The following is a 41,330-nucleotide window of genomic DNA, read 5'->3' as shown; positions in this document are numbered from 1 at the left end:
GATTAAGAAACGAATGTTATTGTTTGTTTACACGTCTTGTTTGTTTAGTTTTCAAAGAACAAATTGGAGCGGGTGATGGGAATCGAACCCACTACATCAGCTTGGAAGGCTGAGGTTTTACCAGTAAACTACACCCGCATATAAAAAATTCAAATGGTCGGGAAGACAGGATTCGAACCTGCGACCCCTTGGTCCCAAACCAAGTGCTCTACCAAGCTGAGCTACTTCCCGTTAATATAATGGCGCGCCCGAAAGGAGTCGAACCCATAACCTTCTGATCCGTAGTCAGACGCTCTATCCAATTGAGCTACGGGCGCATTATTTTAAAATCAACTTTTATATCTTATCAAAACCTCTAAAGTTTGTCAACATATTTTTTGGTGCGGCCGAGAGGACTTGAACCTCCACGGGGTTGCCCCCACTAGGCCCTCAACCTAGCGCGTCTGCCATTCCGCCACGACCGCATTTAAATTAGCGACAAAAATTATCATAACACACATTCAACTCTGAATCAAGAGGAATTTGTGATGCGGGTGAAGGGAGTCGAACCCCCACGCCTTGCGGCGCCAGATCCTAAGTCTGGTGCGTCTGCCAATTCCGCCACACCCGCATATTAAATTAAATGGCTGGGCTAGCTGGATTTGAACCAACGCATGTCGCAGTCAAAGTGCGATGCCTTACCGCTTGGCTATAGCCCAATATTATTATGAAAATGGCGGTCTGGACGGGACTCGAACCCGCGACCTCCTGCGTGACAGGCAGGCATTCTAACCAACTGAACTACCAGACCGAAAAAATTAATTAAGAAACGGGAAATGACTTTTTGTCTATCCCCCATTCCTGATGACCCCTACGGGATTCGAACCCGTGTTACCGCCGTGAAAGGGCGGTGTCTTAACCGCTTGACCAAGGGGCCAAAAAAACAAAACAGAGAAGAAGGGATTCGAACCCTCGCGCCGCTTACGCGACCTACACCCTTAGCAGGGGCGCCCCTTGAGCCACTTGGGTACTTCTCTATATGGCTCCGCAGGTAGGACTCGAACCTACGACCGATCGGTTAACAGCCGATAGCTCTACCACTGAGCTACTGCGGAATAATAAAAAAATTTTAATATAACAAGGCTTTTGCCTTGCTGACTCTTTACATTATAATGACGATATAATATAAAGTCAATATTATTTTTTCATAAAATTATCTTCCAAAATTTGAGTTTACTCAATGATTAATTCTTTAATTTTCTTCAATTTCCCTCTGCATTTCCCGCAGACATACCTGCTTGTATCAATATTTCTTTTCCTTTTGTATTGAAGATGGCATTTTGAACACTCAAACAAAATAATTTTTCTAGAAAAACGTTTATGGTTTGACTCCGGCAGACGACTACAATATCTTGGTGCCCCCGTCCTTTTTAATAGCGCTTTAAACTCTAGGTCGCGATGCTGGTAGCCTCTTCCTTCGAGATGGAGATGATAATGGCAAAGCTCATGCTTAATGATACCGATTAATTCATTCATCCCAAATTGGTCCAGATACTTTTTATTAATTTCAATATTATGGGTAGCTAAAAGATATCTTCCTCCTGTCGAACGGAGTTTGGAATTAAAAGAAGCCTTGTGTTTAAAGGGTTTATTAAATGATTCCAATGAAACGGTTTCAACTAATTTTTGCAACTCAAACTCCTCCATTTTTTTCTCCACTCCTTTCCATACGAACATGACAACCTATTATAGCATATATTGTAGATACCATTAATGATGTACTTTTCGGGAGGTTTGACTATGCCGACTTGGTTTCAAAACCAAATGAAAAGAGCCTTTTATGAGAAAGATCGCTACCAAATCAAACTTTTAAACCAATGCTGGTTTTTTTACAGAAAAAAACACTGCTCCTAAAAGCAGTGTTTTCGCTTTACTTTATTCACCTGGCGCAAGCATCGTCAGTGCGACACGTCCTTTGTTCATATCAACTGAATCCACCCACACGGTAACGACATCACCGACTGAGACGATGTTTAATGGGTGTTTGACGAAGCGATTGCTTAGTTTTGATATATGCACAAGCCCATCTTGTTTGACACCGATATCAACAAAGGCACCAAAGTCTACCACGTTTCTGACAGTACCTTGAAGCTCCATTCCTGCTTTTAAGTCTTCAAGCTTTAAAACATCTTTTTTCAAAAGCGGACGCGGCAGATCATCGCGCGGGTCTCTTTCAGGACGCACAAGGGCATCAATAATATCCTTTAAGGTTAATTCACCAATGGTCAGTTCTTCAGAAACAGCCTTTAGGTTAAGACCATTCAGCGCCTCTCTCAACTGATCTGACCCTAAATCTTCCGTTCCAAATCCAAGCTTCACCAATAATTTTTTCACTTCATCATAATTTTCCGGATGAATTCCTGTCCGGTCCAGCGGTTGTTTTCCATCTAAGACTCTTAAGAAACCAATCGCTTGTTCATAGGTTTTTGCACCAAGCCTTGGGACTTTCTTAAGTTGAACCCTGCTTGTAAACTTCCCTTCCTCTTCTCGTTTCTTCACAATATTATTCGCTGCTGTTTTTGTAAGGCCCGCTACATATTGAAGCAGCGAGGAAGAGGCTGTATTGACATTTACACCCACTCGGTTAACAGCCGTTTCTACCACAAAGTGCAAGGATTCAGAAAGCCTCTTTTGTGATACATCGTGCTGATATTGACCAACTCCAACTGATTTCGGATCAATTTTCACCAATTCTGCGAGCGGGTCTTGAAGGCGGCGAGCAATAGATACCGCACTTCTTTCTTCCACTTGAAAATTCGGAAACTCTTCTCTCGCAAGGTCAGAGGCAGAATAAACACTTGCTCCTGCTTCATTGACGATTAAGTAAAAAATTTCTTCATCCATTTCTTTCAGAATATCGGCGACAAATTGCTCCGTTTCCCTTGAGGCAGTTCCATTTCCGATTGCCGCCATCTCCACCTTATATTCACGCAGGATTTTAATAAATTTCTCCCGTGCTTCCTTTGTTTTATTTACTGGCGGGTGCGGATAGATGACATCAATTTTTAACACCTTACCTGTTTCATCGACTACCGCTAATTTACAGCCGGTCCGGTAGGCAGGATCGACACCGATGACCACCTTTCCTTTTAGTGGCGGCTGCAAGAGTAAATTCCGGAGATTCTCTGAAAATATATGTATGGCTTGTTCTTCTGCCTTCTCTGTCAGTTCACTGCGTATTTCTCGTTCAATCGATGGCTGAATTAGGCGTTTGTAGCTATCTTCTATTGCTTCCAAGACGACAGGAGCTGCCTGTGAATGCTGATTTCGAATCCACTTTTTCGAAAGGTAGGACAGAATTAAATCAACATTCATTTTAATCGCTACCCTTAGAATTTCTTCCTTTTCGCCGCGATTTAAGGCTAGAATTCGGTGCGGCACTATTTTGTTGGCCGGTTCTTCATATTCATAATACATTTCATAGACCTTTTTTTCGTCTTTATCTTCTTCCTTCACGGAAGAACCAATCATTCCGGATTTAAAGGTTTCTTTTCGAATCCATTTGCGGCCTTCTGCATCATCTGAAACCCATTCCGCAATAATATCCTTGGCCCCTGAAAGGGCATCCTCAATGGTCAGAACTTCTTTTTCTTCAGATAAAAATTCTTTTGCCTTTTCTGAGATGCTTTCATTTGAGAAAGTCATGAGCCATTCTGCCAATGGTTCAAGCCCTTTTTCCTTTGCAACAGTCGCTTTTGTCCGTCGTTTCTGCTTATAAGGTCTATATAAATCTTCCACCTCTTGAAGCTTTTCCGCTTTCGAAATACTTCCATTCAATTCATCTGTTAATTTCCCTTGCTCGGCTATGATCCGGAGAACTTCTTCTTTTCGTTGTTCAAGGTTCTGAATATATTGCCAGCGCTCTAAGACGTTCCGAATTTGAACTTCATCCAAAGCACCGGTCATTTCCTTCCGGTAACGGGCAATAAAGGGAACCGTATTGCCTTCATTCATTAAATTAATAACGCTTTTTACTTGTTTTTGGGAAATTGCTTGCTCAGCGGCAATTTTACTGAATACTTGTTCGTCTTTCACAATTGTTTCAACCACTCCATCATCCTCCAATTCATTTCTTTTTATTGTAACAAAAAAGATAGCATGACTTAAATTTTAACAAAAAAATAGCAAGCTGGGCAGCTTGCTAAAGGAGCAGAAATAAATATATGAGAACAGTGTGTATGTATGAAAAAACGCTCTATAAAAAGAGCGTACTCTGGTGCTAAAATTCGATGAGACCTAAGCTAACTTGCAAGGCTTCATCCACTTTTTCCATCATTTCGTCATCGAGATGGGTAATTTTATCGGTTAACCGCTGCTTATCAATTGTACGAATCTGTTCTAACAGAATGACCGAGTCTCGTTCAAAACCGTAGCGCTTCGCATCAATTTCTACATGAGTAGGAAGCTTCGCTTTTTGAATTTGAGCTGTAATCGCTGCAACAATAACTGTGGGACTAAACCGATTCCCGATGTCGTTTTGGATGACAAGTACAGGACGGACGCCGCCTTGTTCAGAACCAACAACTGGGGATAGGTCCGCGAAATATACGTCACCACGCTTGACAATCAAAGGATTATCCTCCGCTAACAAGACGTTCTACAGTGTGTTCTGCCTCATATTCTGCTTGGAATGCTTCTGATGCAATCTTTAAATTAATCATCGCCATTTCCATGTACCCACGTCTCATGGCTTCGCGAATTTGTCTCTTTTTTCGTTCGCGTAAATACATCTTTGTAGCTTGATAAATAAATTCGCTACGATTAACATTTTCTTGCTTCACAAAACCATCTAACTCGGTTAAAAGATGTTGCGGTAATTTCACTAAGATTTCCGTAGTTGCGCCGGATTCAGACACAAACATACACCTCCACCATCACTACACACCATTTTTTATCTGTACCATATTTAATAATAACACTAATCCATTCAAATGCATAGACTAATTATAATACTACTGTATTATAAGCCAAGAATGAATGGTTTTATGCACAAACATCCGCAATATCAAAAATATGTTTGAATTTCTTTCTTCATTCACCTTTTTTTAGGCTCTTTTAACTTAGTTGTTGATTTCCGATCCGTGCGATCGCTAACACAGCTTTCTTTAAAGAAGGGGGTTTTTTATGTCCACTATTTTTCCTTCTTTTTGATAGAGCCGGGGAACACGTGAGGCAATAAGGCATGGAATTTCATAATTGATCGTCTCGAGCTTTCCGGCTATTTCATTGATGGATATTGTCTGCCCATCCTGCTGACCAATCAAAGTAACAATGGTTCCGATTGGCAGAGCGCAGGGAAGCTTGATCATACATTGATCCATACATACTCTTCCGACAATAGGTGCACGCTCGCCTCCCACAAGTACCTCCTGCCCCGAAAGCTTGCGGATCCAGCCATCAGCATAGCCAATCGGAATGGTCCCGATCCATTCGTCGCCACTCGCTTCATACGTCGCGCCATAGCTGACTTTATCGCCTTTTTGAAGCTGTTTTACATGGACAAGCCTTGTGCGCAATGAAAAAGCTTCGTGTAAAGCAAACGGCAGCTCCTGTTCCATTTCAAGGGAGGGGGTCAGGCCGTACATGGCAATACCGATCCTTACTGCATTATAATAGGCGCCCGGGAAGCGTAAGGCAGCCGCACTATTGCTGCAGTGAATGTATCTTGGACGTGTTTTTAGGATGCTGATCATTTCTTGAAATTTTACTAATTGACTTTGAAAATATTTTTGCTCCAATTCATCTGCAGTTGCAAAATGAGTATAAATCCCTTCAAGAACAAATCGCTCATCCCCGCCAATTAAGGCTTCCATTTCCGCTAAGTCTTCCTTATTGCGAATGCCAATTCTCCCCATACCGGTATCGAGTTTCAGATGAACGGTAAGCTTTTCATTCTTTTCTAAGATTGCTTTCGCTTCGTAGAGCCATTCCTTTTGAAAGACCGTCAAGGTAATTTCATATCTGGAGGCTACTTGAACATCTCCCGGCCGGGAAGCGCCCAACACAAGGATAGGGGCTTTAATTCCTTTTTCTCGTAAGGCAATCGCCTCATCCATGAAGGCAACTGCCAAATAAGAGGCGCCTGCCTCTAATGCCGATCTTGCAATTTGTACATCACCGTGTCCATATGCATTGGCTTTTACGACAGCAATAATATCGACTTGTTTCGGTAATATCTTTTTAAAGGAGAGGATATTTTCTGAAATATGATCCAGGTTTATTTCAGCCCATGTATCTCTGTAAAAGCCCTTCTCTTCCATTTTTACACTTCCTAATGATTTTATATTTATATTATTTTAACATAAACAGAAAGGAACTTCTTTATTTGAGTTTGTTAACGGAAAAGAGGCTATCCCTAGGACAGCCTCTAAAAAATTATTTACTTAACAGAATCACCTTGGACCGATTGTGCCACTTCTACCAGTTGATTTTTGGTTAGGTTTTTCGAAGCAATCATGTAATCAACCCCGCCCTCAGACCAGGTAATCGAGTGGTCTGTAACGGCGCCAATGGTTACTCCCAAATCCACCAAGTCTCCATCCACATAGGTTGGAGTGGCTAATGCTTCTTTAACCGATACTTTTTCTTCGACAAGGGTGTAAGACTTTTTCCCATCATAGGTTAGAACAACACGTTTTCCATCTTCAATTCCTACGTCATCTTCCTTAATGAGCTTTGTACCTGGAATCTGAGCTGTCGGGTATTTAACTGTAAAGGAATCGTCAGCAGGCTTCGCCATTGCAGGAAGACCGACCTGGGCACGTGTCATATTCTTCTGCATATCGAAGTCATCCTTGTTAAAGCTGGCATTAAATTTAACCTTGTCAAACTCAACAGTGACAAGTGCATTGCGATCCGGGTCCATCACCTTAACAACCGCTGGTGAAAGGTCACTTTTGTTGAGCTTGATTTCTTGGTATGGTAGCATGCTGTTATTTTGATAGCGTGTTTTCGTTTCGAATACATAATAATCCTTTGTGGTCGAGAATTTTGCATTTTTATCCGAAATGATATCTTGAATCAATGATTCATATAAATAGGCCTGACTGCTATTTTTCGGCCAATCACTTTGGAATTTAAAGCTCTTATTTAATGCCGGAGTAAGAACAAATACCCCTTCATTATTCCGTAAAATCATCTGACTTTGATCTCTTTCAGTATTCTTTAAATTAACCCGGTAGAACGTTGGGTCTTTATGCCAAATTTCCACGTTATAAACCTGGGAATCTGTCCCCATTTTTAACGTCATTTTGGCATTAACTTTGTAGCCCTTTAGATCGCCAAGCTTATTATTTAATGCTTTCACAACATCCTCTTGTGACTTAGAACCACAGGCAGCCAGTAAAAAAATGACCATAAGCCCCGAAATGATCAGCCATAACTTTTTCTTCATTCATTCAACCCCTTCTTGTCTCATTTCTTTATGATTATAAGAAGAGAAAGGCAGGGAGATGATCTACAAACTTCTTGTTCGACACTGAAGTAAACAAGCAAATTTGTTTCCCAAAATGCTCATAGCTGACCTTGTCTCTCCTAATTCACTATGAATATATGAGACAACCTTTTGGAATATGCTAAGAGGTGAGCCAGGCTGTATTAATTTCTGAATTTATCTGTCCTCGATAATAACTTGGGCAACGGCATAATCGCGGCTGTGGGAGATGGACAAATGAGCAAATACCTCCGGTTTCGCAATATACGGCTTTCCTAAATCATCCGTATTGATTTCAATATCTAAAAACGAAAGCTCCTTCCCAATTCCGGTGCCATATGCCTTTGAAAATGCCTCTTTCGCTGCAAACCTGCCCGCTAAAAATTCCACCTGCCTTTTTCTTGAAAGCACCTCAAATGTTTGCTTTTCCTCAGATGTTAAAATTCGATCGATCAGCTTCATTTGCCTGTTAAATAAATCCTGTACCCGCGATAATTCTATAATGTCAATCCCAATTCCTTTTATCATGCGTTTAGTTCCCTTCTAATTAGTTTACTAATTGCATAGAGTGTACAAATTCGAATTTGAACTCTCTGGGGGCTTTTCATGTTTACTAGAACCGAAAGTTTTCGTCACTTTCTCCGTATGTATCCGATTGTTTCTATTATTATTGCCATTCATATAACTTTATTTCTTGTAACTTCCCTGCCGATTTTTCCAAACTTCTGGTTTTTTGAAACCTTTTCAGGAGTAAATTTATATATTTCCCAAGGGGAGATTTGGCGGTTAATTACCCCAATGTTCATGCATAGCGGTTTTTCTCATATGTTTTTTAATAGCATTTCACTAATGCTCTTGGGACCGGCACTTGAAAGCATGGTTGGCAGCGGAAAATTTTTATTGATTTATTTATTGTCAGGTTTAATTTCAAATCTTGGCACGTTAGCCATTGAACCGCTTTCCTATACCCATGTTGGTTCAAGCGGTGCCATCTTTGGGCTTTTCGGCTTTTATCTTGCAATCATAAAATTCCAAAAGAATTGGCTGTCCCGACAAAATTCACAGATTATCATTACCCTTTGTGCTGTCAGTTTGATTATGACATTCTTACAGGAAAATATAAATATTTCAGCCCACCTAATTGGTTTACTCGGAGGATTTCTCCTTGGTGCTATTCCATTTTTTCGAAGGCATTAGAAAAAGCATAGACTCGCGTCTATGCTTTTTTATTAATGATTATAGCTTCTAGGCTTTGCTTTGCCACCGGTTCTTTTCTCACCATTTCTAGGCTTTAGCGGTGCCTTTTTTCGGCTTCGGTCAGAGTTGTAAGACCTAGAATCGTCTCTTCTTCTGCGGTCGCGATCGGCCGGTTTTCTGTCCCGCTTTTGCGGAAGAGGGGACTCTTCAGTAAGCTTAACTGGTGTTGTATCAGGTTCTTTTGTCAGCATTTTTAATACGGCTGCAACAACTGTTGTCGCATCGTTTGCTTCAAGCAATTCGTCTGCTGCTGCTTTGTAGTAATGAAGATTATTTGATTCAATGGTTTGGGCAATCTTATCGACAACAGCACGTTGTTGGCCTTCCAACGCTTCATCAAGTGTCGGTGCTTTCATTCTTTCCATCTTACGCTTCGTTGTTTTTTCTACAACAAACAAGTAAGATTTTTCCCTTGGGGTAATGAATGTCATCGCCACACCTGTTTTCCCTGCACGACCAGTACGGCCGATCCGGTGAACATAGCTTTCTGGATCCTGCGGAATATCAAAGTTATAGACATGTGTTACGCCTGAAATATCCAATCCTCTTGCTGCTACATCTGTTGCAACAAGAACATCGATAGTACCTTCTTTAAACTTACGAAGAACAGAAAGACGCTTTGCCTGGCTTAAATCACCATGAATGCCTTCTGCAGTATATCCTCTAAGATTTAACGCTTCCGCTAATTCATCAACGCGGCGTTTTGTACGACCAAAAACAATCGCTAATTCCGGTGATTGAATATCCAAAAGTCTTGTTAACACATCAAATTTATTTTTTTCTTGGACTTCTAAATAATATTGTTCAATGGAAGGAACGGTCATTTCCTTTGTCTTCACACGAACAATCTGTGGGTCCTTCATAAACTTTTCAGCCATTCTTTGAATTGGCGCTGGCATTGTTGCTGAGAATAGTAAGGTTTGTCGTTCTGCTGGTGTTGATGCAAGAATCGATTCAATGTCTTCAATGAATCCCATGTTCAACATTTCGTCTGCTTCATCAAGAATAACCGTATTGACAGTATCAAGCCGCATGGTTTTTCTGTTAATATGATCTAATACACGACCTGGTGTACCAACAATAATATGTGGAGCTTTCTTTAATGAGCGAATTTGGCGGCCGATATCCTGACCTCCATAAATTGGAAGGACACGAACTCGTTTTCCGGATCCAATTTTATAAAGCTCTTCCGAAACTTGAATCGCCAGTTCACGAGTAGGCGCAATAATAATCCCTTGGATTGCCTCTACACTCGTATCAATTTTTTCAACCAATGGAATTCCAAACGCAGCAGTTTTCCCTGTTCCTGTTTGAGCCTGCCCGATCAAATCTATATTTTTCAAACCCAATGGAATCGTCTCTGCCTGGATTGGTGTTGCTTCCTCAAAACCCATTTTGAGTACAGCTTTTAAAGTGGCCTGACTCAGACCTAATTCTTCAAACTTTGTCAATGTTTTCATTCTCCTTCATCTATTTGAAAATATTTTATGTGCTGAATATTTTCTCCCGATACGCATCAAAATGCCGTAATTAGGTAACAAGTTTATTTTACCAAAAAAAAGACATTCCTCCAAAGGAGTATGCCCTAATTTCATCGTTCTTTAGACACGTTGATGATAATTCTACCACTATTAATAGTTTAATGCAATAAAGGACAGTTGGTAACAGCTCCCAAGCAAACATTACCGCTCCTTTAAAAAATCAAGCACATGAGAAAATAGGGCCTCTTTTTCCTCACAGTGACATATATGATGTTTTGAATCTTTAATAAAGGTGATCTTTTTATGTTTTGCACCAATGGTCCGATATAAGTATTCAGCACTTTTTGGGGGAACAATTCCGTCACACTCTCCCTGTGCAATCAATGTGGGCACTTCTATTTGAGGTAGAAATGGTTTTATAAAGGAGACAAGCCGGCGAAATTGTAGGGTAGCTGTAATTGGTGTTTCTTTTATTTTTCTTAAATAGCGCTGAAATAATTCATTATCAGCTAAGTTTCCTCGAAATGAATCCAGCACGAAACTCTTTAATTCTGCAGCCATTTGGCGGAGATTAAGGTAATAGGCAGCTGCGCTGAGCAAAACCAGCTTGTCCACAGGATATTTTGCTGCAAGAAAACTTGCAATCAGCCCTCCCATTGAAAACCCAATCACATAAACCGCATCACATGTCTGCATGAGTTTCTGCAACTCAGCTTCAGCATGATCAATCCATTCCTGGTAACCAATACCTTGCAACGAAAGAGTCTCACCATGGCCCGGGAGGGTTGGCACACTGAATTTCCAGTCAGTTCGTTCCGACAAATATTCCACCAGTGGTTCAACCTCATACGGAGCCCCGGTAAAACCATGAATACATAAGCAGCCAATCATATCTATCACCTGCTAACTACTACTTTTGTAAGGAAGTAACGATTTCCTCTAACTTCATTCCCCGTGAAGCTTTAACGAGAACAAGTGTATTCTCATCAACATGCTCGATTAATTCTTGTAGTAATGTTTGTTTATTTTTAAAAGACAACACGTTCTTATCCCCTAAAACAGGACGGGCTCCGGCAGCTATATGTTCCCCTAATGAACCATAAGTAAACAATAAATCAATTTTATCAGGGTCCAAACCTTTACCAATCTGAAAATGATATTGTTCCTCCTGCGGTCCAAGCTCTAGCATATCGCCAAGTACGAGGATTCTCCGTTCATAGCCTTGGAGATTTGACACCAATTCGATTGCCGCCATCATCGAGGTTGGGCTGGCATTATAAGCATCGTTGATAATTTTTTCCCCTCGGCTTCCCTCGACAAGCTCCATACGCATATTTGTGAGCTTAATACCCGCAAAACCGCTATTCATTTTTTCAAACGGAATCGAAAAATGCTTGGCAATTAACATTGCAGCAAGTGCATTTAAGATATTGTGGGTTCCCAAAACCGGGAGCTCAAAACTTTCGCTTGAAGTATTAATCTTAAAACGGTTTCCTTGCTTCAATTGGGTAATCTCTGTTGGAAATAAATCATTCGTATCGTTTCTTCCAAAAGTTTGAAGTTGAATATTTCCTTTATGCTGTTGGATCCGTTCCATCAATAAAGGCTCATCACCATTCAATACGGCAAGGCCGCCGTTTTTTAGCCCCTGCAAAATCTCCATTTTCGCTTCGGCGATTCCTTCTCTTGATCCAAGGTCAAGTAAATGTGATTCTCCAATATTCGTGATGACAACTGCATCAGGGCAGGCCAGCTTGGTGAGAAATTCAATTTCCCCTCTGCCGCTCATCCCCATTTCTAAAACCGCAATCTCCGTATCCTCTTCTAAGCCTAATACCGTTAGCGGGAGACCAATCTGGTTATTATAATTTCCTTCTGTTTTTTGAATTTTATATTGGGTAGATAATAATCCCGCTGTCAAATCTTTCGTGGTGGTTTTCCCATTGCTTCCAGTGATGCCGACTACCTTAACGTCCAGCTCTTCCCGATACTTTCTTGCCAATTCCTGTAATGCAGTTAAACAATCATCAACGATTAGGATAGGCAAATCGGCAGGTGGATTGGGAACATCACGTTGCCAAAGAGCAGCGGCAGCCCCTTTTCGAATTGATTCTTCCACATATTTATGTCCGTCAGCATGCTCTCCTTTAAAAGGGACAAATAAATTGCCTGCTTCTATCTTTCGAGAATCAATCACCACTCCTTCAATAATTGTCTCGGCAAAGGGAGCAATGTCATTTGTTGCTGAAACCATTTCAGCAATTTGCGATAACGACCTTTTAATCATTATGATCCTCCTTTTTTATAAAAGCGCAAGCGCCCCGTTTAGCGAAGTACATTAGTCGCTGGGCGCTGGAGCTAGACAGTAATCTAAGTTCAAAATTTTATACTTTGTTTACTATTAAAAAAATGACACGGCACATCCGCCGTGTCACCGTTAATTTTAAAAAGTATATTTTATTTGTTGTTTTTCGGCATGTCTTTCTTTAGCTAAATCAACAAGGCGCTCAATTAATTGTGGATATTCCACTCCGGTGTGCTTCCAGAGAAGCGGGAACATACTAAACGGTGTAAAGCCAGGCATGGTATTTACTTCATTGATTAATGCCTTGCCATCCTTTGTTAAGAAGAAATCCGCCCGAACAAGGCCTGAACAATCCAATGCTTTAAATGCCTGAATGGCCATTTCTTTAATCTGCAGATATTCTTCCTCCGTAATATCGGCAGGAATGATCAATGCGGTATCACCGTCTTCATATTTTGCTTTATAATCATAAAAATCCTTTTTCGGAACGATTTCACCTGCAACCGAGCAGGCAGGGTCATCATTGCCAAGAACGCCCACTTCGATTTCCCGCGCCACAACCCCCTCTTCAATAATCACCTTGCGATCAAATTGAAAGGCTTCTGCGAACGCCGTTTCCAGCTCTTCGCGATTTTTACATTTGCTAATCCCAACACTTGAACCGAGATTGGCCGGTTTCACAAAACAAGGGAAGCCAAGCGCCTCCTCCACCTTTGCATACACGGCTTTTTTGTCCTTCTGCCATGCGCTTTTGATAAAAGCAACATAGTTGACTTGGGCAAGCCCGGCTTGAGCAAAGACATTTTTCATCATCACTTTATCCATACCGGCTGCTGAAGCCAAAACCCCGTTTCCTACATACGGAAGGTTTAACAGCTCTAATAACCCCTGCACCGTTCCATCTTCACCATTCGGACCATGCAGAAGCGGGAATATTACGTTAAGCGGTTCTTGTTCTTGTTCCTCGGATCGGAAAGCAGTCGGTGCTAAAGCTAATGGTGAAATCGGATTGCCTTCGGAAAATTCCAAGGCTTTCACGTTTTCAACCGGCCCATCAAGCTGCGGCCCTTTGATCCATTGACCCTCTGTATTTATGTAAATAGGATGAACTTCAAATTTTTCATGATCAACCGCGCGGATAACTGCAAGTGCGGTCTGCAGAGAAACTTGATGTTCAGCGGATTTGCCACCATATAATAAACCAAGTTTTGTTTTCATCATAATCCTCCATATCTATTCTTGGTATTATTTTAACACTTTATGATTAAGAGCGGGAATGAAGTGATCTGTTTTCACTTTTATTTTATGATATAGACAGCTTGCTTCAAAACACGATAACACAGGAAAATCTCTCCATTCAACAGGAGAGATTTTAAATAACGTTCATTTTCCATTCTTTTGTTTTTTTATCAAAAATGAGCTTCGCATGACAGTCCTTATGGGCAAGTTGTTCATATTCTTCATACATATCGTCCATATTGGCATAATCCCCGATCACCCAAATCGGAAGTTCGATTCTGCCGCGTTGATGATCCGCGTCTTTTAATGAAATACAAATCCCTTCTTTAATAAAGGGTGTTAAGGAAAGAAGGATTTCTTTATTAATGGGCGGATAGGAGCGCTTCTTCCGTATCCCCAAGATTGATTTTTCAAGTTTTAAAGTTCCTAATTTGCCCGCTATGGCCACACTAAGTAAATGGAAAAAATCTTTAAAACTCCGGTAATAGGTTTTATTAAACCAGCCATCATCATGAGCCAGGTATACAAAGCGATTTCCCAATTTATTATAAAAAGGAATTTTCAAATGCTGCTTCAGATGGCCCAAATACAATAATTCTGCGATTTCCTGGCCTGAGAGCTCATTCAATACCTCTTCCTCAATAAAATCAATCCAGCAAAAATCTCCGTACCCATAAACATCTTCCGCTGCTAATCTTGGTACTCGATCTTCCGGACAATATTCAAGGCCTGTATGCATATTAAAATCAGTATCATCAAAGCGGTGCTTTAGTAAAAGCAATTGATTTAATGAACCTGAAAAAGCAGCAGCAAACTCATCGAATTCGATGCCGTAGGACATTACATACTGATCTGTTTGATTTAAATGAACATAAATAAGATCGCGTATGTCTTGATGGTGCTTTTTCAAAGCCAAACTCCTCCGATCAGTTATCAAAAATACCACTTATTGTAAATACAGCTTCGGCTTGAAACTGCTATATCTCCTTAATCCTTATTCATTTTAACAGAGAATAGGTCAAATAGCTCATTTCAATTCTTTTACAATTTTAAAGCTTTAATTAGCAGGATTGCAAATTATTATAAGAAAAAACATCAATTTTAAAAAACTTGTGTTTCTTTGTAATTAATAAAAACTTAATCTTTATAAATGGGATATTTATTTCATTATTTTACAAATTGTAATAAACTTAGAAAGCGGAAGCGCCTTGGTAAGCCCCGAAAAGCGCTGGAGGGCCTGACGGTGAAGTCGTTCTTTGACTTCATTGGCAGGACCAGAGCGACTCGAGGGGCTAGGCGCTGGAGCTAGACTAATAAAAGCTAAAAAAACTCATGTGTAGGTGAACTATGACGGACATCATTTATTCGATATTAACGTTTTTATCCCATTTAGGATATCTCGGTATTGCCTTAGGTTTAATGGTTGAGGTTATTCCAAGTGAAATTGTTTTAGGCTATGGCGGTTATATGATTTCGCAAGGTCATGTCAATTTTATCGGGGCGCTTATTGCAGGGACAATTGGCGGGACGATTGCTCAATTGTTTCTCTATTGGGCAGGCTATTATGGCGGCCGTCCGTTTTTAGGAAAATACGGCAAATATATCTTTCTTAAACAGAGCCATATTGACCTTTCTGAACATTGGTTTGAAAAATATGGTGCTGGAGTTGTATTCTTCGCCCGCTTCATTCCTGTTGTAAGGCAAGCTATCTCTATTCCAGCTGGTATCGCCAAAATGTCCATCAGTAAATTTACGCTTTACACAGTGGCAGCTACGATTCCATGGTGTATTTTATTCCTTTACTTGGGACAAGTGCTCGGGAAAAATTGGTCAAATGTAAAAGAATACGCCCATCAATATACGCTTCCACTGATCATCGCGGCTCTTGTATTAAGTGCTATTTACTTTTTAATCAAAAAAACGAAGAAAACCACCGATTGATGGTGGTTTTCTTCGTTAAGTTATTTTCTCCTTCGAAAACTTCCTTTGCGCCCAGGCATCAAGCCTTTTCACATGACCTTTTCCGATCGTAAATCCATAGATAATCAGCAATACAATGATTAATGTAAACTGATCGATTTTCTTCGTCGCAATAAAATTAAGGATCCCCATCAATACTTGAGGAATGACCCCAGTTAACGCAAACAAAACAGTGGCCACCCGAAACCAAAGCTTGGACTGCAGACCATATCGTGCATACAGCAGGAAGAATGTAGAAGACCAGGCCAGCACTTCAAGACTCGCTAATATAAGCCACTTATTCGAAAGCAAAAAATCCATTTTAATACTCCCTTCCTAAAACAAAAAGCCCGGGAAAATTATTCCCAAGCCTTCTAACCAAATTATTTCTTAAAATGATACGGCAAAGTGGCCACAATAACATTCTTTTTAAATAAAAGATAGGCACGAATCAGTAGACTTGATTGGTTATGCAAAATATTATGCCAGCTTTTCTTGGTGATAAATTGGGGAATCAGCACGGTAACGCGGTAATTGTTTTCAGCAGCCTTATGCTCAATCGTATCAATAAATTTACTTAAGGGATGTAAAACACTGCGATAATGAGATTGCAGAGTAACAAGGCGGACATCCGGCTGCCAGCACTGCCATTTTTCCTCAAAGCGCTTTTCATCCTCACGGTCAAATGAAACATATACGGCAAAAATTTGGTCGGTAAGTGACTTGGCATAGTTGATCGAGTTCTCTACTACCCTCGTAATACCCGCAACAGGGACAATGATAACATTTCCCTCAATCGGGACAGCCGGCGCATCTTTACGAATCCGTAATTGCTCCCCAACCGCCTCATAATGTGTATTAATTCGATGAAAAAGAATGACAATCAACGGTAAAAAAATAAAGACGAACCATACCTGCCCAAGCTTGGTAATAAAGAAGATCAGTAAGACGACTAACGTAATTAATGCACCTATAAAGTTGGCGGTAAGCTTGGCAATCCAGCCTGGGGGCTTTTCACGAACCCATTTAACAATCATTCCTGTTTGCGACAATGTAAATGGAATAAATACACCTACAGCATAAAGCGGGATTAAGTGCTCTGTTCGTCCATGAAAGGCAATAATCAATAAAATGGAAGCTACTCCAAGGGAGACAATTCCGTTTGAATAACCCAGACGGTCACCGCGAATCGTAAACATTCTTGGCATATACTTGTCTTTTGCCAGGTTAAAGGCCAATTGCGGAAAGGCGGAATATCCTGTATTGGCGGCCAGCACCAAAATCAAGGCTGTTGTACCTTGTACAAAAAAGTAAAGATAATTCCGGCCAAAGGTTTCTTTAGCGATTTGCGAAACAACCGTTTCATCTGCTTTAGGGGCGATTCCATAATAATAAGCCAGGAAAGTAATCCCTGAAAATAATATCGCCAGCAGTGAGCCCATTAAGATAAGGGTTTTTGCTGCATTATTCGGTCCTGGATCTTTAAAATTTGGTATCGCATTTGAAATTGCTTCAACCCCTGTCAGCGCCGAACATCCTGAAGCAAAAGCGCGAAGCAGAAGGAATAAAGTAATTCCCTGAACCGGTGCTCCAATAGCTGCATGGTGGACAGTGGGAGCTACGTTTCCTGTAAAAATTCTAAAAAGACCAATAGCGATTAAAACGATAATAGCTATAACGAATAAATAGACTGGATAAGCTAAAATAGATGCCGATTCCGTTAAACCCCTGAGATTTAATATCGTGATACAAACAACTAAAACACAGGCAATTGATACGGTATGCGGGTGTAAGGCTGGAAAAGCTGAAGTGATCGCATCCGTTCCAGCTGAAACACTTACAGCTACTGTTAATATATAATCAACCAATAACGACCCGCCGGCAATTAAGCCTGCATTTTCACCTAAGTTTTCCTTTGAAACCACATAGGCGCCACCGCCATGAGGATAGGAAAATATAATTTGTCGATAAGATAGAATTAATGCTGCTAATAGAAATAAAACCCCAATGGCGATCGGTATTGAATACCAAAAGGCGATCACGCTTATGGTAGCTAACACAATCAGAATTTGTTCAGTCCCATATGCCACTGATGATAGGGCGTCAGAAGAAAGAATGGCTAATGCCTTAAAAATATTTAATTTTTGTTCGCCCAATGCCGTAGATTTTAACGGCCGGCCAATTAATAATCTCTTAACAGAAGAGAGCAAGTGACTCACCCACCAGACTTGAAGTAGAATTACCCGATTGATTTTAACACAACAGGTTAGGTAATATGAAGTGTTTTCTTTTCGACAAAGTACACAAAAGAACTTTAGGTCTGTGGAAAAACCTTTACTTGTTATCTTTATTTTTGTCGAAAAGTATTATTTTATGTAGAGAGGTATCATGATATAAGCCGTCTGAAATTCAATAGAATGGAAAACGAGGATGCCTCCAATCATAAAGGGTCATCCTCGAATTATAAAACATTCTACATTTCTTCCGGTGCCTCAATCCCTAACAAACGCAGGCCTTCCTTTAGAACCACGGTCACAGAATAAACAAGTGCCAAACGAGCATGCTGCTCCGGACCGCCTTCGAGAATTTTGACGTCACCATAGTATTTATTAAAGGCCTGTGCAAGGTCCACTACATATTTAGCTACCTGTGATGGATCCAATTGATCAAGGGCACGTTTGATGGCAAGTGGGAATTCCATTAAATAGCTGATTACCTTCCATTCTTTTTCCCAAGGATGATCACCCAGCACAGGATGAGATATGGAATGCCATTTTCCTTTTCGTAAAATCGAACAGGCCCTCGCAAAAGTGTACTGAACATATGGACCCGTTTCACCTTCAAAGCGCAGCATTTCTTCAAGTGAAAATTCAATATCATTCATTCTAAAGTTTTTTAAGTCGTGAAAAATGACCGCTCCGACTCCTACCTGTTTAGCTACTTCCTCTTTGTTAGAGAGATTGGGGTTTTTTTCTTCGATATTATGCCGTGCCAGCGAAATGGATTCATCTAAAACTTCCTCCAATAAAACAACCTTGCCCTTTCTCGTTGACATCTTTTTGCCATCTTTAAGCATCATGCCAAAAGGGACATGAACCATTTTCTCAGACCATTCGTATCCCATTTTCCCTAATACGGCTTTTAATTGTTTAAAATGAAGGCTTTGTTCATGGCCCACGACATATAATGAAAGATCAAAATGATAGGCTTCCTGGCGGTAGATGGCAGCTGCGAGATCACGGGTGGCATAAAGCGTTGCTCCATCCGATTTCTTTATTAGGCACGGCGGCAGCTGTTCCTCGGTTAAATCTACAACCTGTGCCTGATCGGATTCGATTAATAATTGCTTTTCTTCGAGAATTTGAGTCACTCGCTCCATTTTGTCATTATAGAAAGCTTCCCCTGCATAGGAGTCAAACTCAACATTCATAAGCTGATAAATTTTCGAAAATTCCTTCAGCGATTCATCACGGAACCATTTCCATAATGCCAAGGCTTCCTCATTACCATCCTCGAGCTTTTTAAACCAGCTGCGTCCCTGTTCTTCCAGAGATGGGTCCTGTTCTGCTTCATCATGAAACTTTATATAAAGGGCCAGCAATTCCTTAATCGGATTTTGTTTTACCTTTTCTGAATCTCCCCACAGCTTGTAGGCAGTAATCAGTTTTCCAAATTGCGTTCCCCAGTCCCCCAGATGATTAATCTTAACCGGATGGTATCCGCATTTTTCCAGGATCAGTGACAAGGCATTGCCGATAACCGTTGACCGCAAATGCCCCATAGAAAAGGGCTTGGCAATATTCGGCGAGGACATATCAATCGGTACCTGTCCCTGGTTTCCAAGGTTTAGGTTGCCATAATAATTTTCTTTGGCGATAATGTCAGAAATCAACTTTTCAGAAACTAGCTTTTTGTTTAAAAACAGATTGACATAAGCCCCCGCAACTTCCACCTTTTCTATAATAGGCGAGTGCAGCTTTTCGCTTAATTCCTGTGCGATCAGATTCGGCGATTTTCTTTTTTTCTTGGCTAACGTAAAGCATGGAAAAGCCAAGTCGCCGTGTAAATGATTTTTAGGTTTTTCAATTAAGAGCTCCAGTTCACTTTCCTGTAATTCACCCTCAAGCGCTTCAAAAAGCAGAGCGGTAAACTGATTCTTAAAATTCATCCTCATGACCTCCTTTTTCTTGATAAAACAAAAAACTCCCGCCTCTTTAAAAAGAGACGAGAGTTATCCCGCGGTACCACTCTAATTGTTCAAAAGAACCAGCTTAATGCTTTATAACGGAGAATTCTCCGGCATACCCTACTGTTTTCAGGCAGGCATCTCCAAAGTGCGCTTCATTATTTGCTCCGGATCAGGCTCTCACCTCCCCTGACTCGCTTGCCTTTACAAATAACTACTCTCTTTTTCATTGATTTTTCAGAATTGATTAACAAATATTATACTGGATAAAAAAGGATTTATCCACTGTTTGTGTTTATTTTTTCATAATGGAAAATCTATTGGTAAGGAGGGATTGCTTTGGCACGACGAAATAAAATCCTTGTTCCTGAAGCAAGAAAGGGATTAGATGCGTTAAAAGCAAAAGTGGCACAGGTTCAGAATCCAGAGGATGCGAAGTTTGAGGCCGCGGAAGAGACCGGCGTTCCGCTGAAAAAAGGCTATAATGGTCAGCTGACTTCAGAGCAGGCAGGGAAAGTCGGCGGAAGACTCGGCGGCAGCATGGTCCGGGAACTCGTCAAAATGGCACAGGAAAACCTTAAAAATAACCAGAAATGAAAACTCGGGACCGAATCGGTCTCGAGTTTTTACGTTGGAACAATTGTAAACTTATTGGTCAATTATAATTTTGAAAAAAGTTTGACAATTTTGTGACAATAAGTTTGACAATTTTGTGACAAATTGTTAGAATATTCAGTAAGGAGGAGTGATGATAATGTCCAAACCACACGTCAAAACACTGTTGGCATTTGAGAAAGCAGCTATCTATGGAATCGGCACAGGATTTTTGTTTATTATTTGCAGTTTTCTTGTAGGCGGTTACATGATGAGTTATGTTCTTTCTACAGGTATTGGGATTGTGATTGCCTCCATCTTTGCATTAATCATCGGAATCTCCTTCAGTCTGATGGAGGAATACTCTGTAAACAGCAAAGGGAATACGAATCCAGATAAATATTTCTACTAAAAAATAAGAGGCTGTTCCTAACACGGAACAGCCTCTTTCATATTATTTACATTGCGGCGCTTGAATTTAACGATAAAGAAGGTCAATGTGGCTGCCATAAAAGCAAAGAAGAAAATGGCAATTCGCGCAATATTGTCCCACATAAAGCCAAAATCACCCGTTGAAATAACCGCTCTAAATCCTGCGATCGTATAGGTCATAGGCAGGAAATGATTTAAGTTCTGGAGAATCTTTGGCACTAATTCAATTGGATAGGTCCCGGCGCTGCTTGTCAGCTGCAGAATCAAAATAATCACGCCCAGGAACCGGCCGGGATTATCAAGAACTGTTACTAAGAATTGGATGATGGCTAAGAATGTCCAGCTTGTAAAAATGCTTAACATGATAAAGTACGGAACACTTTTTACTGCTAATCCCAAGCCCTGCAGCAGGACAAAGTCCGCTAATAGCGCTTGACCAATTCCGACAGCGAGCAGAATGCCCAATTTTCCGGCAAACCAGCTAAAGCCGCTTTTCGGCTCACCAGCAGGTTCGAGCATCGGGAAAATAATCGAAAGCATTAGTGCACCAACAAATAAGCTAAGTGATAAAAAGTACGGGGTAAACCCTGTCCCGTAGTCCGGCACTTGATTCATCCGGCTCTCTTTCAAATTTACCGGCTTGGCAAACATATTGTAGACACTCTTATTTGCTTTTACATCACTTGCGTCCTTTGCCCCAATCTGTAATTGACTGCTTAACTGCCTGGAGCCATCCTTCAGTTTCGCCATACCGTTCGACAGCTCTGATGAACCATCGGCAAGGCGGGATATTCCGCTATCTAAGCTCTTGGAGCCAGCCGCAAACTTACCTGTGCCAGCGGCTAATTGCTGGGAGCCCTCTGCAAGTTTTTCAGTACCATTTTGAAGCGCAACCGATCCATTGGCAAGCTTATTTAATCCTGTTGTTAAATTCGTGCTGCCACCGCTAATTTGGTTAAAGCCCTTCTCTGCTTCATTTAGTTTTCCACCAAATGTGGCTATGCCTTCCTTAAGCTGACTTTGTCCGGTTGCCAGTTGTTTCGCCCCGGTAGACAGCTGATCGATTCCGTCGGCAAATTGATTTTGCCCTTGATTCAGTTTATCAGCACCGGCAGCTAATTGATCAGAGGCTCCTTTTAAAAGAACGGCATGATCCGCTAAAGTCCCAATACCCGCTGTCACCTTGTCACTGCCAGTAGTTAATTGTTCCAGGCTGGCTTCTAATCCGGCCAGCTTGGCTTTTTCTGTAGCGTCATTGGTTTCTTCCATCATTTGTTCAACCAATGCGACGGTTTGCTGCAATCCTTGACTTACTTGGACTGAGCCAGTTTTTGCGTCCACTGAGCCCTGTTTCCATGCTTCGATAGAAACCGATAACTGTGAAGAACCATCGGCAAGGTTCTTGGAGCCATTTTCAAGCTCTGGAAGCTTCGCAGCTGCCGTACTTATCCCATCCGTCAATTGCTTTGCTCCAGCCTCGGCCTTCACAGCTCCATCCAACAACTGCGCATTGGCATCCTTCATTTGAGAGAGTCCTGTGTCAAACTGCTGTAGACCGCTTTGCAGATTCTTTGAGCCATTTGACGCAGTTTGAATCCCTTGGGAAAAAGTCACGGACTTCCCTGCCAACATTTTAAGGTTATTTTCCAATTGCCTTGCCCCGGAGCCTACTGACTTTGCCCCTTTGCTCAACTGGGCGGCACCGTTTTCCGCTGTTCCGATGCCATTTTGTAATTCTCCGGCACCATCCTTCGCTTGACCAATCCCATTATAAAGATCACCGGCGCCATTGCTCGCATTCTTTAATCCTTTTGCCACAGCTTTTATGTTATCAAACATGGAGGCCGCATATGTTTCCGTTACAGCACTTGCCACTTCCTCTTTAATCTTCTCAATGGCAGAATCTCCAATTTTCGATGACAGATAATTATAGCCTTCATTTGGAGTATAAATTAAATTTAATTTTTTCGGATCATTCGATTGAAGGGTTGTTGCATTTTTGGAAAAATCACTTGGAATCTCAATTTTTATATAATAATCCTGTTTTTTCAAACCACTATCCGCTTGCTTTTCACTAACAAATTTCCAATTGAAGCTTTTTTTCTCTTTTAATTTCTTGACTAAATCATTGCCAATTTCAAGGCTCTTACCATCATAGACCGCGCCTTGGTCTTGATTGACAACGGCCACAGGCAATCGGTCGACATGACCATATGGATTCCAAAAGGCCCATAAGAATGTTCCACTATAAAGAACTGGAATGGTCATGACCCCGATGATGGCAATGAGAAGTTTTCGATTATGAAGGATTTTTAAAAATTCGCTTTTCAATGATGTTAATGCTTTCATGCTTTCCTCCTTGTTCATAATGACTATTTTCCCCATTTAGTCATTTTTATTTTTAAAAAGAAGAATTATCTATTTGATAATCCTCTTAAAAGAAATACCTTCATCCATTCGGCAATTTCTTCTGAACTCAATGGTTCGTGATGTTTTTCCCAGTCCGACACGAGTGCTATATACATTTTTAACAGCAAAAAGCTTGTAATCTCTGTATTCGCAGCAGGAATGGAACCCTTGGCAATAGCAATATCCATTTTGTTTTTTAAAAAGGCAATAATCTCTTCTTCAACATGCTGAAGCATTTCCGAAACAGCAAGTGTCCCCATCTCTTTTTCTTCTTGAATTAATTTAATCATCAGCTGGTGTTGAGAGCGAAACTCTAAGAGACGGTAGAGGGCGCGATGGACATTTTCAATAAAAGCCTGGCCAGGCTGAATCACACTTTCTGCCTCAGAAATCATCTCTTTAACCAACGATGAGACAATCTCCTCAAATAATTCTTCTTTATTTTTAAAAAAGGTATAGATTGTTCCTTTCCCAACATTGGCGAGTTTTGCCACCTGGTCCATCGTTGTCGCTTTATATCCGAACATTGAAAACGACTTCGTTGCCGCTTCAACAATCATTTTTCTTCGATCGGGAGCCATCGCTTAATCCCCTTTGACCATTTTGGTTTTTTAGTCAATTGTTCGCTACTACATATTACCACGGCTTAGATTTAATTTCAATAGATTAAATACGCTGTTCACTTTCCCTCTTAATTCGTCGGTATTCTGTCGGACTGTATTGCTGATACTTCTTAAAAAGCCGGCTAAAATAATTAGTATCGATAAAACCTGCCTGATTTGCAATTTCCTGAATAGAAATATCCGTTTTTTCTAAATAAAATAATGCTTTATCCATTCTTAGTTTATTAAAAAAATCCATGACACTCAAACCAACTTCCTTTTTAAAAAGGTGGCTAAAATGAAATCTGCTTAAGTGACAATAGCTGGCTATTTCCTCCAATGTAATACCGTTTTGATGGTTCTCCTTCATATAGTTGATTGCTTGATGAATAATGGGTGAAACTTCACGTGTATAGGTATGTTCTACCTGTTCAGTTAACCATTCTGCATATTTACAAACTTTTATGACAAACTTGTCATAGCGAATTGTATGATAAAGATCTTGAATAACATTTGCAGTATTCGTCAATATGGAGACAGGGCTTACCCCGGCATCTAAAACAATTCTGGACATCATCATCAGTAAATCGACCACTTCGGATTTAAATACATCCTCATTATAGTTATAAGTCTGTGCAACACTTTCCATGATATGTTTAATATGTTCTACCGCCCCATCCGTATGCCCGATTCTAACAATCGAAAATAATTCGGATTTTTCTTTTGTGAGAGGTATTTTTAATGATTCAACCATACTTTTTCTCATATCTGTATGAAAGATCAATTTGTTCCCTTGAAAAAACCTTCCGGACATTGATTTTTTTGCTTCTTCAAACGAATGAATGAGCAGCGCAGGATCATCGTAAAAACTGCCAATTCCAATCGAAACATTAATGCCTATTTGATCTGAAGCCTTTTGAATCTCTTCGGCAAGCAAAAGGACTTCTTTCTTTCTATCTTTACTATGTATCTCATTAAAATCCAGCAGGAGAGCCAGTACCCCTTCTTCTGTCCAGACTCTTAAAAAAGGAATAGGTAAAATAGTGTCTAATTTTTCTACCAGGTTTCTCCCGCTGTTTATTTTCCACTCAATTGGTTTCCCCTCAACTAAATCAGGATAGCGATCCATCGAAACTAAAACGACAACATTGGGCTGAATATACACACCATACTTTTCTTGTAAAATCTCAAAAGGTGCCACGTGTACAAAAGTTCCAGACAATAAAAGCTGAGAAAAAGATATTTGAATCAGTTCATCAACCATAATCTAACTGCCCCCAAATATAAAAGGAAGCTATTCTACTCTAAAAAACATGAGTAAAACGAGCTTCCATTATTTAAAACATGCTTACCACTCTACTGTTCCCATTTTTAATTCGACAGTGTTTAGGATTTCTCCTTCACTAATCAGATTGGTAATAAATTGAATATCCGGATAGAAATAGCGATCCTCCTCGACAGTTGGGACGCCCCTTCTGATTAGTTCATAAACCTTTTGACTGACGGGTGAGGGTTTTAATGGCCGATGGAAATCCAAGGCTTGCACAGCTGCCATCAGCTCAAGAGCTAAAATACAATCAATTTTTTTGGATATTTGATAGACCTTTTTTGCTGCATAATAAGCAAAACTGACAACGTCCTCTTGATTGGCACATGTAGGTGTATTATCAACCGTTGCCGGATGGGCCAGCACCCTTATTTCATTGAGCAATCCTGCTGCAGTATATTGGGGAATCATATACCCGCTATTTAATCCCGGTTTTGCTACAAGGAAATTGGGAAGTTCACTTACATGATAATTAACAAGACGGTCTAATCTTCGTTCCGAGATCTTGGCGAGATTAGCCATCGCGATAGCCATTGAATCGGCATACAGACCAACGAAGGTCCCATCAAAGTTTCCTCCCATAAGTGCATCCCCATCCTCTTCCGTCAAGATCATTGGATTATCACTTGATGAGTTCATCTCATTTTGAATCGTAAATTCAGCATCTTTTAAAACCCTTTTTACTGCCCCATGTACCTGAGGGATGCACCTTAAACTAAGAGCATCTTGTAATCGGTAATCTTGATATTTTTCAGCAATCTCACTGCCTTCAAGCATTTTCACAATATTTCTTGCCGTACTGGATTGTTCTTTATGCCTCTTGGCAGAATGCGTTCGAGGATCAAAGGCCTTTTTAGTCCCCTTTAGTGCTTCTAACGTCATCGCACCCACAATATCTGCTGTTTTAGCCGCTTGAATACTATTATATAGAGCCAAAGCTGCAAAAGCTGAAACCGAAGTTGTTCCACTTATGAGCGCCAGTCCTTCCTTACATCCCAAGGAAACGGGCTGTAAACCTGCCTTTTCAAGCGCTTGACTTCCAGACAACAACTCCCCTTTGTACCATGCTTTTCCTTCACCGATTAATACTAAAGCCATATGGGCTTCGGGAGATAAATAACCAACTGAGCCGTCGCCAGGGGCAAATGGGACAATCTGATTATTGACCAGAGACCTTAGAAGTTCTAAAGTCTCCAGTCTTACTCCGGAAAATCCCTGTCCAACATTAATCAAGATCATAAATTGGATGGCCCGTACCACTTCCTTTTCCAAAGGTTCACCAATCGACACGGCATGAGAACGAATAATATTTTTTTGAAGAGCCGCAGCATCTTCGGATGAAATATTTTTTGTTACGTTACTTCCAAATCCCGTCGTCACACCATAAATAACCCGTTCTTCATTCAAAAATTTTTCAATGACAGCCCGTGATTGATTCATACGATTGCAATATTCCGGCGAAAATAAAACCTCGGCACCATACCTGGATACAGCAATAATCTCATTAATGGAAAGATCATCATTACCCAGTGTAACGGTTTTTATATCTTTTGGATGTGTACTAACTTTTGTAGTAATCATATCTACATTCTCCCTTCAAATTCGAAGAGCATTAACGTCCGCTTCCAACACTCTTTACATCTTCATTTAAGCTCACAACACTATCAAGATTTGGATCACTTGCTTCAACCAATCCGAGTGACTTTGTTTCTGGTGCCCATGCAATTGAAACTACCGTTCCTATTAATAAGATGACAGCCATTGAAATCATTGAGGTGGTCATTCCAAATGAATTTACGCTAATAGGTAAAAGGAAGGTTCCAATGGCAGACCCTACACGACTAATTGCTGTTACGACCCCAACACCTGTACCGCGAATCTCGGTAGGGAAAAGTTCTGCCGGATAGACAAGAGTAAGATTCGAAGCAGCCGACATAACAAAGGTAAAGATGGCAAAAACCATAATAGCAAAACCGTGCGACCCTGATGGCAGAAGGCTTAAAACAAATAAAGATACAGTTAGAATAATAAAGGTATAAATCGTGAAGCCACGGCGTGAAAGTTTTTCTGTACACCATAGACCTGCAATCGCTCCGACAAGAAGGAATACATTTAACAGCATATCAACGCCAAAGGTTTCTTTAAAGCCCATTTTATCTAGAATGGTCGGAAGAAAAGTATAAATTGCAAAATAGGGAACTACTTGACACACATAAAACAATCCTCCAAAGGCGGTGCGTTTCCATAGCTGTTTATTAAATAAATCTGCAAAACGATAATTGGAAGAAGTTTTTTCCGAAATATTTTCCTCCATTACAGCGTTTGGACCAATATATTTTTTAACAATTTCCCTTGCTTCTTCAGTGCGGCCCATCTTTACAAGCCATCTTGGAGATTCCGGAGTTCCGATCCGCAAAATTAAAACAATTGCTGCAGGAACTACTGCACTGACAAGCATCCAACGCCATGAATCAGGCCCGGCTTTTTCTAAGTAATAACCAACCGCATTTGATAGAACATACCCGACTGTCCATAAAACATTTAAGGATGACAAGAGCATTCCTCTATATTTTCTTGGAGCAAATTCAGCCAATAATGTAGAACCAACTGCATAATCCCCTCCAAGGGCAAAACCAATTAAAATCCTTAGTATGAAAAGTGTTACTGGATCATTTACAAAGAATTGCAAAGCAGATGCAATCGTGATAATAACAAAGTTTGATAGGAAGATTTTCTGTCTGCCAATTTTATCCGAAAGTCCGCCAAGCAAAAGACTGCCAAAGAACAATCCGATTAATGCTGAACTGCCAATTAATCCATTCCACATTGGATTTAAATGCATTTGCGGGCCTAAGAGGCTGAGGGCCATCCCAATAATTCCGAGAGCATACCCATCAGAGAAATTGGAACCAAAGGTTAATGCGGTAATCTTTAAATGAAACTTATTTAAGGGTGCGTCGTCCATTTTATATTTTTGCTCGTTCACGGAAATCTCCTCCTTCATATTTTTGATTATTCAGACTTTTTATTTCAAAAAAAAAATGACAAACTTGACCTTTCTCCTCCTCAAACAGTATTTAAAGCGCTTTCAATAGTTGGGTAATCTGTTAGTGTAATAAAGTGATTATATCGATTTACAAGGCAACTTACTCTAGATAATATTTCGAAATTTTAGCACAATATTGCTATTATATTTCTTAAAAAAGAAAAGACGCCCCCATGGACGTCTTATCCTACTTTCTTATAGAAAAACCAGCTAGGTCAAAATTGGATTTTCCTTTTGTGATCACCTGACTGATGATCTCACCAACAACACTCGAGAATTTGAAGCCATGACCAGAAAAACCTGCCGAAATAAAGAGATGTGGAAACTCTGGATGCTGGTCTAAAATAAAATTCTCATCTGGTGTGAAAGTATATAAACAGATACTTCCCTTTAATAAAGAGCCGTTCGCACGCGGCATAAATTTTTCTAAAAATGGTCGGATTTCCGCTTCATCATCGGATCCGTAGGGTACAATCCACCCATCCGGGTCGACCTTTTTTCCACCATCATGTCGTCCAATTTTAAAGCCGCTGCCGCCAATATCGGGAAAACCGTAATACTGACCATGAAGGGTATCTACCGAAAAGGCAGGAAATAATCCAGGTTCAAATAATTCCCGGTCACATTCAAACCATGAAACCGTCTTTCTTGTTGGCTGAAGTGGTAAATCCAGTCCCAATTCTTCTAATAGTTTTCCAGACCACGCACCGGCACTCATCACAATAAAATCAGCATAATAGGTGTCACTGGCCGTTTGAATGATGCCACCGTTTGCATGGACTTCCACTTTTTCAACCTTCGTGTAAGGAAGTAAAGTCATTCCATTCGAGGTGCCAAGATCACGAAAAGCCTGTATACATTTTTCGCTGTACAAAACCCCTGCTTTAGGTTCAAAGCAGCCGAAATACCCTTCTGGAAAGGTAAACCCTTGCCAGCGATACTCTATTTCTTTGTCGGATAAGACCTCAATCGGCAAAGAATATTCCCTTCCGCTTTGAATTGCCTCGTTTGTAAAGGCAGATCCTGGTGCTCCTGCACAAAGAACCCCTGTTTGCAAAAATAATTCTTGATTTGCTTCCTGCTGTAATTGCTCCCATAATTCTTGCGCTCTTAATACCATTGGAACATATTGACTACCTTCGCCGTATGCATGGCGGATAATTCTCGTTGTTCCGTGATGGCTTCCTTTATCATGCGGGGGATTATGGCTGTCAAGCAGGAGGGTTTTTATTCCTTGCTTTGATAGATAATAACCTGCCGCCATTCCCATAGATCCTGCGCCTACAATTACTACATCATAATGATTATTCATCTATTGTCATCCTTTTGGTTTTTGGCTCAGTTAAACATGGTGGTTGATTTCCGTTCAAGAAGCTCGCTTTCCGCGGGGCGGGCGGTGAGCCTCCTCGGCGCTTAAGCGCCTGTGGGGTCTCACCTGTCCCGCTGCTCCCGCAGGAGTCGAGCGCCCTCCACTCCAATCAACAGTTGTAAACAATCGACCTTCGTGCTTAACACAGCCTAATTTTTTAAAAGTTCAAATTCAGCCTCTATCCGGCCGATTCTTTCATTTCTTGCATTTAAAACAGGTGCATCTGCATATTGTTCTAATTGTTGATAAATCGATTCATCTCCAATTCCCAGCTGCTTTAATACTTCCATGGCGACAACACTGGTTGCTCTTGCATTCCCGTCCTCCACCTTAATGGTAATGCCAAGGCCTTCACCCACAATACCGATGCACTGGACTCCTTCCGCCCCGCCTTTGGCAACAATTTTTCCATTAAAGGCATTCATTAAATCCGTATCAAAACGGTCTTTTCCGCCCACCATTTCCGGGTGCCGCATCATGGCATTGCGGATTCTTTCAAGTGCCTCACCGTGTTTACCCTGAGGCTGGGCTAACCGTGCAAATCCCAGTGCGGTATTTTTTAATGGCAGTCTATGTACTGGCACTCCGCAGCCGTCCACACTGATCCCCAATTTCTCCTTTGGATATTCGCATATATCCTCAATCGCCGATAAAATCCGCTGTTGATGGGGATGACTCAGTTCACGGTAGCTGCTTACATCCTCTTTGTTATGAACAACGGCGGTTAACATTCCCGAATGCTTCCCGGAGCAGTTGCTGTAAACAGGGGTAAGCTCTCCACCTGATTTTATTAACGCATTGTAGCTATCCATATCCCTTGGAATATGGGTTCCACACTGAAGACGGTTCTCTTCTAAATTGATCCGATTCATTATTTTCATCACACGGTCACGATGCCTTGGCTCACCACTGTGTGAAGCGCAAATTAGCGAAATATCCTTATCTTCAAATTGATAGGCGTCAGCAGCACCCGTTTCTAAAACGGCAACGGCTTGAAACGGCTTCATTGACGACCTTGGGAAAGTTTCTCGATCAGGATTTCCATAATAGTATAGCAAGTCTCCTTTTGGATTAACGACTGCCACATGAATATCATGCGTGCTTTCAAGATATTCCCCCCGGTAGACTTTGATTGGTTTTTCCATATGTATTTCCTCCCACTTTGAAGTCCATATATTATCTATTATACTTCTATTCTGGCTGATTTTTTAAAAAATTCTTTCAAAATATCATAAGGCACTTGCGCTGGAAGCAAGTGCCTTATCTACATAATGAAATTACGACCCGGTTGAGCGGTAATGCCTGACACCCACCTGCCAAATGATTAAGCATGGGAGGATAAAAAGGCTTCCCAGAATCGGTGTGAAGATATACAGAAAATGTTAACAAAGTGTTCATACTTAGAGTCATCCATCTTTTATAAAATTAACTTAGGAATTTTGAAAGGTTGTGGTATATGGTTAATATGCCCCGCCCAGTGCCTAATGACTTAATTATTTACAGATTGCTGAACAAGCGTATGAATTTATCGGAAAATGACAAAAAGTACTATTTACACCGTGAAAAAGGTTTTGAAGGCGAAGTGATGTTTGACAAATTGACAGAGAAGTTTCTTACAAATGAATGTCATATTTTAAGGGGTTTACTTCTCGAGATTAACAACACTGAATTTCAGATTGACTCTACTATTATTCAAAAAACAGTTAAAATCTTTGAAGTGAAAAATTTTGAAGGGGATTATTATTTTGAGGGAGGTAAATTCTATACGAGCGCAGGAAGACTAATCAATAATCCACTTGACCAATTAAGTCGAAGTTTATCCCTTCTTCGCCAGTACCTCCAAAGTCTTAATTGCAATTTAACGGTGGAAGGCTATGTTGTCTTTGTTAACCCCGAATTCGCCTTACTCCAAACACCTCGAGACCAGCCAATTATTCTTCCCTCACAGCTAAACCGCTTTTTGAAAAAGTTAAATATGCATCCCACAAATTTAAATGAAAAACATACAAAGCTTGCTAATCAATTAATTGCCGGCCATAAAACCAAATCGCGCAATTCATTGCTGCCTCAATATGCGTACGAACACCTCAAAAAAGGGCTTACTTGTGCAACTTGTAACTCGTTTCAAATTTCTGTCGGTGAAAGGAAATGTGTTTGTCATGATTGTGGGGCGGAAGAGGATGTGGAGGCTGCAGTATTGCGTTGCGTGGAGGAGTTGAAGTTGTTATTTCCTGAAATGAAGATTACAACGAATTTGGTTTTTGAATGGTGTAAGATGATTGAAAGTAAAAAGAGGATTAGCAGGATTCTGAAGAGGAACTTTAAGATTGTGAAGCATGGCCACGCTTCTTATTACGAGTGATGATGCCTATTCGAGGACACTTCGGTCTCTTTTTTGTCTCTTTGTGTCCTCGAGCTACTTCTTCAAGGACACTTCGTTCTCTTTTTCATCGCTTTGTGTCCTCGAGCTTCTTCTTCAAGGACACTTCGTTCTCTTTTTCATCGCTTTGTGTCCTCGAGCAGCTTCTTCAAGGACACTTCGTTCTCTTTTTCAACGCTTTGTGTCCTCGAGCAGCTTCTTCGAGGACACTTTGCTCTCTTTTTCATCGCTTTGTGTCCTCGAGCGGTTTCTTCGAGGACACTTCGCTCTCTTTTTCACCTCTTTGTGTCCTCGAGCGGCTTCTTCGAGGACACTTTGTTCTCTTTTTCACCTCTTTGTGTCCTCGAGCGGCTTCTTCGAGGACACTTTGTTCTCTTTTTCACCGCTTTGTGTCCTCGAACTTCTTCTTCAAGGACACTTCGTTCTCTTTTTCATCGCTTTGTGTCCTCGAGCGGCTTCTCCGAGGACACTTTGCTCTCTTTTTCACCTCTTTGTGTCCTCGAGCGGCTTCTTCGAGGACACTTTGTTCTCTTTTTCATCTAGTTGTGTCCTCGAGCACCACATTTCGAAACCTAATAGTATTGTAAATTCTTGCACTTATATTAGCTTTGTACGTTCCCGAACTCTTCCTTAAGACGCTCCACGTGTGACACTAGACAGCTTATATTTACTTATTACTTTTTTTAAGATAAAGATTGTTTTAATCAATAGTAGGGTCAAAGCTGCCCCACTAATATAATATCCAAGGCTGGGACTAAAACGATATGAATAAAAGATGAAACTAGATATTGTGAAAAGAACCGCTAAAAATACCTCAAAAATCAATGCAATCAAAACAAATAGTAGATATGGAACTACAATTTCTTTTTTTGAAACATGTTTTAAGGTTATTGCTTCCCAATAAAGATCTCCGAATTTCGCTAATTTCCCCAACCCAATCACCTCAATAAGACATACTTACTTCACAGTATGTCCATTCGGATAAATTCATTAACAATTTCTACAAAATAGCGATATTCTCCTTGCAATAATAAAACCATTGGACAAAAAAAAGGACTGAAAGAAAGCGGTAATTCCCGCTTTCTTTCAGTCCTCACAAGGATTTATTCAACAGTCACTGATTTTGCCAAGTTACGTGGTTTATCAACATCGCATTCACGGTGAAGTGCTGCATAGTACGCAATTAATTGCGTTGGAATAACAGAGATAAGTGGTGTTAATAATTCATGTACTTCTGGAATAACGAAGCTGTCATCGTCCATTTCCAAGCCTTTCATGGAGATGATGCAAGTGTTTGCCCCGCGCGCAGCCACTTCTTTTACATTTCCACGAATGCTTAAGTTTACATTGTTTTGGGTTGCAAGCGCAATGACCGGCGTGCCTTCTTCAATTAAAGCAATCGTTCCATGCTTTAATTCTCCTCCAGCAAAGCCTTCAGCTTGAATATAAGAGATCTCTTTCAGCTTCAAGGCACCTTCTAGGCCTACATAGTAGTCGATACCGCGGCCGATGAAAAAGGCGTTGCGTGTAACAGATAAGAATTCTCTTGAGATAAACTCAATCAGCTCTTTAGAATCACATAGAACTTCCATCGCATTCGCAATGATTCCAAGTTCATGCACAAGATCGAAATCAACCTTAATGTTTTGGCTTTTCGCTGTAACTTCCCCCAAAATCGCAAGCACAGCAATTTGAGCTGTATAAGCCTTTGTTGAAGCTACGGCAATTTCTGGACCGGCATGAAGCAGCAATGTATAATCTGCTTCACGTGAAAGTGTTGAACCTGGAACATTCGTAATTGTTAACGTACGATAGCCCATTTCTTTCACTTTTACAAGTACGGCACGGCTGTCTGCCGTTTCTCCACTTTGTGTAATAAAGATAAACAACGGCTTTTTCGATAACAACGGCATATTATAGACAAATTCACTGGAAATATGAACTTCAACCGGAATTTTTGCCATGTTTTCAATGAGTTGTTTTCCAACAAGGCCCGCATGATAAGAAGTTCCCGCCGCAACAATATAGATACGGTCAGAATCATTCATGGCACTGATGATATCAGTGTCAATGGTCAATTCCCCCTGCTCATTTTGGTACGTTTGAATAATCTTGCGGATAACAAGCGGCTGCTCATCAATTTCTTTTAACATGTAGTGCGGGTAAGTGCCTTTTTCAATATCACTTGCATCCAGATGAGCTGTATATGGTTCGCGGTTAATCGTCTCACCGTTTAGATTTTGAATCGTTACATGATCTTTTTTCACAATTACGATTTCTTTGTCCATTAATTCAACATATTGGTCCGTCACTTGAAGCATGGCCATTGCATCGCTTGCGACAACATTAAAGTCTTTGCCTAACCCCACTAGGAGCGGGCTTTTATTTTTCGCAACAAAAATGGTGTCATGATTTTGCTCATCTAATAAGGCAAGCGCATAAGAACCTTTTAAAAGAGTCAATGTTTTACGGAATGCCTCAATGACTTCCAAGCCTTCGTTTAAAAAACGCTCAATCAACTGTACAATAACTTCCGTATCTGTTTCACTTGTAAAAGTAACATCTGCCAAGTATTCACGCTTTAAAAGATCATAGTTTTCAATCACACCGTTGTGAACAAGCGTAAAACGGCCAGATGTGCTTTTGTGCGGGTGGGAATTAGTTTTGCTTGGAACACCATGTGTTGCCCATCGTGTATGGCCAATTCCGATCTTGGCCATTACTTCTTCATCTACAATATTGCGCAAATCTGCAATGCGCCCTTTTTCTTTAAAAATATGAACGCCATTTTCATTTATTACAGCAATACCAGCTGAGTCATATCCACGATATTCAAGCTTTTCTAAGCCCTTTAATAAAATTTCTTTCGTATCATTATTACCGATATATCCAACAATTCCACACATAATTCTTTTTCCTCCCTAATAAAGGGGGCAAGAATGCTTGGGGCATACTCGCCCCCTTATCTCTGATTTAATCATTTTCTTTATACTCATTAAACTGTGCATTTTCTTCCCTTTGTACCCCAAGTTGCCTTAGGAGTTTTAAGGAAGAACTGACGGTTGTGCATCGCAACCGGGAGGTATCCGCCGAAGTTTCGATAAACCTCCTCCTCGTCAACTAATCTAATCGCTCCAGATTAGTTCAGGCGCTTTAGATAAATCTATCCTCGCTGCCCACCTTTCGCTATTTAAGATGCTTTAATAAAACAAAGCAGATTCATCTTACATGATTGGAAGAAATTCGTCAACTAAATTTTTTCCAATAATAACAAATCATACATAATAAAATATGCACAAGGGAGCAAAAGGTCCCTTGTGCATATGAAAATGGACGACTATACCTCTTTTAATTCCATTTCTTCCTTCACCACATCGACAATTCGATTCACATAAGCTGTGCAAAGCTCTTCTGTGGAGGCTTCGACCATAACTCGCACAAGCGGTTCAGTTCCGGATGGGCGGACAAGAACTCGACCGTCACCCGCCATTTCCGCTTCTACCTGCTCAATAACGGTTTTAACTTTTTCATTGTCCGTCACATGGTGCTTATCTGTGACCCTTACATTCACTAGCTTTTGTGGGAATTTTTTCATTTCACCAGCCAGTTCAGATAATGATTTATGAGTTACTTTCATAATATTTACTAATTGCAGACCTGTCAGCAATCCGTCACCTGTTGTATTATAGTCCAAGAAAATGATATGGCCAGATTGTTCCCCACCGAGGTTGTAGCCATTTTTTTTCATCTCTTCCACTACATATCGATCGCCAACTGCTGTTGGAACACTATGGATGCCGTGACTTTCCAATGCTTTATAGAAACCAAGATTACTCATTACCGTAGAAACAACCGTACTATGCTTTAAGCGGCCATGCTCTTTCATATACTTACCGCATATGTACATGATTTGGTCACCATCAACAATATTGCCCTTTTCATCAATAGCAATGAGACGGTCTCCATCTCCATCAAAGGAAAGTCCAACGTCTGCAACCTTTTCTTTTACTAATGCTGCAAGGGCCTCGGGATGGGTTGAACCAACTCCGGCATTGATGTTAAGTCCATTCGGGGACGCTCCCATCGTGGATAAGTCCGCATCTAAATCAGCAAATAGATGCGTTGCAAGGGAAGATGTGGCCCCATGCGCACAATCTAAAGCAATATGAATACCTGAAAAATCTTCGTCCACCGTATGCTTTAAATATTGCAGATATTTTTGTCCACCTTCAAAATAATCCATGACCTGTCCAAGGTCTGAACCAACTGGCCGAGGCAAATGATCTTCCTGCAAATCAATTAATTTTTCTATTTCCAATTCCTGGTCATCAGAAAGCTTAAAGCCATCTGGTCCAAAGAATTTAATTCCATTGTCTGCGACAGGATTATGGGAAGCAGAAATCATAACTCCTGCTTGCGCTCCTAATGCCTTAGTTAAATAGGATACACCGGGGGTGGATATAACCCCTAATCGCATGACCTCTGCACCGATGGACAGCAAGCCTGCCACAAGAGCCCCCTCTAACATATGTCCTGATACACGGGTATCACGCCCGATAAGTATTTTTGGCCGGTCCTTATCCTTCGTTAATACAAAACCGCCGAAACGGCCTAATTTAAAAGCAAATTCAGGCGTTAATTCGCTATTTGCGACTCCACGAACCCCATCGGTACCGAAATATTTTCCCATTTTAAAAATCGCTCCTTCATGATATATTGCAAGGTTTAGGCGTTATTTTTAGCTATTGTGACGTTTGCTGTAGAATGGTCAAGCTCCCAGTTTACATTTGGTGGTCCTTCCACTTGGATTTCCACTTTATGTGCCCCTTCTTTAAGCTTTGTTACATCTATAAAAGCATTAAAGTCATTAGGATTTAAATTTTTAATGATAGAGCTTGGTCCATTAATGAATAAATCAATGCTTCCATCGGTTATATCAGCCTTATAATTTTCTGATAACCCCTCTATTTTTATAGGCAATCCTGATATAGTTGTTGCGCTTTGTTTTTTAACTACGATCTTGGCTTTTACAACCTCTGGTGTAACCTTCGTAATCCCATTTGAAATAATCACCGGCAGGGTCAAGGTCGTATTACTCCCTATTTTACTGACATCCACTTCAATTCGGACACGGTCTGTATTATTTAAGACGTCCTCACTGCCAATAATCGTGGCTTCCGGTTTATCCAGGGTGATGGAGTCAATCGAAATTCCTGTTGGCGGTGTTCCTTTTTGAATAATATCAATAGGAACCTTTTTACTAAGGGCTGTAACTGGAACAGTAACTCTGACTGTGTCCGGTTCCACGACAACATCCAATTTATTTAAATTTCGGTCAAGGACCCGTACGTGTGCATCTCTCGTAAAATCGGACGTAACGCCTTGATCTAAATCTAATGTAGCTTTGACATAAGAAATTTGGTCGACTACATTACTTGCACCCGTAATTTTCACCTGATTCGGTTGAATTAGAGGCTGACCTGCCACATACCCGGACGGCAGCAGGCTGCTATTAAATTCAGCGTCAACTTTAAATTCCCTTGTAACTTTTTCTTGAACCGATACATCTACATACGATGGGTCAATGGTCGCCGTCAATTTATCTGATAAGTTTTTAATTCTCATTTTAACCCTTTGGTTTCCAATTTTCGCCTTCGTCAAATCTATATAGACCTCAAAGTTTCTTAACGCCTTTGCAGACTGTACATGCGGCATTGGTCCCTTTATCGTGACCGCCACAGTTTCAGGTATACCGGTCACAACCAGATTTTCAGTATCAAAATACGCTTTAACTGGTACATCTGTTATGGTCGCAGTCGTCTGTTCCCCTGGCACATTGATGTCGGTTAATTTACTGCTTGTATACGGAACAGATGAATAAAGCAGAATGGCTAGCAGCAGGGAAATGATTTTAATAAACCAAGGATTATCCATCCATTTATCCATTTTTCTTCCCCCTCCAGTTCCAACGAGCTGAGGAAGCTTGTTTGACCTTGTTATTAATGAATAATTCATCTGAGAGCAATTCCTTAAATTCATCACCTTTTAAATCACGATGCAGCTCCCCGTTTTTCGTTAATGAAATTCCACCGGTTTCTTCTGACACGACAATGGTTACGCTATCGGTTACTTCACTAATTCCAAGTGCAGCGCGATGCCTTGTGCCTAGCTCCTTTGAAATAAAGGGACTTTCTGATAATGGAAGATAACAGGCCGCTGCCGATACCATATTTTTTTGAATAATAACGGCTCCGTCATGCAGTGGTGTGTTAGGGATAAAAATATTGATAAGCAATTCAGATGAAATTTTTGAATCAAGCGGAATTCCCGTCTCTATGTAATCACTCATGCCCGTTTCCCTTTCAATCGAAATCAAGGCACCGATCCGTCGTTTTGCCATGTAATCTGTTGCTTTTAGAATGGCTGAAATTGCTTTTTCCTGGTTATCATCATCCGGATTAGAACTCCTTGAGAAAAATCTGCCTCTCCCCAGTTGTTCAAGGGCTCTTCTGAGTTCCGGCTGAAAAATAATGATGATGGCAAGAAAGCCCCAATTAATGGCCTGCTGCATGATCCAGCTTAAGGTTTTTAATCCTAAATAATCACTGACAACTCTTACAAGCAGGATGACAATGATCCCTTTAAGTAATTGAACAGCTTTTGTTCCCCTAATAACATTTATCAGCTTATAAATGACATACCATACGAGGAGAATATCAACAATACTGGAAAGATACTTCCATAATGTGAAATCAGGTAACAGCATGGTTTTTCCTCCGTAATTTCGCTTAGAATCCATTGAAACAAATAACCAATACATTATACCATAAAACCAACTTGTACCTATTATATGTATATTGATTTCAAAAAAAATCACTCGGGGCCGAGTGATTTTTTTATTTTTCTCCTATTTGGTCAAAAACGTTTAAACAATCGTTGGCCGTTTTTTTCATGTAGTACCAAATCCAATCAAAGACTTTATTGACGACGAAGACCTTCCCCGTTACATGACCGGCAGAAGCCATATATTTTTCACCGTTAATCACAGTGACATTGCCCTTTACTTCACCTTCAATTTTGATTTTTCCATTTTGAACAATGACGTCCCCTTCCACAACTTTACCCTTTGGTACAATGACGGTATTGTTTTTTACGATTAAATTTTTTTGCTTCGTGACAGAAAAATCACGGTCCTGGCTCCAGTTCGAAACTAAACTTCCGAGCATTAAAATGATAAATAATGAGGCCGCGGCTACCAATGGGTGGCTTTTCAACCAACGCTCAATACCAATCCTTTTCTTTTCCTTCGGGAGTTTTGCAAGGACATTGGCTGTGAAATCAGGCGGTGCCTGCATTGATGCAGTGCTTTTGACAAACGCAATGGTCTTATTCAGCTCTTGAAATAAGGTTTCACAATCTTTACATTGCTGGAGGTGTTTTCTTAATAGCTGTTCATTTTCAAGTTCGATTTCTTCATCTAAAAATTCATGTATTAATTCAATGATTTGATCCGAACATTTCATTGGTTTCACCTCTTATCAAACATACCGTAGTTGTTGTCGTAATGCTTCCCGTCCACGATGGATTCTTGTTTTGACTGTACCTAAAGGCAAATCAAGAATCTCGCTAATTTCATTTAATGATAATTCCTCAATATATTTTAAAACAATCACTGTACGATATTTTTCTGGAAGTTTTAGGATCTCCTTCTGTACCGTCTCATGGAGCTCTAAACTCTCCAGCTGACTTTCAGGCAGTGGAGTGCCAGAAGGAATTTGCGAATACATCGTTAATCCCTCCGTTCCTGAAACCTCTGCATCCAAATAATAATCCGGCTTCTTTTTTCGAATTCGATCAATGCATAAATTGGTTGCAATGCGAAAAAGCCAGGTAGAGAATTTCAATTCTTGGTTAAAGGATTTTATATTCACATAAGCCCGCAGGAACGCCTCTTGTGCGAGGTCTTCTGCTTCATGTTGATTTCCGATCATCCGGTAACAAAGCTGATAGACACTATTTTTGTATATTTCAACGATTTCTCCAAATGCATCTTGATCTCCCTTTATTACCTGTTTAATTCTCTTTTTAATGACCGCTTCCATCTATTTACCTCCGCTCCAATGCGGCTATTCGATATTACGAATCGATAGCGAAAAAGTTCCGTTAAAAACGAAAAAACTTCTCAATACCTTTAATATTAGCAAAAATTTACTAAAATGGGTTCGAAACTAAAAAAAAAGCAGCAAACGCTGCTTTTCATCTATAATAGTTTTTCTCCAAATAATGAACCCATTAGAGCAACAGCGCAAGTTGCTGTTTTATTTTTATCATCCAGAATCGGATTTACTTCAACAAATTCAGCAGAGGTAATAATTTTTGATTCTTCCAGCATTTCCATCGCCAAGTGGCTTTCACGATAGCTGATCCCACCCATGACCGGAGTACCGACACCCGGTGCATCACCAGGATCAAGACCATCTAAGTCTAATGATAAATGGACTCCGTCCGTCCTCTCTTTCAGATAGGCAATCGTTTCTTCCATCACTTTTGTCATTCCCAGACGGTCAATTTCATGCATCGTATAAACTTTCATACCAATTTCTTTAATTAAATCCTTCTCACCGTCATCAAGTGCTCTTGCACCAATTAACACCACATTCTCTGGCTTTACTTTCGGTCCATAGCCGCCTATCTGTGTAAGCAATGGATGACCCAATCCTAAACTTGCAGCTAAAGGCATTCCATGGATGTTTCCTGTTGGTGACGTTTCCGCTGTGTTCAAATCACCATGTGCATCATACCAAATAACCCCAAGGTTTTTATAGTGTTTGGAAACACCGGCCAAAGTGCCGATTGCAATGCTGTGGTCTCCACCCAGAACAAGCGGAAAGGATCCAGCCTGGATGACTTCATCGACCTTTTCAGCAAGCATCGAATTCTTTTCTGCAACCAAGTCTAGATTTCGAAGATTTGATTCTTTATCGATAACGACTTCAGGTCTTCCAATTGCAATATCTCCCAAATCTTGAATTTCATCAAATAATGGTTTAAGGCGCTCATTAATTCCAGCATAGCGGATCGCACTCGGACCCATATCGACGCCCCTTCTCATTTGACCTAAATCCATCGGCATCCCAATTATAGAAAGCTTTTTCATCATTATTCCTCCTACCCCTTAATACTTACTATTTTAACCGCTTTCATACCAATGACTCAACTCGACAAAATTATGTATATATATGCGGAATTTTTCTAAGGAAGCAGAAATTATAA

At 40.5% G+C, this 41,330-nt stretch carries 36 protein-coding genes, 10 tRNA genes and 1 other annotated feature; of the genes, 6 read left to right on the top strand and 40 right to left on the bottom strand.

Annotation, left to right across the window (positions count from 1 at the left end; genetic code table 11):
* Nucleotides 1-64: 64 nt before the first annotated feature.
* The 11 genes from ACZ5XR_RS28330 to ACZ5XR_RS28280 all read right to left on the bottom strand — a co-directional run bounded on the left by ACZ5XR_RS28330 (nucleotide 65) and on the right by ACZ5XR_RS28280 (nucleotide 1,686).
* A tRNA-Gly gene (locus ACZ5XR_RS28330) sits at nucleotides 65-138 on the bottom strand.
* A gap of 16 nt (nucleotides 139-154) precedes the next feature.
* Nucleotides 155-231, bottom strand: a tRNA-Pro gene (locus tag ACZ5XR_RS28325).
* 9 nt (nucleotides 232-240) lie between these two features.
* Nucleotides 241-317, bottom strand: a tRNA-Arg gene (locus ACZ5XR_RS28320).
* Nucleotides 318-378: 61 nt separating this feature from the next.
* Nucleotides 379-464 (bottom strand) — tRNA-Leu (locus ACZ5XR_RS28315).
* 64 nt (nucleotides 465-528) lie between these two features.
* A tRNA-Leu gene (locus tag ACZ5XR_RS28310) sits at nucleotides 529-610 on the bottom strand.
* Between the two features lie 13 nt (nucleotides 611-623).
* Nucleotides 624-698 (bottom strand) — tRNA-Gln (locus tag ACZ5XR_RS28305).
* Between the two features lie 15 nt (nucleotides 699-713).
* Nucleotides 714-790, bottom strand: a tRNA-Asp gene (locus tag ACZ5XR_RS28300).
* Between the two features lie 54 nt (nucleotides 791-844).
* Nucleotides 845-916, bottom strand: a tRNA-Glu gene (locus ACZ5XR_RS28295).
* Between the two features lie 12 nt (nucleotides 917-928).
* Nucleotides 929-1,016, bottom strand: a tRNA-Ser gene (locus ACZ5XR_RS28290).
* 3 nt (nucleotides 1,017-1,019) lie between these two features.
* Nucleotides 1,020-1,094, bottom strand: a tRNA-Asn gene (locus tag ACZ5XR_RS28285).
* Nucleotides 1,095-1,212: 118 nt separating this feature from the next.
* Nucleotides 1,213-1,686 (bottom strand): SprT family protein, encoded by a 474-nt coding sequence (locus ACZ5XR_RS28280; protein WP_464499704.1) that lies wholly within the window; start codon nucleotides 1,684-1,686, stop codon nucleotides 1,213-1,215.
* A gap of 93 nt (nucleotides 1,687-1,779) precedes the next feature.
* Between ACZ5XR_RS28280 and cmpA the strand changes: the two genes are divergently transcribed.
* Entirely contained in the window at nucleotides 1,780-1,893 is a 114-nt protein-coding gene (gene cmpA, locus ACZ5XR_RS28275) for a cortex morphogenetic protein CmpA (RefSeq protein WP_139311313.1), read from the top strand.
* 21 nt (nucleotides 1,894-1,914) lie between these two features.
* Here the strand turns inward: cmpA and ACZ5XR_RS28270 are convergent, their stop codons facing one another.
* The 6 genes from ACZ5XR_RS28270 to acpS form a co-directional block, all read right to left on the bottom strand.
* Nucleotides 1,915-4,089, bottom strand: a complete 2,175-nt coding sequence (locus tag ACZ5XR_RS28270) for a Tex family protein (protein WP_464499703.1) — start codon at nucleotides 4,087-4,089, stop codon at nucleotides 1,915-1,917.
* Between the two features lie 169 nt (nucleotides 4,090-4,258).
* Nucleotides 4,259-4,609 carry a type II toxin-antitoxin system endoribonuclease NdoA gene (gene ndoA / locus ACZ5XR_RS28265; protein ID WP_007083556.1) on the bottom strand — a complete coding sequence of 117 codons (351 nt, stop codon included), beginning with the start codon at nucleotides 4,607-4,609 and terminating at the stop codon, nucleotides 4,259-4,261.
* Between the two features lie 4 nt (nucleotides 4,610-4,613).
* Nucleotides 4,614-4,895 carry a CopG family ribbon-helix-helix protein gene (locus ACZ5XR_RS28260; RefSeq protein WP_464499702.1) on the bottom strand — a complete coding sequence of 94 codons (282 nt, stop codon included), beginning with the start codon at nucleotides 4,893-4,895 and terminating at the stop codon, nucleotides 4,614-4,616.
* Nucleotides 4,896-5,144: 249 nt separating this feature from the next.
* Nucleotides 5,145-6,299: an alanine racemase gene (gene alr / locus ACZ5XR_RS28255; RefSeq protein ID WP_464499701.1), complete on the bottom strand. Its 1,155-nt coding sequence runs from the start codon at nucleotides 6,297-6,299 to the stop codon at nucleotides 5,145-5,147.
* Nucleotides 6,300-6,418: 119 nt separating this feature from the next.
* Complete coding sequence (locus ACZ5XR_RS28250; RefSeq protein ID WP_464499700.1) at nucleotides 6,419-7,432, bottom strand: LolA family protein; 1,014 nt, start codon at nucleotides 7,430-7,432, stop codon at nucleotides 6,419-6,421.
* Between the two features lie 216 nt (nucleotides 7,433-7,648).
* A complete protein-coding gene (acpS, locus tag ACZ5XR_RS28245; protein WP_464499699.1) occupies nucleotides 7,649-7,999 on the bottom strand; it encodes a holo-ACP synthase in 351 nt (116 codons plus the stop codon).
* 78 nt (nucleotides 8,000-8,077) lie between these two features.
* Here acpS and ACZ5XR_RS28240 point away from each other — a divergent pair, with 78 nt between their 5' ends.
* Complete coding sequence (locus tag ACZ5XR_RS28240) at nucleotides 8,078-8,668, top strand: rhomboid family intramembrane serine protease (protein ID WP_464499698.1); 591 nt, start codon at nucleotides 8,078-8,080, stop codon at nucleotides 8,666-8,668.
* A gap of 32 nt (nucleotides 8,669-8,700) precedes the next feature.
* Here ACZ5XR_RS28240 and ACZ5XR_RS28235 read toward each other — a convergent pair whose 3' ends face one another.
* The 5 genes from ACZ5XR_RS28235 to ACZ5XR_RS28215 all read right to left on the bottom strand — a co-directional run bounded on the left by ACZ5XR_RS28235 (nucleotide 8,701) and on the right by ACZ5XR_RS28215 (nucleotide 14,663).
* Nucleotides 8,701-10,188: a DEAD/DEAH box helicase gene (locus ACZ5XR_RS28235; protein WP_464499697.1), complete on the bottom strand. Its 1,488-nt coding sequence runs from the start codon at nucleotides 10,186-10,188 to the stop codon at nucleotides 8,701-8,703.
* Between the two features lie 222 nt (nucleotides 10,189-10,410).
* Complete coding sequence (locus tag ACZ5XR_RS28230) at nucleotides 10,411-11,100, bottom strand: alpha/beta hydrolase (protein ID WP_464499696.1); 690 nt, start codon at nucleotides 11,098-11,100, stop codon at nucleotides 10,411-10,413.
* Nucleotides 11,101-11,119: 19 nt separating this feature from the next.
* Entirely contained in the window at nucleotides 11,120-12,496 is a 1,377-nt protein-coding gene (locus tag ACZ5XR_RS28225) for a UDP-N-acetylmuramoyl-tripeptide--D-alanyl-D-alanine ligase (protein ID WP_464499695.1), read from the bottom strand.
* Nucleotides 12,497-12,652: 156 nt separating this feature from the next.
* Complete coding sequence (locus ACZ5XR_RS28220) at nucleotides 12,653-13,732, bottom strand: D-alanine--D-alanine ligase (RefSeq protein WP_464502460.1); 1,080 nt, start codon at nucleotides 13,730-13,732, stop codon at nucleotides 12,653-12,655.
* Nucleotides 13,733-13,886: 154 nt separating this feature from the next.
* The gene (locus tag ACZ5XR_RS28215; RefSeq protein ID WP_464499694.1) at nucleotides 13,887-14,663 is read right to left on the bottom strand and encodes a hypothetical protein; all 777 of its coding nucleotides are present in this window, start codon (nucleotides 14,661-14,663) and stop codon (nucleotides 13,887-13,889) included.
* Between the two features lie 437 nt (nucleotides 14,664-15,100).
* Between ACZ5XR_RS28215 and uptA the strand changes: the two genes are divergently transcribed.
* Nucleotides 15,101-15,694 (top strand): undecaprenyl phosphate transporter UptA, encoded by a 594-nt coding sequence (uptA, locus tag ACZ5XR_RS28210; RefSeq protein ID WP_464499693.1) that lies wholly within the window; start codon nucleotides 15,101-15,103, stop codon nucleotides 15,692-15,694.
* A 15-nt stretch (nucleotides 15,695-15,709) separates the two neighbouring features.
* On the opposite strand, the gene ACZ5XR_RS28205 is transcribed toward uptA, so the two are convergent.
* From ACZ5XR_RS28205 to argS, 3 genes are all read right to left on the bottom strand, one after another.
* Nucleotides 15,710-16,033 carry a hypothetical protein gene (locus ACZ5XR_RS28205; RefSeq protein WP_464499692.1) on the bottom strand — a complete coding sequence of 108 codons (324 nt, stop codon included), beginning with the start codon at nucleotides 16,031-16,033 and terminating at the stop codon, nucleotides 15,710-15,712.
* A 62-nt stretch (nucleotides 16,034-16,095) separates the two neighbouring features.
* Entirely contained in the window at nucleotides 16,096-17,922 is a 1,827-nt protein-coding gene (locus tag ACZ5XR_RS28200) for an APC family permease (protein WP_464499691.1), read from the bottom strand.
* A 263-nt stretch (nucleotides 17,923-18,185) separates the two neighbouring features.
* Complete coding sequence (argS, locus tag ACZ5XR_RS28195) at nucleotides 18,186-19,880, bottom strand: arginine--tRNA ligase (RefSeq protein ID WP_464499690.1); 1,695 nt, start codon at nucleotides 19,878-19,880, stop codon at nucleotides 18,186-18,188.
* A gap of 49 nt (nucleotides 19,881-19,929) precedes the next feature.
* Nucleotides 19,930-20,137 (bottom strand) — a binding site (T-box leader).
* Nucleotides 20,138-20,237: 100 nt separating this feature from the next.
* On the opposite strand from argS, the gene ACZ5XR_RS28190 reads away from it, so the two are divergent.
* Nucleotides 20,238-20,495, top strand: coding sequence for a small, acid-soluble spore protein, alpha/beta type (locus ACZ5XR_RS28190; protein WP_464499689.1), 258 nt, complete (start codon nucleotides 20,238-20,240; stop codon nucleotides 20,493-20,495).
* 157 nt (nucleotides 20,496-20,652) lie between these two features.
* Entirely contained in the window at nucleotides 20,653-20,904 is a 252-nt protein-coding gene (locus ACZ5XR_RS28185) for a hypothetical protein (RefSeq protein WP_464499688.1), read from the top strand.
* 17 nt (nucleotides 20,905-20,921) lie between these two features.
* On the opposite strand, the gene ACZ5XR_RS28180 is transcribed toward ACZ5XR_RS28185, so the two are convergent.
* The 7 genes from ACZ5XR_RS28180 to ACZ5XR_RS28150 form a co-directional block, all read right to left on the bottom strand.
* Complete coding sequence (locus ACZ5XR_RS28180) at nucleotides 20,922-23,273, bottom strand: YhgE/Pip family protein (protein WP_464499687.1); 2,352 nt, start codon at nucleotides 23,271-23,273, stop codon at nucleotides 20,922-20,924.
* A gap of 65 nt (nucleotides 23,274-23,338) precedes the next feature.
* Nucleotides 23,339-23,914: a TetR/AcrR family transcriptional regulator gene (locus ACZ5XR_RS28175; RefSeq protein WP_464499686.1), complete on the bottom strand. Its 576-nt coding sequence runs from the start codon at nucleotides 23,912-23,914 to the stop codon at nucleotides 23,339-23,341.
* 85 nt (nucleotides 23,915-23,999) lie between these two features.
* Nucleotides 24,000-25,199: an AraC family transcriptional regulator gene (locus tag ACZ5XR_RS28170; RefSeq protein WP_464499685.1), complete on the bottom strand. Its 1,200-nt coding sequence runs from the start codon at nucleotides 25,197-25,199 to the stop codon at nucleotides 24,000-24,002.
* Between the two features lie 84 nt (nucleotides 25,200-25,283).
* On the bottom strand, nucleotides 25,284-26,843 hold the full coding sequence (hutH, locus tag ACZ5XR_RS28165) for a histidine ammonia-lyase (protein ID WP_464499684.1): 1,560 nt from the start codon (nucleotides 26,841-26,843) through the stop codon (nucleotides 25,284-25,286).
* Between the two features lie 31 nt (nucleotides 26,844-26,874).
* Nucleotides 26,875-28,248 carry an MFS transporter gene (locus tag ACZ5XR_RS28160; RefSeq protein WP_464499683.1) on the bottom strand — a complete coding sequence of 458 codons (1,374 nt, stop codon included), beginning with the start codon at nucleotides 28,246-28,248 and terminating at the stop codon, nucleotides 26,875-26,877.
* A 247-nt stretch (nucleotides 28,249-28,495) separates the two neighbouring features.
* Complete coding sequence (gene solA, locus ACZ5XR_RS28155) at nucleotides 28,496-29,620, bottom strand: N-methyl-L-tryptophan oxidase (protein WP_464499682.1); 1,125 nt, start codon at nucleotides 29,618-29,620, stop codon at nucleotides 28,496-28,498.
* Between the two features lie 206 nt (nucleotides 29,621-29,826).
* Nucleotides 29,827-30,822 carry an asparaginase gene (locus ACZ5XR_RS28150; protein WP_464499681.1) on the bottom strand — a complete coding sequence of 332 codons (996 nt, stop codon included), beginning with the start codon at nucleotides 30,820-30,822 and terminating at the stop codon, nucleotides 29,827-29,829.
* Between the two features lie 311 nt (nucleotides 30,823-31,133).
* Between ACZ5XR_RS28150 and ACZ5XR_RS28145 the strand changes: the two genes are divergently transcribed.
* The gene (locus tag ACZ5XR_RS28145) at nucleotides 31,134-32,039 is read left to right on the top strand and encodes a nuclease-related domain-containing protein (protein WP_464499680.1); all 906 of its coding nucleotides are present in this window, start codon (nucleotides 31,134-31,136) and stop codon (nucleotides 32,037-32,039) included.
* Nucleotides 32,040-32,687: 648 nt separating this feature from the next.
* Here the strand turns inward: ACZ5XR_RS28145 and ACZ5XR_RS28140 are convergent.
* The 8 genes from ACZ5XR_RS28140 to rocF form a co-directional block, all read right to left on the bottom strand.
* The gene (locus ACZ5XR_RS28140; protein ID WP_464499679.1) at nucleotides 32,688-32,990 is read right to left on the bottom strand and encodes a hypothetical protein; all 303 of its coding nucleotides are present in this window, start codon (nucleotides 32,988-32,990) and stop codon (nucleotides 32,688-32,690) included.
* 170 nt (nucleotides 32,991-33,160) lie between these two features.
* Nucleotides 33,161-34,963, bottom strand: coding sequence for a glutamine--fructose-6-phosphate transaminase (isomerizing) (gene glmS, locus ACZ5XR_RS28135; RefSeq protein ID WP_464499678.1), 1,803 nt, complete (start codon nucleotides 34,961-34,963; stop codon nucleotides 33,161-33,163).
* A 431-nt stretch (nucleotides 34,964-35,394) separates the two neighbouring features.
* On the bottom strand, nucleotides 35,395-36,747 hold the full coding sequence (glmM, locus tag ACZ5XR_RS28130; RefSeq protein ID WP_464499677.1) for a phosphoglucosamine mutase: 1,353 nt from the start codon (nucleotides 36,745-36,747) through the stop codon (nucleotides 35,395-35,397).
* A 35-nt stretch (nucleotides 36,748-36,782) separates the two neighbouring features.
* A complete protein-coding gene (locus ACZ5XR_RS28125; protein ID WP_464499676.1) occupies nucleotides 36,783-38,003 on the bottom strand; it encodes a CdaR family protein in 1,221 nt (406 codons plus the stop codon).
* The gene (gene cdaA / locus ACZ5XR_RS28120; protein ID WP_464499675.1) at nucleotides 37,996-38,823 is read right to left on the bottom strand and encodes a diadenylate cyclase CdaA; all 828 of its coding nucleotides are present in this window, start codon (nucleotides 38,821-38,823) and stop codon (nucleotides 37,996-37,998) included. The genes ACZ5XR_RS28125 and cdaA overlap by 8 nt, the downstream gene beginning before the upstream one ends.
* A gap of 130 nt (nucleotides 38,824-38,953) precedes the next feature.
* Nucleotides 38,954-39,580, bottom strand: coding sequence for a zf-HC2 domain-containing protein (locus tag ACZ5XR_RS28115; protein WP_464499674.1), 627 nt, complete (start codon nucleotides 39,578-39,580; stop codon nucleotides 38,954-38,956).
* Between the two features lie 15 nt (nucleotides 39,581-39,595).
* Nucleotides 39,596-40,159, bottom strand: a complete 564-nt coding sequence (gene sigW, locus ACZ5XR_RS28110; protein WP_464499673.1) for an RNA polymerase sigma factor SigW — start codon at nucleotides 40,157-40,159, stop codon at nucleotides 39,596-39,598.
* 158 nt (nucleotides 40,160-40,317) lie between these two features.
* Complete coding sequence (gene rocF / locus ACZ5XR_RS28105; protein WP_464502459.1) at nucleotides 40,318-41,214, bottom strand: arginase; 897 nt, start codon at nucleotides 41,212-41,214, stop codon at nucleotides 40,318-40,320.
* Between the last annotated feature and the right edge of the window lie 116 nt (nucleotides 41,215-41,330).

This window comes from Neobacillus sp. Fa239 (genome assembly GCF_055395235.1).
The sequence above is the reverse complement of the archived record's forward strand: the minus strand, read 5'-3'. Positions and strand labels throughout refer to the sequence as shown.

Coding starts and splice junctions, on each gene's coding strand:
- ACZ5XR_RS28280 (WP_464499704.1), bottom strand. CDS start 1,686: ATGGAGGAGTTTGAGTTGCAAAAATTAGTTGAAACCGTTTCATTGGAA.
- cmpA (WP_139311313.1), top strand. CDS start 1,780: ATGCCGACTTGGTTTCAAAACCAAATGAAAAGAGCCTTTTATGAGAAA.
- alr (WP_464499701.1), bottom strand. CDS start 6,299: ATGGAAGAGAAGGGCTTTTACAGAGATACATGGGCTGAAATAAACCTG.
- ACZ5XR_RS28250 (WP_464499700.1), bottom strand. CDS start 7,432: ATGAAGAAAAAGTTATGGCTGATCATTTCGGGGCTTATGGTCATTTTT.
- acpS (WP_464499699.1), bottom strand. CDS start 7,999: ATGATAAAAGGAATTGGGATTGACATTATAGAATTATCGCGGGTACAG.
- ACZ5XR_RS28240 (WP_464499698.1), top strand. CDS start 8,078: ATGTTTACTAGAACCGAAAGTTTTCGTCACTTTCTCCGTATGTATCCG.
- ACZ5XR_RS28235 (WP_464499697.1), bottom strand. CDS start 10,188: ATGAAAACATTGACAAAGTTTGAAGAATTAGGTCTGAGTCAGGCCACT.
- ACZ5XR_RS28230 (WP_464499696.1), bottom strand. CDS start 11,100: ATGATTGGCTGCTTATGTATTCATGGTTTTACCGGGGCTCCGTATGAG.
- ACZ5XR_RS28225 (WP_464499695.1), bottom strand. CDS start 12,496: ATGATTAAAAGGTCGTTATCGCAAATTGCTGAAATGGTTTCAGCAACA.
- ACZ5XR_RS28220 (WP_464502460.1), bottom strand. CDS start 13,732: ATGAAAACAAAACTTGGTTTATTATATGGTGGCAAATCCGCTGAACAT.
- uptA (WP_464499693.1), top strand. CDS start 15,101: ATGACGGACATCATTTATTCGATATTAACGTTTTTATCCCATTTAGGA.
- ACZ5XR_RS28205 (WP_464499692.1), bottom strand. CDS start 16,033: ATGGATTTTTTGCTTTCGAATAAGTGGCTTATATTAGCGAGTCTTGAA.
- argS (WP_464499690.1), bottom strand. CDS start 19,880: ATGAATTTTAAGAATCAGTTTACCGCTCTGCTTTTTGAAGCGCTTGAG.
- ACZ5XR_RS28185 (WP_464499688.1), top strand. CDS start 20,653: ATGTCCAAACCACACGTCAAAACACTGTTGGCATTTGAGAAAGCAGCT.
- ACZ5XR_RS28180 (WP_464499687.1), bottom strand. CDS start 23,273: ATGAAAGCATTAACATCATTGAAAAGCGAATTTTTAAAAATCCTTCAT.
- ACZ5XR_RS28175 (WP_464499686.1), bottom strand. CDS start 23,914: ATGGCTCCCGATCGAAGAAAAATGATTGTTGAAGCGGCAACGAAGTCG.
- ACZ5XR_RS28170 (WP_464499685.1), bottom strand. CDS start 25,199: ATGGTTGATGAACTGATTCAAATATCTTTTTCTCAGCTTTTATTGTCT.
- hutH (WP_464499684.1), bottom strand. CDS start 26,843: ATGATTACTACAAAAGTTAGTACACATCCAAAAGATATAAAAACCGTT.
- solA (WP_464499682.1), bottom strand. CDS start 29,620: ATGAATAATCATTATGATGTAGTAATTGTAGGCGCAGGATCTATGGGA.
- ACZ5XR_RS28150 (WP_464499681.1), bottom strand. CDS start 30,822: ATGGAAAAACCAATCAAAGTCTACCGGGGGGAATATCTTGAAAGCACG.
- ACZ5XR_RS28145 (WP_464499680.1), top strand. CDS start 31,134: ATGGTTAATATGCCCCGCCCAGTGCCTAATGACTTAATTATTTACAGA.
- glmS (WP_464499678.1), bottom strand. CDS start 34,963: ATGTGTGGAATTGTTGGATATATCGGTAATAATGATACGAAAGAAATT.
- glmM (WP_464499677.1), bottom strand. CDS start 36,747: ATGGGAAAATATTTCGGTACCGATGGGGTTCGTGGAGTCGCAAATAGC.
- ACZ5XR_RS28125 (WP_464499676.1), bottom strand. CDS start 38,003: ATGGATAAATGGATGGATAATCCTTGGTTTATTAAAATCATTTCCCTG.
- cdaA (WP_464499675.1), bottom strand. CDS start 38,823: ATGCTGTTACCTGATTTCACATTATGGAAGTATCTTTCCAGTATTGTT.
- ACZ5XR_RS28115 (WP_464499674.1), bottom strand. CDS start 39,580: ATGAAATGTTCGGATCAAATCATTGAATTAATACATGAATTTTTAGAT.
- sigW (WP_464499673.1), bottom strand. CDS start 40,159: ATGGAAGCGGTCATTAAAAAGAGAATTAAACAGGTAATAAAGGGAGAT.
- rocF (WP_464502459.1), bottom strand. CDS start 41,214: ATGAAAAAGCTTTCTATAATTGGGATGCCGATGGATTTAGGTCAAATG.